The organism is Kitasatospora sp. MAA4 (assembly GCF_029893355.1).
In the GTDB taxonomy this organism is placed as follows: Bacteria; Actinomycetota; Actinomycetes; order Streptomycetales; family Streptomycetaceae; genus Kitasatospora.
Genome location: NZ_JARZAI010000011.1, coordinates 1 through 55,358 on the forward strand (window position 1 = coordinate 1; position 55,358 = coordinate 55,358).

Below are 55,358 nucleotides of genomic sequence, written 5' to 3' on the forward strand. Positions count from 1 at the left end.
AGTAATGGGTGGAGCTGACCGGTACTAATAGGCCGAGGGCTTGTCCTCAGTTGCTCGCGTCCACTGTGTTGTTCTGAAACAACGACCCCACGTTTTCCCCTTGGCCGGGATCGTGGTGCGGTTGACAGTTTCATAGTGTTTCGGTGGTCATAGCGTGAGGGAAACGCCCGGTTACGTTCCGAACCCGGAAGCTAAGCCTCACAGCGCCGATGGTACTGCAGGGGGGACCCTGTGGGAGAGTAGGACGCCGCCGAACAATCATTCCAAGTAAGCCCCATCCGAGAAATCGGATGGGGCTTACTTGCGTTTCCCCACGGGTTCGCTGACGTAAAGTCGGTTCATGGACGCGACGACGGGGGCGAGCCCCGACAAGCAGCAGAGTGCGGTCATCACAGACGCGGTGCTGCCGCCGGACCAGCGGGACAGCGCACTCCGGGTTCTGGCTGCCGCCTTCGGAGAGGACGGTCGCGAGGCCGTCTCCGAGCAGGGGCGGATCCGTCTGCGCTCCTCGGAGCAGGCGAGGCCGGGCGTCACCCACTTCCTGCGACCGGAGGTGAGCTACGCCCAGCTGGAGGTGCCGGCCGAGGGCAGCGGAGTTCCGACAGCCGAGCTGGTGGTCACACCGCAGCAGCGCGGTCGGGGGCACGGCCGGGAGCTGCTGGACACGGTCCTGGCCGTAGCCGGCGGCCCGGTCGACTTCTGGGCGCACGGCGGCCACCCGGCGGCCCGTCACCTGGCGGACCGTTACCGAGCCGAGCTGGTCCGCGAGTTGCGCCAGATGCGCCGCACCCAGCCGACCGTCGACGACGTGCCGCTGCCCGCCGGCATCACGCTGCGTACCTTCCGCCCCGGCACGGACGACGAGGCCTGGCTGCGACTCAACGCGCTCGCCTTCGCCCACCACCCCGAGCAGGGCTCCTGGACCCGTCAGGACCTGGCCGACCGGATCGCGGAGCCCTGGTTCGACCCGAACGGCTTCTTCCTCGCCACCCGCGGCGACCGCCTGGTCGGCTTCCACTGGACGAAGGTCCACCCGGCGGCCGCGCCCGAACCGGCGCTCGGCGAGGTCTACGTGGTCGGGGTGGACCCGTCGGAGCAGGGCAACGGCCTGGGCCGCGCGCTCACCGCGGCCGGCCTGCGCCATCTGGCCCGGGACCGCGGCCTGTCCACCGTGCTGCTTTACGTGGACGCGGACAACCCCGCCGCCGTCCGCGTCTACGAACGCCTCGGCTTCACCGTGCACGAGGCCGACCTGGTCTACCGGGTGCCCGTCCCAGCGGCCCCGACCACCCCGGCGGAGTAGCGTTCGGCGGTGGGGGAGAAGCGGGCTCCGGCCCCGGCCGCGGGGCCGACCGCCTCAGCTTTCCTCCTGGCCATGCGGTGTTTACCGTGGATTCAATTACCGCCGCGAAGATCACAGGATGACGTCCGTAGTGTCTCGCTCCCGCAGCTCTGGCCCCGCGGCCCGGGCCGGTCGGATATCGACCGCACCGGGCAGCCGGACCTACCCGCAGGCGGCGACGGTTTCGGAGCCCCCGGAGCACTCGGACCTCATCTCTCTGGAGGAGCTGGAACCCATGAGCATCCCCCGCCCCGTCACCGCCGGAGCACCATCGGGAGAGGAGTCCGGAACGCCTGACGCGACCGGCGGCACTTCCGCCGCCGCGCGGTCGGGCGGGGCCCCGGGCCTCCCGCTCGATCAGCTCGTCGTGCTCGCCGACCTGGACTCCGAGGAGCTCCCGCAGGGGCGCTTCCTCGACCGTGAGCGCAGCTGGCTCGCCTTCAACGAGCGCGTGCTCGAACTGGCCGAGGACCCGCAGATCCCGCTGCTGGAGCGCACCAAGTTCCTGGCGATCTTCGCCAGCAACCTGGACGAGTTCTTCATGGTCCGGGTGGCCGGCCTGAAGCGGCGGATCGCCACCGGGGTCGCCCAGCGCAGCGCCTCCGGCCTCCAGCCGCGCGAAGTCCTCGATCTCATCTGGACCAAGTCGCGCGAGCTCATGGCCCGGCACGCGGCCGCCTTCCAGCAGGAGGTGCTGCCGGACCTGGCCGCCGAGGGGATCGGGCTGGTCCGCTGGTCCGAGCTGTCCGACAAGGAGCAGGCCCGCCTGCACACCCTGTTCCGCCAGCACATCTTCCCGGTGCTGACCCCGCTCGCGGTCGACCCGGCGCACCCGTTCCCGTACATATCGGGCCTGAGCCTCAACCTGGCCGTGGTGGTCCGCAATCCGGTCTCCGGTCACAAGCACTTCGCCCGCGTGAAGGTTCCGCAGTCGCTCTCGCGCTTCCTGGAGGCCTCCGCCCAGCGCTACGTCCCGCTGGAGGACGTCATGGGCGCGCACCTGGAGGAGCTCTTCCCGGGGATGGAGGTGCTCGCCCACCACGCCTTCCGGGTGACCCGCAACGAGGATCTGGAGGTGGAGGAGGACGACACCGAGAACATCCTCAAGGCGCTGGAGAAGGAGCTGATGCGCCGGCGCTTCGGGCCGCCGGTCCGGCTGGAGGTCGAGGAGTCGATCGACCCGTACATCCTGGACCTGCTGATCCGCGAGCTGAACATCACCGAGGCCGAGGTCTTCCCGCTGGCGGGCCCGCTCGACCTGACCGGGCTGTTCGGCATCGCCGACCTGGACCGTCCGGAGCTCAAGTACGCCAAGTTCGTGGCCGGCACGGCCCGCGGGCTGACCGACGTCGAGTCGGCCTCGCAGCCGGACATCTTCGCCGCGATGCGCGAGCGCGAGGTCCTGCTGCACCACCCGTACGACAGCTTCTCCACCTCGGTGCTGGCCTTCCTGGAGCAGGCGGCCGCCGACCCCAACGTGCTGGCGATCAAGCAGACGCTCTACCGCACCTCGGGCGACTCGCCGATCGTCGACGCGCTGATCGACGCCGCCGAGTCCGGCAAGCAGGTGCTGGTCCTGGTGGAGATCAAGGCGCGCTTCGACGAGCAGGCCAACATCAAGTGGGCCCGCAAGCTGGAGGAGTCCGGCTGCCACGTGGTCTACGGCCTGGTCGGGCTCAAGACACACAGCAAGCTCTCCCTGGTGGTCCGCCAGGAGGGCGACATGCTGCGCCGCTACGCGCACGTCGGCACCGGCAACTACCACCCGAAGACCGCGCGGATGTACGAGGATCTCGGTCTGCTGACCGCCGACCCGCAGGTCGGTGCGGACCTCTCGGACCTCTTCAACCGGCTCTCCGGCTACTCACGCCGCGAGTCCTACCGCCGGCTGCTGACCGCCCCGCGCAGCCTGCGGGACGGACTGATCGCGAGGATCCACCAGGAGATCGAGCACCACCGCGCCGGGCGGCCGGCCTCGGTGAAGATCAAGGTCAACTCGATCGTCGACGAGGCCGTGATCGACGCGCTCTACCGGGCCTCCCGCGCCGGCGTGTCGGTGGACGTCTGGGTGCGCGGCATCTGCGCGATCCGGCCGGGCGTTGCCGGGCTGAGCGAGAACATCAGGGTGCGCAGCATCCTGGGCCGCTTCCTTGAGCACTCCCGGATCTTCATCTTCGGCAACGGCGGCGACCCGGAGGTCTGGTTCGGCAGCGCCGACATGATGCACCGCAACCTGGACCGGCGGATCGAGGCGCTGGTCCGGCTGGCCGACCCGGGGCACCGCGTCGACATGTCCAGGCTGATCGACATGGGGATGGCGGACGACACCTCCTCCTGGCACCTGGGGTCGGACGGGGCATGGACCAGGCACAGCCAGGACGCCGACGGGCATCGGCTCCGCGACATCCAGGAACTGCTCATCGACTCGCGCCAGCGCCGTCGGAGTTCCTCCACCGCGCTCTGACCCATCCGTCGCCTGCCCTGGGGGAACGGGGAGTACCCAAGACATGACTGACGCGCCCATGACGACTCCGGCGGGTTCCACCGCGACCGCCGGAGAGACGCTCTCCCGCTATCTGACCAACCAGGCGAGCGCCTTCCTGCGCGCCCTGCCGCAGGCGGTCGGCGAGGCGGGCGCCAGACCCGGCGCCCTGCCGTCCGTGAACGTGCCCGCCGGAACGGCGGGTACGGGGGAGCTGCTGCGTGCTGTGCGCCGGATCGGCGGGGCGCTGCACACCTTCGGCGCGCTCTTCGACGACGGCTGGGCGCAGGAGTCGCGCACCGAGCTGCGCTGGCTGCTCAACCTGCTCGCCCAGGAGCCCGCGTACGTCCGCCGCTCGGCCCGCCTGCTGGCCGCGCTCGACTCGCTCAGCTCGACCGCGCCGGCCGGCGACTGCGCCGGTCCGGGGATGCTGGCGGGCCACCAGGGCGCGCCCAAGGCCCGGGCGCTGCTCGACCGGCAGCTGACGCTGTCCCGGACCAGGGCGCACAGCACGCTGCTCCAGGAGCTGCGCTCCTCCCGGCTGCATGCACTGGCGGACCGGATGACCCTGCTGGTGGGGGAGGCGCCGCTGATCCAGCCGGCGGCCGGGCAGAGTGGGGCGGCGCTGCTGGTGCAGGCCTCGGGCGCCTTCGGCACGCTGGCTGCGGCTGTTCAGGGGCTGCCGCTGCAGCGGGTCGCCGGAGCTTACCACGGTGACGCGCTGCACCGGCTGGGCGCGACGGCGGCGCCGACCGGGGGCGTCCCGGTCCAGGCGCGCGGTGCGGGTGCGGCTGCGGTGACCGCGCCGGGCGATGCCGACGCGGCGCTGGCAGCGGACGACGCGCCGTGGCGCCGGGCCCGGATCCTGCTGAAACGGGCCCGCTACGCGCTGGAGGTGTGCGGCCGCTCGGCCCCCGAGCTGGACGCGCTGGACCAGGTGCTGGACCGTCACCAGGACGCCTCGGACGCGGCGATGACCGCCGCCACCGCGGCGCGCACCCCGAGGATCACCCCGGCGACCGCCTACGTCCTCGGGGTGGTGCATGCTGATCAGCGACTTGAGGTGGAGGCGGCCCGGCACGCCTTCGGCCGTCAGTGGCCTGACCTCCCGCACCACGGATGGCATGAATGGGCGAGCGCCTGACCGCAGAGCAGCAGCAGAAGCACTCCGGACCCCGGATGGCGGCGTCCCGGCGCGCGGAGGGCACCGAGCAGCTGGAACACCTGGAGCGCCGCAAGCTGCGCGAGGCCAAGAAGCCGAGCGGGTGGACCGGCCCCGGCCGGGGCGCGGCCAAGTCCGCCGCCCCCCACCAGGCCGGAGCGAAGAAGAGCGGCCGCGGCAGCACGATCCTGGCGGCCGGGGCGGTGCTCTGGGTCCCCGGCGGGACGCGGAAGGACGGCAGCCTCCGCAAGCCGCGGATCGCGCTGATCCACCGTCCGAAGTACGACGACTGGAGCCTGCCCAAGGGCAAGCTGCTGGCCGGCGAGACCCCCTGGCAGGGCGCGTTGCGGGAGGTGGAGGAGGAGACCGGCCTGGTCTGCCGACTGATCGCGCCGCTGCCGGCCCAGCACTACCTGGCGAACGGGCGGCCCAAGGAGGTCCGCTACTGGGCGGCGGTGCCGGTGAGCGGCGAGTTCCGGCCCAATCGGGAGGTGGACCGGATGAAGTGGCTCAAGCCCGGCAAGGCCCGGGAGAAGCTGACCCACGCCCGCGACCGCGAGCTGATCGACGCTCTGCTGGAGCAGCTGGCGCAGGCCGGCGGGTAGCCGGAGTTCGGCGTGTCTTGGCCGAACCCTTGCTGTGATGCAACCGTGACTACCGGCTGGTGTTTCCTGGCATCCTTTCGAGGTTCACTCTCCGTTCATTTATGACCGGCTGACGTGTCACTTGCCCGGCCTAACTTCGGTCCTACCGGAGGGCCGGAGAGGCCCCGGACCACAGCAAGGTCCGCCCCGTCCGACCGTTGGTCGGGCGTGCGCGGTGGACCGTGCCAAAGAAAGGGACACCCTGTGAAGCTCCAGCGGAACGGCCGCACCAAGGCCCTCGCGATCGGTGCCGTGGCGCTCGTCAGCTCGCTGTCGCTCGCTGCCTGCGGCTCGGACAACAACACGACCGCCACCGGCGGTTCCTCCAGTGGCGCTGCCGCCTCCCCGGCCGCGATCACCTGCGCCGCCAAGCAGGCGCCGCTGCTCGGTGCCGGCTCGACCGCCCAGGGCGACGCGATCGACGTCTGGAAGAACGTCTTCGGCGCGGCCTGCTCCGGCAGCACGCTGAGCTACAACCCGGTGGGCTCCGGCGCCGGTGTTCAGCAGTTCAACCAGGGCAAGGTCGCCTTCGCCGGCTCCGACTCGGCCCTGAAGCCCGCCGACGTCACCGCCTCCAAGGCGGTCTGCGCGGGTGGCGGCCAGGGTGTCGACATCCCCATGGTCGGCGGCCTCGTCTCGGTCATCTACAACGTGCAGGGTGTCAACAACCTGGTGCTCGACGGCCCGACGATCGCGAAGATCTTCGACTCGCAGATCACCAAGTGGAACGACCCGGCCATCGCCGCGCTGAACCCGGGCGTGACCCTGCCGGCCGACAACATCCAGGCGTTCCACCGCTCGGACGACTCGGGCACCACGCAGAACCTGACCGCCTACCTGGCGAAGACCTCCGGTGGTGCCTGGTCCTACCCGTCCAGCAAGACCTGGGCCGGCAAGGGCGGCCAGTCGGCCAACGGCAGCGCGGGCGTCGCCTCGCAGGTCAAGACCGTGCCGAACTCGATCGGCTACGCCGAGCTCGCCTACGCGCAGAGCAACAACCTGAAGAGCGCCTCGATCAACACGGGTGCCTCCAAGCCGGTCGAGGCGACCGCCGCGAACGCCGCCACCACGATCGGCACCGCGCAGTTCGTCGGCACCGGTAACGACCTGGCGCTGAGCCTCGACTACGCGACCAAGACCGAGGGTGCCTACCCGATCGTCCTGGTCACCTACGAGATCGCCTGCGACAAGGGCAACGCCCCCGCCACGCTGGACACCCTCAAGTCCTTCCTGACCTACACGATCAGCGACGCCGGCCAGAAGGCCATCGGCGACAAGGGCTACGTCCCGCTCCCGTCGTCGGTCACGGACAAGGTCAAGGCCCTGGTCCCGACCCTCGCCTGATCCACCAGTTTGTCCGGCCGGCGGTCCCGCTCAAGGGGGGACGGGACCGCCGACCGGGGTTCGACCCAGCACACCACTCGTCCGGGGCACCGCCGCCATGGTGCCGCCCTCGCGGGGCGGCGCCGCCAGACCGGAGTAGAACCTCATGACCTCATCCACCCCTGACTCCTCCGGGGGCAGGACCACCGCGTCCCGGACGGGCTCCCTGCAAGGGAACAGCCGCCGGGGCGACCGCCTGTTCTTCGCCGCCTCCGCCGGCTCCGGAATCCTGCTGCTGGTCATCATGGCCGCGATCGCCGGCTTCCTGCTGTACCGCAGCGGCATCGCGATCAGCCACGACAAGACGAACTTCTTCACCACCTTCGAGTGGGACCCCGACAACATCCTGAAGCCGAGCTTCGGCATCGCGGTGCTGGCCTTCGGCACCATCGTCAGCGGCTTCATCGCGATGGTCATCGCCGTGCCGCTCGCGATCGGGATCGCGCTCTTCATCTCCCACTACGCGCCGCGGAAGATCGCCCAGCCGTTCGCGTACCTGGTGGACCTGCTGGCGGCCGTCCCCAGCATCGTCTACGGCCTGTGGGGTGCACTCTTCCTGGTGCCGCACCTGGCCGGGCTGAACAGCTGGCTGAACACCTACCTGGGCTGGACGTACATCTTCCAGACGACCCACACGGGTGCCCCGGCACGCAACCTCTTCACCACCGGCATCCTGCTGGCGATCATGATCCTGCCGATCATCACCGCGGTCAGCCGCGAGGTCTTCCGGCAGGTTCCGCGCAGCCACGAGGAGGCGGCGCTCGCGCTCGGCGCGACGCGCTGGGAGATGATCCGCACCGCCGTCCTGCCGTTCGGACGCCCCGGCGTGATCTCGGCCTCGATGCTCGGCCTGGGCCGCGCGCTCGGCGAGACGATGGCGGTCGCCATCGTGCTCTCCTCGAGCAACGTCCTGTCGCTGCACATCCTGGACGCGGGCGGCGGAACCTTCGCGCAGAACATCGCGCTGAAGTACAACGAGGCCGGCCTGCCCGGCAAGGACGCACTGATGGCCTCCGGCCTGGTGCTGTTCGTGATCACTCTGCTGGTGAACGGCGGCGCCCGGTTGATCATCGCCCGCCGCAAGGAGTACTCGGGGGCCAACGCATGAGCACCGCAACTCCGGTCGCCGACCAGGCGCCGCTCCCGCAGCTGCACCGCCGGCTGACCACCGCCCGGCTGCCCCGCTGGGCACCGGCCGCCACCGCCGTCCTGGCGATCGCCCTCGGCTGCGCCATCGGCGCCGGAGCGGGCCTCCGGAGCCACCTGCAGTGGGGCCTGCTCTCCGCACTCCTCTTCGTGGCGATCAGCTACGGTGCCTCGGCCAAGGTCGAGGGCCGCCGGCAGGCCAGGGACCAGTTGGCCACCTCGCTGGTCTGGGTCGCCTTCATCCTGGCCGTCGTCCCGCTCGTCTCGCTGATCGTCTACACGATCCAGCAGGGCGCGAGCGTCGTGAACATCGACTTCCTGACGCACTCCATGAAGGGCGTCTACTCGTCCGGTCCGGGCGGTGGCCTCTACCACGCGCTGCTCGGCACCATCCAGCAGGTCGGCCTGGCCACCGCGATGGCCGCACCGGTCGGTCTGCTGACCGCGGTGTACCTGGTCGAGTACGGCCGCGGCCGGCTCGCCAAGGTGGTCACCTTCTTCGTCGACGTCATGACGGGCATCCCGTCCATCGTCGCCGGTCTGTTCATCCTCTCGCTGTGGATCCTGGCGCTGGGCTTCCAGTACTCCGGCTTCGCGGGGAGCCTCGCCCTGGCCATCCTGATGATGCCGGTGGTCGTGCGCTCCACCGAGGAGATGCTCAAGCTCGTCCCGAACGAGCTGCGCGAGGCCTCGTACGCGCTCGGTGTGCCCAAGTGGAAGACCATTCTGCGGATCGTCATCCCCACCGCGATCGGCGGTATCGCCACCGGTGTGATGCTGGCGGTCGCCCGCATCACGGGTGAGACGGCGCCGGTGCTGATGCTGGTGTTCGTGTCGGACTCCATCAACAGCAACCCGTTCGTGGGACCGCAGATGAACCTGCCGATCTACATCTGGCAGCAGTACGCGCAGGTCAACAACAGCTTCGGCTACGCGCGTGCCTGGGGGGCCGCCCTGGTGCTGATCGCCTTCGTGATGGGGCTCAACCTCATCGCGCGGGGCATCGCCCGCTGGCGCTCGCCCAAGTCCGGGCACTGACCGACCGACTGACGTACGTAAAGACGAGAGAGACGAAAGATCATGGCGAAGCGCATCGACGTCAGCGGACTGTCGGCCTACTACGGCGCCACCAAGGCCATCGAGGACATCTCGATGACCGTCGAGCCCCGCTCGGTGACGGCCTTCATCGGCCCCTCCGGCTGCGGTAAGTCCACCTTCCTGCGCACCCTCAACCGGATGCACGAGGTGATCCCCGGTGCCCGGGTCGAGGGCAAGGTCCTGCTGGACGACGAGAACCTGTACGGGTCGAACGTGGACCCGGTGGCGGTGCGCCGCACCGTCGGGATGGTCTTCCAGCGGCCCAACCCGTTCCCGACCATGTCGATCTACGACAACGTCGCGGCCGGACTGAAGCTCGCGGGCGTCCGCAAGAAGTCCGTGCTGGACGGTGTGGTGGAGAACTCGCTCAAGGGCGCGAACCTCTGGAAGGAGGTCAGCGGCCGACTGAACAAGCCCGGCGCCGGCCTCTCCGGCGGCCAGCAGCAGCGGCTCTGCATCGCCCGCGCGATCGCGGTCGAGCCCCAGGTGCTGCTGATGGACGAGCCCTGCTCGGCCCTCGACCCGATCTCCACGCTGGCCATCGAGGACCTGATCGGCGAGCTCAAGGAGCGGTTCACGATCGTGATCGTGACCCACAACATGCAGCAGGCGGCCCGCGTCAGCGACCGCACCGCCTTCTTCAACCTGGCCGGTGTCGGCCAGCCCGGCAAGCTGGTCGAGCTCGACGACACCCAGCGGATCTTCTCCAACCCCTCGGTCCAGGCGACCGAGGACTACATCTCCGGCCGCTTCGGCTAGGCCGACCGGCCCGACCGGCCGTCGCCCGGCCGGTCGGAGACTGTGTGGAGCACGAACTGCTCTGCGGCGCTGCATGGCGGTGCCGCCGCAGAGTATGAGGAAGGGCCCGCCCCCGGGATATGGGGGCGGGCCCTTTCGTTTCTCGCCGATGCGATGCGATGCGATCAGAGGAAGATCGCGTGCACGATCCAGTACGCCAGCGCGGCCACCAGGGCCGCGGCCGGCATGGTGATGAACCAGCCGAGCACGATGTTCTTGGCCACGCCCCAGCGGACCGCGCGGACCCGCTTGGTGGCCCCCACGCCCATGATCGCGGCGGTGATCACGTGGGTGGTGGAGATCGGCGCCTTGAAGACGTACGAGGTGACGTACATGATCGTCGCCGCGGTGCTCTCGGCGGCGAAGCCCTGCGGCGGGTCCAGCTCGATGATCTTGCGTCCCAGGGTCCGCATGATCCGCCAGCCGCCCGCGTAGGTGCCCAGCGACAGCATGGTGGCGCAGGAGACCTTGACCCAGATCGGGATCGCGTTGCCGGTCTGGTGGCCCGAGATGGTGAGCGCCAGGACCACGACGCCCATCGTCTTCTGGGCGTCCTGCAGGCCGTGGGCCAGTGCCATGGCGGCGGCCGAGGCGGTCTGCGCGACCCGGAAGTTGCGCTTGGCCCGGTGCGGGTTGGCCCGGCGGAAGATCCACAGGATCGCCAGCATCACCAGGTAGCCGGCCACCAGGCCGACGATCGGGGAGACGAACATCGGCACGATGATCTTGTCGATCACCCCGCTCCAGATCACCTTGGTACCGCCGGCCAGCGCCGCGCCCACCATGCCGCCGAAGAGCGCGTGCGAGGAGGAGGAGGGGAGGCCGAAGTACCAGGTCGTCAGGTTCCAGACGATCGCGCCGACCAGCGCGCCGAAGAGGATGGCCATCCCCTGGCTGCCGGTCGGGGTCTCGATGATCCCCTTGGAGACGGTGTTCGCCACTCCGCTGCCGAGGAAGGCACCCGCCAGGTTCATCACGGCGGCCATCGCGAGGGCGGCCTTCGGGGTCAGCGCCCGGGTGGAGACCGAGGTGGCGATGGCGTTCGCGGAGTCGTGGAACCCGTTGGTGTACGTGAAGAAGAAGGCCACGCCGAGGACGGCGATGAGTGCTGCCATGTCCACGCTGGTCAGGACTCCTTGACGGCGATGGTCTCCACCGTGTTGGCGACGTGCTCGAAGGCGTCGGCCGCCTCTTCGAGGATGTCCACCACCTGCTTCAGCTTGAGCACCTCGATCGCCTCGTACTGCCCGCTGAACAGGTGCGCGAGCAGCTTGCGGTGGATCTGGTCGGCCTGGTTCTCCAGCCGGTTGATCTCGATCCAGTACTCGCTCAGACCCGACATGCTCCGCAGGTTCGGCATCGCCTCGGCGGTCAGCTCGGCGGCCCGGGCCAGCACCTCGATCTGCTGCTCGACGCCCTTGGGGAGGGTCTGGATGTCGTAGAGGACGACCAGGTCGACGGCCTCCTCCATGAAGTCCATGATGTCGTCGAGCGAGGAGGCCAGGTTGTAGATGTCCTCGCGGTCGAACGGCGTGATGAAGGAGGAGTTGAGCTGGTGGAAGACCGCATGGGTGGTGTCGTCGCCCGCGTGTTCGGCGGCGCGCATGCGCTCGACGATCTCCGCTCGGGCTGACACGTCTGAGCCCAGCAGTTCCAGCAGGAGCTTCGATCCGACGACCAGGTTCTCCGCCGCGGCGGCGAACATGTCGTAGAAGCTCGTCTCCTTCGGGGTCAGGCTAAAACGCACGGATATCTCCGATGTGCGGGGTACGGACTGAACGATGCTAGGTGCTCCGCGTCAGGAGTACGCAAACGGGGTGCGCTACAGGGAACCGGATGCTCCTCTTCCGGACGGATGTCGTCCGAGGACCGATCGGCCCCGCACCTCGGCGTGCGGGGGGAAGTGAAGCCTCAGTCTGACGGAACCTCGGACGGAATGCCCCCGTTCTGCACACCGTCCTCCGTTCGCGCCGCCCGGACGGGGGAACACCGCGGCGGCGTCCGGTGCGGGACACTGGAACCGGGAGACCGGGGTGACCAGCGGCGATCGGCCGCACCAGGACGAGAACGGGGCAGGCCGATGACCACCGACACAGCACCGCAGCACGGGCCGCACGGCTACAGCTCGCACAAGGCCGACCACCTCAAGCGGCTGCGCCGGATCGAGGGTCAGGCCCGCGGCCTGCAGCGGATGGTCGAGGAGGACGTCTACTGCATCGACATCCTCACCCAGGTCTCGGCGAGCACCAAGGCGCTGCAGTCCTTCGCGCTGGCGCTGCTGGAGGAGCACATCAAGCACTGCGTCGCGGCCGCCGTCGAGGAGGGCGGGCCGACGATGGACGACAAGGTCGCGGAGGCGATGGCGGCGGTCAGCCGACTGCTGCGGACCTGACGCGCGGCGTCAGCCGACCGGGCCGGGGCCCGGTTGCGCGGGCCCGGGCCGGGTGGCGGCCTCGGAGGCGTCCGGCTCGGGGCCGCTGAGCAGCACCTCGTCGATCCGGGCGGTCGGCAGCCGCTCGTCGGCGCTGGCAGTGGCGGCGATCATCAGCTCGCCGGCCAGGTCGATCTCGTCGAGGGCCGTGCTGTCGTGGCCGACCGTTCGGTCCGTGGAGGACGACACCCTGCACCACCCCTTCAGCGCCTGCACACCGGGGCGGCAGTTACCCGTTTCCCAGCTTAGGGACTGCCGGGCCCGGCCACATGGCACGGACGGACCATCTCTGCCGCCGAAACGGGTGGCTGGACAGCGGCCGGCCACCGGTGCCGGCCGACCGCTGAACCTGTCACTTCTGCGGGCTCGGGCTGCCGGAGTCCTGCATCTGGAAGACGTCGGCGGCGGCCGGCTCGGCCACGTCCACCGGCTTGCCGAACGCGTTGAGGGTCAGCGTCGAGGTGACCTTCACCTGGTCCTTGGGGTCCTTCGAGCCGGCCACCCCGGCGAAGGTGAAGACCTCGGTCACCTTGTTCAGCCGGCCCTGGGCGTCCAGCCAGACGTCGAACGGGATCTCCTTGACGGTGAAGGTGCCGGCGGCCATCCGCAGTCCGTACGCGCCCTCGCCGCCGGTGGCGTCCGCCGCCTTGGCCAGGTCCAGGGTGCCCCGGTAGTGCTTCACGGCCACCCCGTCCAGCGTCTCGTCGCCGACCGCCTGGGCCTGCTGCGCGCCGCGCAGCGCACCCGCCGCGCTGGCCGGGTCGGTGGCGCCGTTGCTGATCAGGTTGCCGTCGGCGAGCTGGCGGACGTCCAGCCGTACCCACTTGCCCGCCGGGACCTTGGCGCCGCTGTTCTGCAGGTAGACGATGCCGGGCTCGACCACCTCGACCACCTTGCCGGTGGTCGAGGCGCCCGGAGGCACGGCGACCTCCAGCTTGCCGATCCGCTTCTCGTAGTCGTAGCCGCCGGAGCCGGTGAAGGAGGCCTTCTTGTCGCCGGACTCGGTGGTCAACTGGGTGGCGGCCGCGGCGGAACCGGTCCGCCCGGTGATGTCGGCGGCGTTGCGGACCGCGGTCAGCGGGTCGTCGGAGAGCTTGTCGGCGGCGGCGCTCTGCGCTCCCGAGGTGTCCGAGGAGCTGCCGGAGCCGCCTGAACAGGCGGCGAGCGAGGCGGCCAGCAGCGCGGAAGCAGCTGCCGAGCCGAGGAAACGCGCGCGTCGGCGCTGCGACTGAATCATGGTGATCTCAACCCCCATGGTGATCTCAACCCCCTCGGGCCGAGTGCCCGGCCAGCCGCCGCCCCTGCTGGGCGGAGCCGTCCATTCGAGAACGAGGGCACGGCCCGGGAGTTACGAGCTGACCGGCGCGCACCGGGCATCGCACGCCGGGGGCGGCGCGCGTTACGGTGAAGGACGTGTCTCCGGAGCTGTCGGCGCTGCCCGACCCCCCTGCCGCCCGTGACCGACCGTCAGACTCCCCGGCCGACGCCGTCGATCAGGAGTCCGAGCATCGAGTGAAGATCACCGAGCGCGGCTCCTTCGCCTTCGCCACCTGCGGGTGCGGCTGGTACGCCCCGGCGCGGCGCTCGCGCGACCTGGCCCGGCGGGACGCGGCCGGACACCTGGTGAGCCCTGACTGACCCGTCCAGGGAGGAGCGTCAGGCCGCGAGGTCGGAGTCCGGCGTTCGCTCCGCGGCCGGGGCCACCGACCCGCCCCGGCGCCGCCGCCCGCCGGTCCGGCCCTGCTCGACCCGGCCGCCCGCGACGATCAGCGGCGCCGCCGCCGTCCGGGAGACCGCGTGGCAGAGCGGGACCAGCACCGCCATCGCGATCGGCGCGAGCAGCAGCACCACCGCGGTGGCCAGCGCGTAGCCGCCGAGCACGTCGGTCGGGTAGTGCACACCCATGAACATCCGGCAGAAGCCCTGCAGCAGCGCCAGGCCGCCGGCGATCCAGCCGAGCTTGCGGTTGACCAGGAACAGCCCCACCGCGATGCCCATCGAGATGGTCGAGTGGTCGCTGACGAAGGAGTGCGTGCCGGCCTTGCCCGCCACCAGGACGTCGAGTCCGGGGTGGTCCACGAAGGGCCGCGGCCGGTCCACGATCGAGGCGATCGGGAGGTTGGCGAGCTCGGCGATCGCGACCCCGAGCGGCGCCCAGAGGACGCCGGCCACCGCGACAGGCGCGTTCGGCCGGCGGCGGGCCTGCAGCCAGCCGACCGTGCAGAGCGTCAGCAGGCCGATCAGGATGCCGTACTCGCCGATCCACGAGACCAGGCTGTCCAGCCAGGGCGGGGAGGCCTTGGCCCAGCCGTTGATGGCGTAGAGCAGCCCGAGGTCGGGGTTCGTGGTGTCGGCCAACAGCGTCGACACGCCGTACCTCCTGGGATCTGCCGTCTGATCAGCTCGTTCGCCTGGACAGAACGCCGCAGGTGAGGCATAGCGTTCCACGGAAACCGGGTGTTATGGAAACTTGACTCATTGTGCACATATCTGTCACGCCGTCAGGGTGCCGAATCGCCGTCAGCCCGTGGTCACCGGCGCCGAACCGGCGGTGATGGGTCCGTTGTTGGCGCCTCGGACGGGCAGCGCCGCAGCACCGTCCTGGGTGACCCGGGTGGCGCCGATGTAGTCCTTCTGGTCGATCTTGTCGTAGCGGATCACTGCGCCGGTGTGCGGTGCGTTGATCATGTAGCCGCCGCCGACGTAGATCCCCACGTGGTGGATGCTGCGCGGGTCGTTGAGGTCGGTGGCGAAGAACACCAGGTCCCCCGGGCGGAGCTGATCCCGCGACGGATGCTGCCCGGCGTACCACTGGTCGTTGGCGACCCGGGGGAGCGAGATGCCGACCGAGGCGTACGCGGCCTGGGTCAGGCCCGAGCAGTCGAACTGGCCGCCCTGCGAGGCCAGCCCCTCGCCGCCCCACAGGTACGGCGTGCCGAGCTTGGTCTGCGCGAAGTAGATGGCCGCGGAGGCCTGCGGCGAGACGGCGACCGTGGTGGTGGGCGCGCTGAAGCTCTGGGTCAGCGCGGTGATCGAGCGGACGTAGCCCTGGGTCTCGGCGTACGCGGGCACGCCCTGCGCGCTGATCACGGCGTACGGACCGGCGTTGTACGCGGCCAGCAGGTTGGCCTGGGCGTTGCCGGGGACGTTCGCGGTGTCCCGGGCGAGGGCGCAGTCGTAGGTCGCGGCGGTGGGGATGGCGTCGGCCGGGTCCCAGATGTCCTTCTTGCCGTCCCCGTTCCCGTCCACGGCGTACGTCGCCCAGGTGCTCGGCAGGAACTGGGCGATGCCTTCGGCGCCCGCGCTGCTGTGGGCTGACGGATCGAAACCGCTCTCCTGGTACAGCTGAGCGGCCAGCATCGGCGGCGAGATCTGCGGACAGAGGGCGCCCCACTGCTGGATCAGTCCCTGGTAGGCGGCGGGAACGGTGCCCGCGGCGATGCTGAGTCCCGAGCCGCCGGCCTGGGTGGCACCGCTCGCGGCGTACGTGCCCATGCCGACCAGACCGACGAAGCCGAATGCAACAGCACTCGCAGCGGCCGCCGCTGTCAAGCCTTTCCGGAGTACCATCAGCACCATCCCGATGCAGTGTCAGAGCGCGTGTGCCCCAAGGGCGCAGCCCCCGGCTCGGCACCGGTACGCATATGCCCCCCGCACGCGCCAAGTCGATCGGCCGACACCTCCAGCAGTCTGCTGGAAGGCGTTGCCCAGCGCAATCATCAGAGATACAAAGAGTGAGAGCTATCCTTCGTACGGTGGACATCCTGGCGTACGAGTCGGATGCCGCACGACCAATCCGCGAGAAGTAGCCAAGTCGACATCAGATCTGGCCAAGAATGGGTCCCAGCCCTTCGCTTGACCCTGGTGGGGGGCCTTGAATTTGCCTGATCGGGCGGTGAGACAGGAATGCACTTGAGCAACGTAGTGAGCAGTGTGAGCGCCACGGCGAGCGGCTATGCCAACGGCTACCTGGCCGACACCCCGCCGGCCAAGGGCAATATCAACACCATTATCGGTGGGATCGCCCCGGATTGGGGGCCTTTCTCCACGCTCGGGTCGGAGGCCAGGATCATGGTCGAGGTGATCATGGCGGTCGCCATCCTGGCCTGCCTGGCCATCGCGGTCTGGGGTGCCGCCAAGCAGCGGATCGGCGCCACTGCGATGCGGGACACCTTCAGCGCCGAACAGGGCAAGGGGCTGATCGTCGCCGGGCTGACCGGCGTGTTCATCATCGGATCACTCGGCACTCTGTTCACCATTGTGTACGGCATGGCCATCTGACGATCGGACAGTCAGCCCGGCAGCTGCCGAGCCAACCGAATCCGCATCCGACCCCGGAACGCAATCCCGGAGCCCCCCACCGGCTCCCTGTCCCAGGAGGGCCGCCGTGCCGTTGCCCGACGACCAGCCGCACACCCGTACGCGGCTGCCGGTCGGCGAGCAGTCCTCCCCTCATCCGTCCACCCGTCAGGCCAGGCCGCTGCGCACCCTGCTGGCGGTCCTGGTGGTGGTCACCCTGCTGGTGCTCGCCATCTCCGTCGCCAACCGGGGCAAGACCGTCCCGGCCGCCGGCGCGGGCGGCTCGGCGGGCACGTCCGGTCAGGACGGCTCCGGCGGCCGGCCCGGCGCTCCGCCGCCCACCGCGCCCAGCGGCGACCAGCCCGTCACCTCCACCAGCAACGGCATCGGTGTCGGCTACCCGCACACCGAGCAGGGCGCCCAGTCCGCCGCCGCCAACTACGCCGTCGCCCTGGGCAGCGCGGACATGTTCCGGGCCGACAGCCAGCGGACGATACTGACCGCCATCGCCGACCCGGCCGCCCTGGACGTCCTGCAGAGCCGGTTCAGCCCGAGCCTCGCCCCGGCCGCCCTGGCCGCCCTGGGGCTGGACGCCCAGGCCAAGCCCCCCGCCGGGCTCACCTTCGTCAGCCGCACCACGCCCGTCGGCACCAAGACGGACGGCTACACGGCCGACTCCACCCACGCGTCGGTCTGGTGCGTCGGGCTGAGCGGCCTGGCCGGAACCTCCTCCAGCATGCCGGTCAGCGACTACTGGTACACCGTCTCGCTCACCCTGCACTGGACCGGCAACGACTGGAAGCTCACCGACTTCAGTCGCCAAGCCGGCCCCGCCCCGGTCCCTGCCGACCAGCAGGCAGCCACCGCCGGGGAGATCACCGGCGCCGTCCAGCAATTCGGAGGCTTCCGCTATGCCCGCTGACGGCGCCGACCACTCCCCGCGCCCCTTCCTGCGCACCGCCGGCACCCTGGCGTGGGCGCTGTCGATGGTCCAGCTCGCGGCCCTGCTGGCCGCCCAGGGAGCCTTCGCAGCGGGGCCCAGCCCCAGCCCGAGCCCGAGTTCCAGTAGTTGTGCCGCTCTTCCACTACCGGGGAACGACGTCTACTGCGCCCAGGGCGGGGGCTCCGGGCTGCCCGGGTCCTCCACGGTTGGCTCCGTCACCGATCCGCTCGGTTCGCTTGCCAAGGGCTGTGCGCAGGCGGCCGCGTGGCTGGTGCGCAAGCTGTCCAGTGCCATCGACGGCACCACGCAGGTGGACTTCACCAACGCCGCCTTCCTCCAGCAGTACGCGGTGGTCTTCGCCGGTTCCACGGTGGTCACGTTGATCCTGTGGCTGCTCGCGGTCACCAAGCGCGCCGTGCGCGGGGCGCCGCTGGGGCAGGCGATCTCCGAGGCGATCGGCTTCCTCTGGCTGACCGTGGTGGCCTCGGCGTTCACCCCGCTGATCCTCTACACCGTGGTCAGCGCCACCGACGGGCTGACCACGGCGATCGCGGCCGGCACCAAGTCGGACACCGGCACGTATCTCGGCGGGTTCGCCGACACCCTGGAGAACGGCTCACTCGGCGGCGGTCCGCTGATCCTGATCATCGTCTCGCTGGTGGCCGTGCTGGCCGCCGCCGTGCTCTGGATCGAGCTGCTGATCCGCGCCGCGATGCTCTATGTGGGCGCGCTGCTGGGGACGGCGGTCTACGCCGGGCTGGTGGACAAGCAGCTGTGGAAGCACGTCCGCCGCTGGGCCGGTCTGATGGCCGCCGTGGACCTGGCGAAACCGGTGATCGTGATCATCCTGGGGCTGGCCAGTGCGGTGGCCTCCGGGGCCGGAGTGTCGGACGACTTCTCCAAGGTGCTCTCCGGCCTCGCCATCCTCTTCCTCTCCATCTTCGCCAGTGGCGCGATCTACCGTTTCGTCCCCGGCTTCGGCGACGAGATGCTGCACATGCGCCAGGCCCGAGCCAGCGCGGTGTCGGCAGGATCGGCGATGATCAACGGCCCGGCGAACCTGGTCAAGCAGGGCATCTCCGCGCACGGTTCGCGCGGCGGCCCGGAGGGCGCCACCGGCGGCGGTGGCGGTGCGGGGGGTGGCGGCTCGGCCGCCGCCGGCATCGCCGCGCACGCCTCCCGTACCCCGGCTCCGCCCGCGAGCCCGGCCGCGCCCGCGGCACAGAACCCAGCGAAGGGAGGGTGACGCACCATGAGCAGCGAACCGCTCGGACAGTACGGAGGCCAGTACGGCCAGGGCTACGTCCACCAGCGCCGCACCTATCTGATCGGCAAGGCCCGGCCCAACGCGCCGATCGGCCGCAACCGGGAGTCCGGCGAGATCGTGCTGATCATCTTCGGGGCCTTCCTGGGGATGCTCTGGGGCCTGCTGATGCCGATCCTGCCGCTGCGCATCGCCGGTCTGGTCGGTCTGCCGCTGCTGGCGATCGCCGCCGTCTACATCCCCTACCGGCGCCGGACGTTCTACAAGTGGGTGGAGATCAACCGCACCTACCGGCGGACGGTGCGCAGCGGCCGCGCGCTGTGGCAGTCCACCGCGATGGACTCCGGGACCCGTCTCGACGGCCAGGAGATCGAGGTCGGACCGCCCCCGGGGGTGGGCCGGCTGCGCTGGCTGAGTGCCCCGTTCGGCCCGGACGAGGTCGGCGTGCTGATGCACCTGGAGCGCCGCACCGTCACCGCGGCGATCGAGATCGAGGGCCCGGGCGTCGGTCTGCGCGACTCCGAGGACCAGGAGGCGCTGGTCGACCGGTTCGGCACGCTGCTGAAGCACGTCGCCAACGGCGACGGCTTCGTGACGCGGCTGCAGATCCTGGCCCGCACGCTGCCGGCCGACCCCGACGCGCACGCCAAGGACGTCGAGCGGCGCGGTGACCACGACGCCCCGCGCTGGCTGCAGGACTCCTACGACCAGTTGCAGTCGATGGTCTCCACCTCCTCCGAGCAGCACCGCGCGTACCTGGTCGCCTGCATGCACTACAACCGCGACCTGGCCGCCGAGGCGCACGCGATGGGCCGTACGGCCACCGGTGAGCGGGCCCGCGACGACGACGGCCTGGCGGCCGTGATGGCGCGCGAACTGACCGACATCTGCGCCCGGTTGGCGGAGGCCGACATCCGGGTCCGGCAGCCGCTGGGCCAGGCCCGGCTCTCCTCGCTGCTGCACTCGATGTACGACCCGGACCACCCGATCGACCACATCCAGGCGATGTCCCGGCGCAACGCCTGGCCGGCCGAGCTGGACGCCACCCATCCGCAGTACCTGCAGGCCAAGACCCGCGAGTCGCAGACCCGCGAGCCCTGGTGCCACGCCACCGCCTGGGTCAAGGAGTGGCCGCTCACCCCGGTGGGCGTCAACTTCCTGGCCCCGCTGCTGGTGCACACCCCGGACGTGATCCGCACGGTGGCCGTCACGATGGACCTGGAGCCCACCGACGTGGCCATCGAGCGGATGCTCACCGAGAAGACCAACGACGAGGCCGAGGCCAGCCGCGCCGCCAAGATGAACCGGACGGTGGACCCGCGCGACCTGGCGCACACCGGCCGGGTCGACCAGCGCGGTGACGACCTCGCCTCCGGCGCGGCCGGGGTGAACCTGGTCGGCTACATCACGGTCTCCTCCCGCAACCCCGAGGCGCTGGCCCGCGACAAGCGGACCATCCGGGCCTCGGCCGGCAAGAGCTACCTCAAGCTGGAGTGGTGCGACCGCGAGCACCACCGCGCCTTCGTCAACACGCTTCCGTTCGCCACCGGCATCCGCCGCTGACCTCAGGGGTCCCGATGGCATCTCCGCTCAGTTCCCTCACCGACTCCTTCACCAGCCTGATGTTCGGCAAGGTGGAGACCTCCAGGCTGCCGGTCCGTACCTCGACCGGTCAGGCCCAGGCGGTCTACCTGCCCACCGCCGCACCGGGGTTGGGTGACTCCGGGGTGATCATCGGCCGCGAGGTCTACAGCGGCAAGGGGTACGTCTACGACCCCTTCCAGCTGTACGGGCAGCAACTGCCGGCCCCGCACTGGCTGGTGCTCGGCGAGTCCGGCAACGGCAAGTCCGCGCTGGAGAAGACCTATGTGCTGCGGCAGTTGAGGTTCCGCGACCGCCAGGTGGTGGTGCTGGACGCGCAGGGCGAGGACGGCGTCGGCGAGTGGAACCTGATCGCCAACGCGCTGGGCATAAGGTCCATCCGACTGGACCCGATGGCAGCCCGGGACGGCGGGGTCAAGCTCAACCCGCTCGACCCGGCGATCACCACCACCGGCCAGCTCTCGCTGCTGCGCACCATCATCGAGGTCGCCATGGGACGCGGCCTGGAGGAGCGCGCCGGCTTTGCCCTGAAGGCCGCGCACGCGCACGTCCGGGCCACCGTGACGGATCGTCAGCCGATCCTCGGCGACATCATCGACACGCTGCGCAAGCCCGACATGTCCTCGGTGGAGTCGCTCGGCGTGGCCACCGAGGACGTCCAGTCCTGGGGCCTGGATGTGGCGTTGGTGCTGGACCGGCTGGTCGACGGCGACCTGCGCGGCATGTTCGACGGTCCGACCAGCATCGGGATCGACCTGGACGCGCCGCTGATCGTCTTCGACCTCTCGCACATCGACCGCAACTCGATCGCGATGCCGATCCTGATGGCGATCGTCGGCGTCTGGCTGGAGCACACCTGGATCCGCCCCGACCGGAAGAAGCGCATCTTCCTGGTCGAGGAGGCCTGGCACATCATCAACAGCCCGTTCGTCGCCCAACTCTTCCAGCGGCTGCTGAAGTTCGGCCGACGGCTGGGCCTGTCCTTCGTCGCCGTGGTGCACCACCTCTCGGACGTGGTGGACGGCGCGGCGGCCAGGGAGGCCTCGGCGATCCTCAAGATGGCCTCCACCCGTACCATCTACATGCAGAAGGCCGACGAGGCCAGAGCCACCGGCCGGGTGCTGGGCCTGCCCCGCTGGGCGGTGGAGATCATCCCCACCCTCTCGCCCGGCATCGCGGTCTGGGACGTCAACGGCAACGTCCAGGTGGTCAAGCACATCATCACCGAGGCCGAGCGCCCGCTGGTCTACACCGACCGCGCGATGACCGAGGACGCGGTGGCCGAACGCATCCGCGCCGAACGCCAGTTGGAGGCCGAGCCGGGGGTCTGAGCCTGGCTCAGACCCCCGGCTCGGGCGGGGTCGGCCCGCCCGGGAGGTGGACGGTGGCCAGCGTGCCGGGGCCGCCGTCCGTGGCCGGTCCGAGCGAGACCTCGCCCTCCGACTCCTGGACGGTCTGCGCGACGATCGACAACCCCAGTCCGGAGCCCGGCAGTTGGCGGGAGGACGGCGAGCGCCAGAAGCGGTCGAAGACGAACTGCAGCTCGTCCGTCGGGATGCCGGGACCGTGGTCGCGGACGGTGAGCGTGCCCTCCCGCAGCAGCACCTCGACGGGGGCGGCCGGCGGGCTGTACTTCACGGCGTTGTCGAGCAGGTTCATCACGGCCCGCTCCAGCGCGGCCGCGTCGGCGCGCACGTACCAGGGGGCGAGCTCCACCCGGTACTCCAGTCCGGGGCCGCGCAGTTTGGCGCGCTCGACGGCCCGCGCGGCGATCTCGTGGAACGCCACGGTGGCAACGTTCTGCCCGGGCCTGGGGGAGTCGGGCCGGGAGAGCTGCAGCAGATCGCCGATCAGCAGGGTGAGTTCCTGCATCTGGGCCTTCATGCTGCCGAGCAGCTTGGTCTTGGTGGCCGACGGCAGCGGCCGTCCGGTGTCGTCGCTGCGGATCATCAGGTCGACGTTGGTGCGAAGCGAGGTGAGCGGTGTGCGCAGCTCGTGGCCGGCGTCGGCGATCAGACGGGTCTGCCGGTCCCGGGAGTTGGCCAGCGCGGTGCTCATCGAGTTGAACGAGCTGGAGAGCCGGGCGATCTCGTCGTTCCCGTGCACCGGGATGGTGGTGCCGACCTCCTCGGTGCGGGCGATGTGCTCGACCACCTCGGTGAGTTCGTGCACCGGCTTCAGTGCGGTGCGGGCCACGATCCGACCGGTGATGCCGGCGCCGAGCGCGCCGATCGCGACCACGCCGAGCAGCAGCAGGCCGAGTTGCTGGAGGGAGTCGTCGACACCGGAGAGCGGGGAGGCGGTGATCAGGACGTAGTCCTGGACCGGCTCGCCGCCCGACTGGAAGTGCGTCAGGCGCAGCATCGCGGGTTCGCCGTTGAGGTAGCTGCCGACCCGGAAGATCGCCTGGTCCTTCTCGAGGCTGAGCGCGTCGAGGTAGGAGGGCGACTCCTTGATGCCCAGCGAGGTCGCGCCGATCGGCAGGCAGACCTTGCTGCCGTCACTGCTGATCAGCTCGGTCTCCCAGCGGTTGGTCCGCTCGGCGGGGTTGGGCAGCGCGGGGTACTTGGCGGGGATCTCCGCGTTCGCGGCCTTGAGCTCCGCCAGGGCCGCCTGCGGGGTGGCTCCGCAGGCGATGTTCGGGGTGATCCGCAGCAGCGGTGGGTTCGGCGGAGCGCTGGAGAGCTGCGCCTTCTGCAGGTTGTAGAGGTTGGTCCGGACGATGAACCAGGAGGCCAGCGAGCACAGCAGGATCGCGACCGCGACCGCGAGCGAGGACAGGATCGCCAACCGGCTGCGCAGCGAGCGGCCGTGGTACCAGCGGGACAGGCGGCCCCGGTGGTGTGGAGCGGAGCTGCTCATCTCCTCAGGCCGCCGCGCCCGACGGTGCGCGCAGGGCGTAGCCGACACCGCGGACCGTCTGGATCAGCCGGGGCATGCCGCCCTGCTCGGTCTTGCGGCGCAGGTACATCACGTAGACGTCCAGCGAGTTGGAGGAGGGCTCGAAGTCGAAGCCCCAGACGGCCTTGAGGATCTGCTCCCGGGTCAGCACCTGGCGCGGGTGCGCCAGGAACATCTCCAGCAGCATGAACTCGGTGCGGGTGAGCTCCACCGGCTTGCCGTCGCGGGTGACCTCGCGGGTGGCGGTGTTCATCCGCAGGTCGGCGAAGGCCAGCACCTCGGAGTCGTCCTCGGTGACGGTGGCCCGGGCGGCGGCCTCGGTGGCGAGGGCGTTGCGCCGCAGCAGGGCGCGCACCCGGGCGAGCAGCTCGTCGAGCTCGAAGGGCTTGGCGAGGTAGTCGTCGGCGCCGACGTCCAGGCCGGTGACCCGGTCCCCGACGGCGTCGCGGGCGGTGAGCATCAGCACCGGCGCGGTGTCGCCGCGCGAGCGCATCCGGCGGACGGCGGTGAGGCCGTCCATCCTCGGCATCATGATGTCGAGCAGCACCAGGTCGGGCCGGTCGCGCTCGACGGCGTCGAGCGCCTCGTAGCCGTCGGTGGCCGTGGTGACCTCGTAGCCCTCGAAGGCGAGGCTGCTCTCCAGGGCGTCCCGCAGCGCGGGCTCGTCGTCGACCACGAGCAGTCGGGCCGGGGAGCCCGGCTGCTCGGCAGGGGTGCGGTCGTCGGCGCGGGGAGTCATCTGCGGTGTGGCCCTCTCTGGGTCCGGAAGGGGTCTTGCCATTGTGCGGGGTGGACGGGCTTTGCGGGCGTACTCAGAGGGTCTCGAACTCAGAGGGTCTGGCCGGCCTGCATCTTCGGCAGCACCTGCTTGATGCTGTTGATCGGGATGGAGAATCCCAGGCCCACACTGCCGGCCTGGCTGCCGGTGGAGCTGGAGCTGGAACCGCTGCCGGAGTACATCGCGGAGTTGACGCCGATCACCTGGCCGCTGGCGTTGATCAGCGGGCCGCCGGAGTTGCCGGGGTTGAGCGCGGCATCGGTCTGGAAGGCCGAGTAGGTCGCGGTGGCGCCGGAGGAGCCGGTCGAGCCGCCGGAGCCGCGCCCGCCGTACCCGGGGAAGCTCGGGAAGCCGAAGCCGCCGTTGCTCTGCGTGCTGCCCTCGTCCACCTGCACCGTGACCTGGCGGTTCTTGGCGCTGATGATGCCCGAGGTGACGGTGCCGGTGAGGCCGTCCGGGTTGCCGATGGCGACCACCGAGTCGCCGACCGCCATCGCGTCGGAGTCGCCGAGGACGGCCGGGGCCAGGCCGCTGACCCCGCTCGCGGTGATCACTGCGACGTCCAGCGACTTGTCGGTGCCGGTGACGGTGGCGCTGGTCTTGTTGCCGTTCTGGAAGGTGACGGTGACCGTGCCGCCGTCGCTGACCGCGCCGGAGATGACGTGGTAGTTGGTGAGGATCTGGCCGCCCGGGGTGAGGATCACGCCGGTGCCGGTCGCGGTGCCGGTGGTGGTCTGCACGGTGATCTGGACGACGCTGGGGGAGACCGCGGCGGCGATCGCCGCGGCGTTGGCGGTGCCGTCGGTCTTGGCGGACACCGGGCTCACGATGGTGCTGGAGCTCGCGGTGGTGGTGCTGTGCTGCGAACCGGCCACCGCGCCGCCGGCCAGGCCGCCGAGGACGGCGGCGATCGCCGCCACGGCGGTGACCAGGACGAGCCGGCCGCGCAGGTACCCGTTGCGGGTCCGCTTGGCGTGGCCTGCGACCGGCTGCTCGACGGGTTCGCCGACCGGGACGCCGCCCCACGCCGGTGCGGCGTGTGCGGTGGTCTCGGAGTGTTCGGCGTACCCGGAGGCGTACCCGGAGTACGGCTCGTAGGGACCGGCCGCCGCGTAGGACGCGTTCGGCGCGGAGAAGTCTTCGTGGACGTGAGCGGGCGGTACCTCGGCCGGCTTCGGCGGGAGGGGCTGCCCCGACTCATCTGCGGAACTGCGGTGCTGGTCGCTCATGGATCCAACGTCCGCCCGCTGGGTGAAAGTCTCATGAGAGCCGGGTCAGAACGGACAGAGAAGCCCGTTGAGTTCTCATAAAGACCGGTTACCCTCCGGCGCTACCCGAGGGCCATGACCCGAGGCACTACCCGCGGGTGTCCTCGCCGCAGCCGCAGGAGCGCCGCACCACCAGGCGGGACGGGAACCGCCGGACCCGCTCGGTGTCCGAGCCCGGCACCATCAGCGAGTCGTCCAGCACCAGGTCCACCGCGGCCCGGGCCATCGCCTCGCGCTCGCTGGCGACCGTGGTCAGCGGCGGGTCGGCCAGCGCGGCCTCCGGCACGTCGTCGAAACCCGCCACCGCGAGGTCCTCGGGGACACGGATGCCGACCTCGCGGGCGGCGCGCAGCAGGCCGATCGCCTGGTCGTCGGTGGAGCAGAAGATGGCCGGCGGCCGGTTCGGCGAGCGCAGCAGCTTGACCGCGACCTCGTAGGCGCCGTAGCGGTGGAACGGGGCGTCGATCAGGTGCTGCTCGGTGGGCAGCCCGTGGGCGTCCATCGCGCGCTGCCAGCCCTCGACGTGGTCGATCACCGGGTCGCCCGGCGCGGGGGAGTCCACCGGACCGCCGAAGCAGACCACGTACGGGTGGCCGTGCACCTCCAGCAGGTGGCGGACGGCCAGCTCGGCGCCGCCGACGTCGTCGGTCACCACCGAGACGTCGTCGATGGCCTCGGGGCGGCGGTGCAGCAGCACCACCTTCGCGCCCTCCATCGCGGCGAACTCCTTGGCCGCGCGCTGCGGTGCGCCCTGGCTGACCAGGATCAGGCCGGAGACCCGCATGCCGAGGAAGGCCCGGATGTAGTGCAGCTCGCGGTCGTCGACGTAGTCCGAGTTGCCGATCAGGACCAGCTTGCCGCGGTCCGAGGCGGCCCGTTCGACCGCGTGCGCCATCTCGGCGAAGAACGGCTGCCGGGCGTCCGGCACGATCATGCCGATCAGGTTGGTCCGGCGGGAGGCCATCGCCTGCGCGACGCTGTTCGGCCGATAGCCGAGCTGCTCGATCGCGGCGAGCACCTTCTCCTTGGTCGCAGGCGCCACCGGGCGCGGACCGTCGTTGATGACGTAGCTGACGACCGCGGTCGAGGTCCCAGCCAGTCGGGCTACATCGTCGCGCGTCACCTTGGCCACGCAGGGAGTCTACGCGTGTTTGTCCAGTCCCAGGTGGGCCGGTCCCGTCTGTCGTCCCCGGCGGGGGACGGGACCGGCCGTGGGGTCAGGCCTCGTGCAGGCCGGCGACCGGTTGGTCGATGGCTCCGCGCTCGCCCTTTTCGCCCTGCGAGGGCACGACGAAGCGGTAGCCGACGTTCCGTACCGTCCCGATCAGCTGCTCGTGCTCGACGCCGAGTTTGGCCCGCAGCCGCCGCACGTGCACGTCGACCGTCCGGGTGCCGCCGAAGTAGTCGTAGCCCCAGACCTCCTGGAGCAGCTGGGCGCGGGTGAAGACCCGGCCCGGGTGCTGGGCGAGGTACTTGATCAGCTCGAACTCCTTGAAGGTGAGGTCGAGCACCCGCCCCTTGATCTTGGCGGAGTACGTCGCCTCGTCCACCGAGAGGTCGCCGTTGCGGATCTCCATCGGGCTGTCGTCGTTGGCCACCTGTTGCTGGCGGCCCATCGCCAGCCGCAGCCGGGCCTCGACCTCGGCCGGGCCCGCGGTGTCCAGCAGGACGTCGTCCACGCCCCACTCGGCGGTGACGGCGGCCAGGCCGCCCTCGGTGACCACCAGGATCATGGGTGAGCTGATCCCGGTGGAGCGCAGCAGCTGGCAGAGGCTGCGGATCTGCGGCAGGTCGCGCCGGCCGTCGACGAGTATCACGTCGGCGCTGGGGGTGTCGACGAGGGCCGAGCCCTCGGCCGGGGCCACCCGCACCTGGTGCAGCAGCAGTCCCAGGGCCGGCAGCACCTCCGCTGACGGTTGCAGTGCATTGGTGAGCAGGAGGAGAGAACTCATACCCGGGTCGTCCCCTTTCCGGGTCGTCGCGGTCGCATGACAGCGGAGCTTGGCTACCACTCGCTAGGACGTCAGGTTCGGCGTCCTGAAAGCACAAAAGGACCCGGGGGCGACTCTGCCCGGATCCCTTACGCCATGAGAATAGCCCAACACTCCTGGTCGGCGAAGGGGACGAGGGACGTGATCCCGGTCGCGTTCGGCCCCGTGCGCCCCGGCGCCGACCCCGCTGGCCTGCGAAGTTCCCGCCTCGCGGGGCGTGCGGGCCATCATGGGTCACGGCACCGACCGGCACAGTCCGGGTACACCTTTCGAGAAGGGGCCGCCATGACCGCGACCACCGAACCCTCCCCCAGCCTCCGGCCGGGAGGTACCCCCTCCCTGGTGACCGGCACGATCCGTTACTGGGCCGCTGCCAAGTCCGAGGCCGGCATCGCCGAGGAGCCCTACCGGGCGGCCACCCTCGCAGAGGCCCTGCAGCACGCCCGCGAGCTGCACGCGGACCGGCCGCGCTTCGTCCAGGTGCTGGGCATCTGTTCTTTCCTGGTGGACAGCGAGCCCGTGGGCGGGCGCGACCGCGCCGCGGTGCGGCTCACCGAAGGCGGCACCATCGAGGTGCTGCCCCCGTTCGCAGGCGGCTGACCCGTACGGAACCATGACCCCGGACAGATCGTCGTACCGACTGGTACGAGAACCACGGACGGGGAGAGTTTTCGATGCGGACCTTGATCAAGGTGCTGATCGGTGTCGTGGTCCTGGTCGGCCTGCTGGTCGGGGCCGACCGGATCGCCCTTTCGACGGCGGAGAGCAAGGCCGCGGACCAACTGGCCAACCGGCAGGGCATCAGCGGCCGTCCCTCGGTGACGATCGACGGGTTCCCGTTCCTCACCCAGGCGGTGGACAAGAAGTTCGACAGCGTGCGGCTGTCGGCGAGCAGCGTGCAGCTCTCGGGCGGCGGCCAGACGGTCCAACTGGACTCCTTCGCCGCCCACCTGAAGGGTGTTCGGGTGAGCGGCGACTACAAGTCGGCCACCGTGGACACGGGCACCGGCTCCGGTCGGCTGCCGTACGCCAACGTCGAGAGCCTGCTCGGCCTGGACTCCCGCACCACCCTCGGCTATGGCGGTCCCGGCCTGCTCAGGGTCACCGCCCAGGTGCTGGGCCAGAAGATCAGCACGACGGTCAAGCTGCGTACCGACGGCAACCGGGTGCTGGTGGACAGCGTGGGCGACATCCCGGGGGTGGGGCAGATGCCGGGCGTCAGCTCGATGGTCTCCGCGGCGATCGGGTCCAAGAGCTTCACCCTGCAGAACATGCCGGTCGGACTCACCCTGAGCCAGGTCACCCCGCAGCCGGACGGCCTCGCGCTGGCCTTCCAGGGCACCTCCCTGCAGCTGGTCGGCTGACCTCCGGAGCACCCCGGCACCTCGTACCCCGTCCCGCCCCGTGAGACCCGCCGTCCGGCAGGTCCGCGGGGCGGGGCTGTTTCCGGCCGCCCGCCAGGACGCCGAGGGGTGAAATCCCACTCCTCGAACATATTCGTCTCAGCATTCGACACCCTGATGACAGGGAGGCTCTCCGGTCCCTAGCATCATCGGCATGAAGCGACAGGCGGACCTCACAAAGCGGCGGGCGGTAGACCTCTGCCGCGTGGCTGCCTGCCTGTGTCGAAAGCGCTGATCGGCGGCCCGGTCCGGCAGTATTTGATCCGCCGCCACGCCCTTTCTCAGGCCTGATCAGGCGATTTCCCGCCCTCGGCCACCCCTGGGACTCCCGCTCGACGGCACCCGTTCCCGCCCCGTCCCAGTATCCGGACAGTTATTCGGACAACCTGGACGGATGATCGGATCGGGCCGCGCCGGGCACCCACCTTCCGCACACCGCCCCCGGATGGAGACACATCTCATGAGCCGCAGTGACGTCCTGGTCGACGCCGACTGGGTCCAGGCGCACCTGGACGACCCGAAGGTCGTCGTCGTCGAGGTCGACGAGGACACCGCCGCCTACGACAAGAACCACATCCGCAACGCCGTCCGGATCGACTGGAAGAAGGACCTCCAGGACCCGGTGCGCCGCGACTTCGTCGACCAGGCCGGCTTCGAGGCGCTGCTGAGCGCCAAGGGCATCGCCAACGACGACACCGTGGTGCTCTACGGCGGCAACAACAACTGGTTCGCCTCGTACGCCTTCTGGTACTTCAAGCTGTACGGCCACGGTGACGTGCGCCTGCTCGACGGCGGCCGCAAGAAGTGGGAGCTGGACTCCCGCGACCTGGTCGACGGCGCCGAGGTCCCGGCCCGCGCCGCCACCACGTACAAGGCGCAGGCCCAGAACACCTCGCTGCGCGCCTTCCGCGACGACGTGCTCGCCGCGATCGGCAGCAAGAACCTGGTCGACGTCCGCTCGCCCGACGAGTTCTCCGGCCGCCTGCTCGCCCCGGCCCACCTTCCGCAGGAGCAGTCGCAGCGTCCGGGCCACGTCCCGAGCGCCCGCAACATCCCGTGGTCGAAGAACGCCAACGACGACGGCACCTTCAAGTCGAACGAGGAGCTCACCGCCCTCTACCAGGCCGAGGGCGTGGACCTGGCGAAGGACACCATCGCCTACTGCCGCATCGGCGAGCGCTCCGCGCTCACCTGGTTCGTGCTGCACCAGCTGCTCGGCCAGGAGAACGTCAAGAACTACGACGGTTCGTGGACCGAGTACGGCAGCCTGGTGGGCGTGCCGATCGAGCTCGGCAGCAACTGAGCACCGCGCAGTACCCGTAAGAAGGAGACCGACATGTGTGGTGCGAAGGCCGGCGGCCCGGACCTGGCAGGAGTAGACGTGGCGAACGAGACGATCATTCAGGGCTCGGTCACCCGAGACGGTGAGCCGGTCAACGGCTACGTCCGGTTGCTCGACGCGGGCGGCGAGTTCACCGCGGAGGTGCCCACCTCGTCCACCGGGCAGTTCCGCTTCTTCGCGGCCCCGGGCAAGTGGACCGTGCGTGCGCTGGTTCCCGGCGCGACCGTGGACCGCGTGGTGGTCGCCTCCCAGGGCGCCCAGACCGAGGTCCCGATCGCGGTCTGAGTTGAACTGAACACTGACTGAGAGCCCCTGCCACGGCGGGGGCTCTCAGCCGTACCGTGGTGGTGTGCAGCACAACCGCAGGCAGCGCTACTACTTCGTGATGATGGCCGGATGCATCGGGCTCTTCGTCCTGGCCTGGGGCGTGGTGCGCTTCTTCTCGGTCCCGGCGGCGATCGGCATGTGCCTGGTCGCGATGGTCATCCCGCCACTGGCGGCGATCTTCGCCAACAAGCGCGACCCGGAGGACGACTGGTGGAACGACCCGCGCTGGGACGATCCGCGCTGGGACGAGCCGGGCCACGACCGCGACAAGCCGGATCGGTAGCGGGAGTCAGTAGACGAGCGCCTGGACGCCGTCGGCCATGATCTCACTCAGGAAGACCTGGGCGCCCGCGATGCGGACACCGTCCAGGGTGTCCGCCTGCTCGATCCCGCGCCGCACTGCGCACTGGGTGCAGAGCGTGACCGTGCCGGCCGCCAGCACCGAGTCCAGCAGGTCGGGCAGCGGCGCGGCGTGCGGCAGCTCGAACTCGGCCGCCCGGCCCGGCAGCGCGAACCAGGACGACTCCCCGGTCAGCCAGAGCGAGACCTCGACCCCGCTGGCGACCGCGACGGCCGCCACCGTGAACGCCTGCGAGCACCGCTCGGGCGCGTCGGCTCCTGCGGTGACCTTGATGACCAGCTTCTTCGACACGCTGCCGAGCATAGAGGGTGGGCCTCACCGCGAGTCGCCGACCGCCGCCGGATAGACTCGCGCCGTCGTATCCGTCCGCTATCGCCATACCGGGAGCGCACCGTGAGTGGTCTCGAACTCTTCTACGACGGCCTGCTGGCCCTGATGGCCGTCCTGATCACCTGGTTCGCCATCTTCTCCGTGATGAAGCTCTACCAGGGCCAGCGCTGACCTCTCCCGTACGGTTGATCCCGTACGGCTGAGCTCCGGCACGCCACCCCCGCCCCCGACTGCGACCAGGATCATGATCGAGATTCCTTCTGACCTCCACCCGGACGTCGTTTCGCTTGCCTTCCTTCTCGGCACCTGGGAGGGCGCGGGGGTCTACGCCCCACTGCCGGTCGAAGGGGGCCCTGGCACCGAGAAGTGCAACTTCGGCCAGGAGGTCGTGTTCCGGCACGACGGCCGCCCGTTCCTGGAGTTCCGCTCGCGGACCTGGGTGCTGGACGACGAGGGCGAGAAGATCCGCCCGCTGGAGAACGAGCACGCCTTCTGGCGGATCACCAGCAACCACCGGGGCACCAGCGGCGAGCGCGGCGTGGAGATCTCCTCGGTGCGCGACGACGGCACCGTGGAGATCTGGTACGGCGAACTCGCCGACGGCAAGCCGCAGATCAACGTGGCCACCGACGCGGTCGCCCGGATCGAGGGCTCGGCCCCGTACAGCGGCGGCAAGCGGCTCTTCGGCTTCGTCAACGAGGAGCTGCTCTGGGTCGGCGAGAAGGCCGCCCCCGAGGTCCCGCTGCGGCCGTACATGTCCGCGCAGCTCAAGAAGGTGCTCAGCCCGGCCCAGCTGATCAAGGACATCAACGACCTGCCGGACGACGGCATCGCCTTCTTCCGCTGACGTCCTTCCACTGAGGCCGGTCGCCCGCCGCTGATCCCTACACTGGACCCCCGGGACCTCAATCCGAGCAGGGGCAGCATCGTGGCGAACAACTGGACGAGCGCGTCGACCGACTGGAAGACCGACCTGCGCCAGCGCGGCTACCGGCTCACCCCGCAGCGCCAGCTGGTGCTGGAGGCGGTCGACGTGCTCGACCACGCCACCCCGGACGAGATCCTCGGGCAGGTCCGGCTGACCGCCAGCGGGGTCAACATCTCCACGGTCTACCGGACCCTGGAGCTGCTGGAGGAGCTGGGGCTGGTCTCGCACGCCCACCTCGGCCACGGTGCCCCGACCTACCACCTGGCGGGTCGGCACACCCACCTGCACCTGGTCTGCCGGGACTGCGACCGGGTCACCGAGACCGACACCGCGATCGCCGCCCCGCTGATCGACAGCCTGCGCTCCCAGCACGGCTTCGACACCGACCTCAAGCACTTCGCGATCTTCGGCCGCTGCGCCGACTGCACCGCCAAGCTCCCGCCGGAGTAGGCCCAAGGCGTGGAGTCGTAAGCTGACTGCCATGAAGAGCCCGCTGCTGAACCTGCCCGGTGCCGTCCCCGCCGAGGGGGCCGACGAGGGCGTCGCGGCCCACTACGGCGACCTCTTCCGCGAGCAGCGGGAGCTGGCGGCGGGCCGGGCGTTCGTCGACCTGTCGCACCGCGCGGTGGTCACCGTCACCGGCCCCGACCGCCTCAGCTGGCTGCACCTGCTGCTGACCCAGCACGTCAGCGAGCTGCCGCCGCAGCAGGCCACCGAGGCGCTGATCCTCTCGCCGAACGGGCACGTCGAGCACGCCCTCTACCTGGTCGACGACGGCACCACCACCTGGGCGCACGTCGAGCCGGGGACGCAGCAGGCGCTGATCGAGTACCTGGAGCGGATGAAGTTCATGTACCGGGTGGAGATCGCCGACGCCACCGCGGAGTTCGCGGTGGTGCACATGGCGGCCGGCTCCACGGCGTCCGCCGAGGGCGCCGCCGCCGTGCGCGAACTCACCTACGGGCGCGACCTGTTCCTGCCCCGTGCCGAACTCGCCTCCGCCACCCGCGGGTTCGGCTCGCCGGCCGGGATCTGGGCGTACGAGGCGCTGCGGATCGAGGGCCACCGCCCGCGGCTCGGCTTCGAGACCGACCACCGCACCATCCCGCACGAGGTGGACTGGCTGGCCTCCGCCGTCCACCTGCAGAAGGGCTGCTACCGCGGCCAGGAGACGGTGGCCCGGGTGCACAACCTGGGCAAGCCGCCGCGCCGGCTGGTCTTCCTGCACCTGGACGGCACCGAGGAGGTGCTGCCCCCGCACGGCACCGAGGTGCGGCTCGCCACGGACGGGCAGGAGGCCCGTGCGCTGGGCTTCGTGACCTCCTCGGCCCGGCACTTCGAGCTCGGCCCGATCGCGCTGGCCCTGGTCAAGCGCAACGTCCCGGTGGACGCGGTGCTGCGCGCCGGCAGCGTCCCGGCCAGCCAGGACGTCGTCGTCCCCCAGTAGCGGGCCCGCAGTAGCTCAGACCTCGACCAGCACGGTGAACGGCCCGTCGTTCACCAGCGACACCTTCATGTCCGCCCCGAACCGGCCGGTCTCCACCGTGGCACCGAGCGCGCGCAGCTGCGCCACCACCTCGTCGACCAGCGGTTCCGCGACCGGTCCCGGGGCAGCGGCGTTCCAGGTGGGGCGGCGCCCCTTGCGGGCGTCGCCGTAGAGCGTGAACTGACTGATCACCAGCAGCGGCGCGCCCAGGTCGGAACAGGACTGCTCGACGTCGGCGCCGTCGAAGATCCGCAGCGTCCAGAGTTTGCGGGCCAGTTGGGCCGCCTGCTGGGGCGTGTCCTGATGGGTGACCCCGACCAGGACGCAGAGCCCCGGCCCGTCGATCGCGCCGACCTGCTCGCCGGCCACCGTCACGGCGGCCTCACTCACCCGCTGCACCACTGCTCGCATGCGGGCCATTCTCCCCGGGGCGCGCGCGTGCTCGGTACGCGCCGGTGGTGCGCGACGTACGCCCCGGGGCGGACGGGGTGGTGGCGGCGACTGCCTGGTCATATCAGCCATACCCGTTCGCCACGGGGCCGTTCGGGTGCATCGATGCCCCGTCGCAGCCCATGGGGTGGCACGATTCGGGACGGCAGCGGGCTCCGAGGCGGGTGAGAGTGCGGCCAGGTGTTCGGGCGCTCGTACGTCCGTACCGGGTGCGCTCGCTCATGTGGGTGGCGCCGGGTCGACCGGGGAACCCCGCAGGGGCCGCCGGGCGTGCCTCAGGGGAGTGCGGCCGTAAGGGCGGGACCAGGACAACGGCAGGTGGTTGGTCGATGGACACGAACAGAGTGCCGAGCGAGCCCGCGGTGGCCCGGACGGAGCTGGAGACGCTGGGCCTCGACGCGCTGCGCACCCTGCGCCGGGACGCCCGGGAGCAGGAGGCCGATCTCTCCTACCTGCGCCGCCTGCTCCAGGGGCGGGTGGACATCCTGCGGGCCGAGCTCGACCGCCGCACCCTGGACCGCAGGCAGCGCCCGATCCACCCGGACACCCTGCTGCACCGGTTGCCGCAGATCCTGGCCGACGCACCGTCGCCGGTCCGCAGCTCGGCCCGGCACGTCACGCTGGGCCCGCCGCGCGGCGAGCAGTACCGCGAGGAGGCGGACGCCCTGATGGGGGACGTCCAGCTGGCTGACCTGGCCGCGCACGCCTCGGCGGAGCTGCTGGCGGCGCTGGATCGGCTCACCGCGCACGAGCGCGAGGTCTCCGGGCGCCGCCAGCTGCTGCAGCGGACGGCGGACGGCTGCAGCGCCGAGATCACCCGGCGGTACCGTGAGGGTGAAGCGCGGGTCGACGACCTGCTCGCCGGGGGCTCGCCGGCCGACTGAGACCCGGTCGCCAGGGATGCCTCCGGACAACCCTCGTCCGCTCCGGAAGGCTCCCACCCCATGCCCGACTCTGCCGATGTCCTGCCCGTCCTCGCCGAGGTGGTGCGTTCCGGCTTCACCGAGGGTCACCACCGCGGTTCCCTGGTGGTGCTCGCCGCCGACGGCTCGGTGGACCTCACCCTCGGCGCGCCCGCGCGCCCGATCTTCCCCCGGTCCTGCAACAAGCCCTTCCAGGCGGTGGCCACGCTGAAGGCCGGCCTGCCGATCGAGGGCGAGCTGCTGGCACTGGCGGCCGCCAGCCACTCCGGAGAATCGTTTCACCTGGACGGCGTGCGGACCATCCTGGCGGGCGCCGGCTTGACTCCCGAGGACCTCCAGACCCCGCCCGACCTTCCGCTCGACCCGACCGAGGCAGAGCACCTCCTCGCGGCCGGCGGGACCAGGGCGCCGCTGCTGATGAACTGCTCGGGCAAGCACGCCGCCTGGCTGGCCGCCAGCAAGGCCAACGGCTGGGAGACCGCGAGCTACCTGGACCCCGGGCACCCGATCCAGCAGCTGGCGAAGGAGGCGCTGGAGGAGGCCTCGGGCGAGTCGATAGCCGCCCTGGGTACGGACGGCTGCGGCGCGCCGCTGCACGCCGTCTCCCTGGTCGGCCTGGCCCGCGCCTACCGCTCGCTGCTGCTCGCCGAGCCCGGCACCCCGCAGCGCCGGGTGGCCGACGCGATGCGCGCGCACCCGCAGTACGTGGCCGGCACCCGCCGCCCCGACACCTGGCTGATGCAGGCGGTCCCCGGAGCGCTCTCCAAGATGGGCGCGGAGGGCGTCCAGGCGGTGGCCCTGCCGGACGGGCGGGCGCTCGCCTTCAAGATCGACGACGGCGCCGGCCGGGTGCTCGGCCCGGTGCTGGCCGCGGTGCTGCGCCGACTCGGGCTGGACGACGCGGTGCTGGAGCGGATCGGTGCGGCCCCGCTGCACGGCGGCGCCGCCGTGGTCGGCGAGATCCGCGCCGTGCTCTGACCCCTGCGGACGCACCGGAGGCCGGGGTCGGTGGAGACACTCCACCGACCCCGGCCTCCGGGAGGAGCAGCCGTCAGGGAACCCTGAAAGATCCGCCGTACAGGCCCTAACGCCCTCAGTGGGCGTCGCCGGACTCCTGCAGACGCTTGATCGAGGCGACGATCTCGGCCTCGGCCTCGATGCGGCCGACCCACTCCGCGCCCTCGACCGACTTGCCGGGCTCCAGGTCCTTGTAGACCTCGAAGAAGTGCTGGATCTCCAGGCGGTCGAACTCCGACACGTGGTGGATGTCCCGCAGGTGCTCCCAGCGCGGGTCGGTGGCCGGGACGCAGAGCAGCTTGTCGTCGCCGCCGGCCTCGTCCGTCATCTTGAACATGCCGATGGCACGGCACTTGATCAGGCAGCCGGGGAAGGTCGGCTCGTCCAGGATGACCAGGGCGTCCAGCGGGTCGCCGTCCTCGCCGAGCGTGCCCTCGACGAAGCCGTAGTCGGCCGGGTAGCGGGTCGAGGTGAAGAGCATCCGGTCCAGACGAAGGCGGCCGGACTCATGGTCCACCTCGTACTTGTTGCGGGAGCCCTTCGGGATCTCGATGGTGACGTCGAACTCCAACGGTTCCTCCAAGGTAGGGACTGACAGAATCCAAGTGTCTCCTACGGGAGGGAGTGCTGTGGAAAGGGGCTGGGCAGTGGCAGGGGCAGGGACACGTAGAGGTGCGCGGGCGGCGGTGTCGACCGCCGTGATCGCGACCGCGCTGGTCGTGGGCGGTACGGGGGCGTCGGCGAGCGGACTTACGGCGCAGACGACGGTGCAGACGACGGCGGCGCCGGCGCTCGCGCCGCCGGTCCTGGTGCCGGCGGTGACCGCGGCCGGCAGCGACCTGCCGACCACCGCGGGCCTCCAGCGCGCGCTGGCCCAGCTGACGCAGGACAAGGCGCTCGGCACGCTGAACTTCGCGGTGACCGACGGCGGCACGGGCAAGCTGCTGCTCGGCTCGGGCGAGGGCACCCCCGCCACCCCGGCCTCCACCACCAAGCTGGCCACCTCGGTCGCGGCGCTCAGCCTGCTGCCGGGCGACACCCGGATAGCCACCCGGGTGGTGGCCGGCGCCACGCCCGCTGACATCACCCTGGTGGGCGGCGGCGACCCCACGCTCAGCGGGCTGCCGCTCGCTCAGATCCGGATCGCCGGTGCCCCGGTGGACGCCGAGTCCGCCCCGGCCTCGCTGACCGAGCTGGCCCAGCAGACCGCCGCCGCCCTCAAGGCGTCCGGTGTCACCGCCGTGAACCTCGGCTACGACGGCTCGCTCTTCACCGGCCCCGCCGCGCACAAGTACAACGACGGTACGAACATCGGTCCGATGTCGGCGCTGATGGTGGACGAGGGGCGCAACGACCCCACCCAGGACATCGAGGCCCCGGTCCGGGTCGCCGACCCGGCGGCCCAGGCGGCCGGGCGGTTCGCCGACCTGCTCGGCGCTCAGGGCGTCAAGGTGAACGGCAAGCCGGCCGAGGCGACGGCGGCGCCGGGCGCGGCGCAGCTGGCCCAGGTGCAGTCGCCCACCCTCTCCCGGCTGGTCGAGCGGCTGCTCACCAACTCGGACAACACGCTGGCCGAGGCGGTGGCCCGGCAGGTGGCGATCGCCGCGCACCAGCCGGTCAGCTACGACGGCGCGGCCGCGGCCGTCACCCAGCAGCTCACCAAGCTCGGCATCCCGATGGCCGGCGTGCAGCTGAACGACGGCAGCGGCCTGAACGTGAAGAACGTCATCCCGCCGCTGGTGCTCTCCGACCTGCTCGCCCTGGCCGCCTCCCCCGAGCATCCGCAACTGCGACCGGTCCTGACGGGCCTTCCGATCGGCTCCTTCAGCGGGACGCTGCTCAGCCGCTTCACCGCCGCCCAGGGGTCGGCCGGCGGGGCCGGCATCGTGCGGGCCAAGACCGGCAGCCTGAGCGGTGTCAACACGCTGGCGGGCACCGTGGTGGACGCCGACGGCCGCCTGCTGGTGTTCGCCCTGATGACCAAGACCCCGGCCAACGCCGACACCGCCCGCGCGGCGATGGACCGGATCGTCACCGCCCTGGCGGCGTGCGGCTGCAAGTAGTCGCCAAGGGGTGGGGGCGGCGGCGCGGAGCACGTACGGTGATGGCATGACGAGCGCGAGTGGCGGTGCCGACATGGTCGACTGGAATCTCGCGGTCGCGACGGCGACCCGGTTGGTCCGACCGGGTCCGCAGGTGTCCCGCGACGAGGCCCGCAAGGTGGTGGCGGAGCTGCGCGAGCACGCCCGCACCGCCGAGGGCGCGGTGCGCGAGTTCACCCGGATGCGCTCGACCAGCCTGGGCGCCGACGGCGCCGCGCCGGTCCTGGTGGTGGACCGGCCGGGCTGGGTGCGCGCCAACGTCGCCGGCTTCCGGACGGTGATCAGGCCGCTGGAGCAGAAGCTCTCGGCCCGCCGCGCTGCGACCCCCGGCGGCGCGGTGCTCAGCGCGGTGGGCGAGAAGATCACCGGGGTCGAGGTCGGCGCGGTGCTGGCGCTGCTCTCCGGCAAGGTGCTGGGCCAGTACGAGACCTTCGCCGCCGCCGAGCCCGCCGAACGGGCCGTCCCGCACACCCCCGACAGCCCGGCCGGGCTGTTCGACCAGCCCAGGCTCGGCCCGGACCAGCCGGGTCCGGGCCGGCTGCTCCTGGTGGCGCCGAACATCGTCCAGGTCGAGCGGGAGCTGGCCGTCGATCCGCACGACTTCCGGCTCTGGGTCTGCCTGCACGAGGAGACCCACCGCACCCAGTTCACCGCCGTCCCCTGGCTGCGCGACCACGTCCAGGCCGAGGTGCAGTCCTTCCTCGCCGAGACCGACGTGGAGCCGACCGCCCTGCTGGAGCGGCTGCGCGAGGTGCTGTCCCCCGCCGGGGACCGGCCGCAGCGCGACACCCTGCTGGAGGTGGTCCAGACGCCCGCGCAGCGCGAGATCCTCAACCGGCTGACCGCCGTCATGTCGCTGCTGGAGGGCCACGCGGACGTGGTGATGGACGGGGTCGGGCCGAGCGTGGTGCCGAGCGTCGGCGAGATCCGCGAGAAGTTCCAGCGCCGCCGGGACAAGGGCGCCGGGCGCCTCGACCTGCTGCTGCGCCGGCTGCTGGGGATGGACGCCAAGCTGCGCCAGTACCAGGACGGCGCGGTCTTCGTGCGGGGCGTGGTGGACCGGATCGGGATGGACGGCTTCAACCGGGTCTGGACGTCCCCGAACACCCTCCCGACCAAGGACGAGATCCACAACCCGGCCGCCTGGGTGGCGCGGGTCGGACGCCAGTCCTAGCCGTCACCCTCGGACGGGTGAGCGGGTGAGGTGAAGATACGTTTCTTCATTCACCCGTCCGTGGGACGGTGGTCGTACCGGTGGCGCGGGTGGCCCGACCGCACCCCCACTTCTGCGACGATCTGTGAGCACTCGGTAACGGGCTGCTATCAGTGCCTCTGGTCGCGTGCCCGCCCCCAGCAGAGGAGTTGCTCACCGTGGGTCCACATCCCGCCGTCGCGGCGATACGCCTGGCCGTCCGCCGCGCCCTCGCCGACCTCGTGGCCGAGGCCGGCACCGCTCTCACCACCCCGGCCTCCCCCATCCGGGCCATCGCCGCCGCCACTGCGACGGCCACCGCGGCCTCGCCCGCCACCGTCCTGATCGGCAACGCCCGGCGCCACCCGTCCGGCCTGCCGCGCACCCCCGCCGCCCCCGGCTCCCCGCTCGTCCTGGTCGCCGTCAGCGGCGGCGCCGACTCCATGGCGCTCGCCACCGCCACCGCCTTCGAGGCGCCCAAGCTCGGCCTGCGGGTCGGCGCCGTCACCGTCGACCACGGCCTGCAGGACGGCTCGGCCGCCCGCGCCCTCCAGGTCGTCGAGCGCCTGCGCGCGCTCGGCCTGGACCCGGTGGAGGCCGTCCCGGTCCGGGTCGGCCGCCAGGGCGGGCCCGAGAACGCCGCTCGCGACGCCCGCTACGCCGCACTGGACGAGGCCGCCGAGCGCCACCAGGCGCTGGCCGTCTTCCTCGGCCACACCCGCGACGACCAGGCGGAGACCGTGCTGCTGGGCCTGGCCCGCGGCTCCGGCGCCCGCTCGCTGGCCGGGATGCCCGCGCAGAAGGGCCGCTACCGCCGCCCGCTGCTGGACCTCGACCGCTCCGCCACCCGGCAGGCCTGCACCGCGCAGTCCATCCCGGTCTGGGACGACCCGCACAACATGGACCCCGCCTACACCCGCGCCCGGGTGCGCCACGAGGTGCTGCCGGTACTGGAGAAGCACCTGGGCAACGGCGTGGTCCAGGCGCTGGCCCGCACCGCCCGGCTGTTCCGCGACGACGCCGACGCCCTGGACCAGTGGGCCGATCTGGTGGAGAAGGACCTGTCCCGGCGTGATCTGCACGACGGTACGGGCACCGTGGACGCGGTCAGGCTCGCCGAGCTGCCCTCCGCCGTCCGGCGCCGGGTGCTGCGCCGAACGGCGCTGCAGGCGGGCTGCCCGGCCGGTGATCTCTTCTCCCGGCACCTGGAAACGGTGGATCTGCTGGTCACCGCCTGGCGCGGCCAGGGGCCGTTGCACCTACCCGGGGGCGTCGAGGTCACCCGAAGGTGTGGCAACCTGGTGTTTCGGCGGCAGGGCGACTGACGCCGAAACAACAGGACCACGAACACTTGAGGACGTACTCCCGGTGGACGACAAGGACATGGGCGCCGACCTGGCGAAGGTGCTCATCAGCAAGGACGAGATCGACGCCAAGCTCCTGGAGCTGGCCGAGCGCATCGACCGGGACTACGCCGGGAAGGACCTGCTGATCGTCGGCGTCCTCAAGGGCGCCGTGATGGTCATGGCGGACCTCGCCCGGGCCCTGCACTCGCGGGTGACGATGGACTGGATGGCCGTCTCCTCGTACGGCATGGGCACCAAGTCCTCCGGCGTGGTGCGGATCATGAAGGACCTGGACACCGACATCGCGGGCCGCGACGTGCTGATCGTCGAGGACATCATCGACTCCGGCCTGACGCTCTCCTGGCTGCTCGGCAACCTGGGTTCGCGCGGTCCGGCCTCGCTGGAGGTGTGCACCCTGCTGCGCAAGCCGGACGCGGCGAAGGTCGAGATCGACGTCAAGTACGTCGGCTTCGACATCCCCAACGAATTCGTCGTCGGGTACGGCCTGGACTACGCGGAGAAGCTCCGCAACCTGCCGTTCATCGGTACGCTCGCCCCACACGTCTACGGCGGCTGACCGCAGAAGCCGTAGAACGGGGAACAGTCCGCCGGCCCCACCCGTTGGAGTCGGCGGATGACAACTCCACAGACAACAGCACGTCACGCTTCCACAGAGCGGGGCACCACTGCTGTACGGTCAAATTACCCGCTCTTCGTACGACTCCCAGCCGGATGGGAGCGGGGTGCACATGCACATACCGGATGCGCCGACGGCCGAGAGCCGTGCAGCGCCGTTGAGTGGCAGGAGGGACGGGGCGGCAACGCCCCGCATGGATGGACGTCAAGCGATACTTCCGCGCGCCGATCGCATGGATCCTCCTGGCCGTCGTCGCCGTCATTGTGCTGATGCAGGTCGTTTCTGACTCGAACGGCTACAAGACGGTGGACACCGGCCAGGTCGTTGCAGCAATCGACGCGGGCCAGGTCAAGCAAGCCCAGATCACCACCGGTGATTCCAACACCGTCAAGATCGAACTGCTCCCGGGGGCCAGCCTCACCAACGCCGGCTCGGGTGGCAAGAGCCCGTCCGGCAGCAAGTTCCAGGCCTCCTACATCGGGGACCAGGGCAAGGACATCGCAGCCACGCTGCAGGCCCAGGTCAACAAGGGGTCCCTGCCGCAGGGCTACACGATCAGCCCGGAGAAGCAGTCGACCTTCGTCAGCCTGCTCCTCTCGATGCTGCCCATCGTGATCATCGTGCTGGTCTTCCTCTTCCTGATGAACCAGATGCAGGGTGGCGGCTCGCGGGTCATGCAGTTCGGCAAGTCCAAGGCCAAGCTGCTCACCAAGGACACCCCCAAGACCACCTTCGCGGACGTCGCGGGTGCGGACGAGGCGGTGGAGGAGCTCCACGAGATCAAGGAGTTCCTGCAGGAGCCGGCCAAGTTCCAGGCCGTCGGTGCCAAGATCCCCAAGGGTGTGCTGCTCTACGGCCCGCCCGGTACCGGTAAGACGCTGCTGGCCCGCGCCGTCGCCGGCGAGGCCGGCGTGCCGTTCTACTCGATCTCCGGCTCCGACTTCGTGGAGATGTTCGTCGGTGTCGGCGCCAGCCGGGTCCGCGACCTCTTCGAGCAGGCCAAGGCGAACGCCCCGGCGATCGTCTTCGTCGACGAGATCGACGCCGTCGGCCGGCACCGCGGTGCGGGTCTGGGCGGCGGCCACGACGAGCGCGAGCAGACCCTCAACCAGCTGCTGGTCGAGATGGACGGCTTCGACGTCAAGGGCGGCGTGATCCTGATCGCCGCCACCAACCGTCCGGACATCCTGGACCCGGCGCTGCTGCGCCCGGGCCGCTTCGACCGTCAGATCGCGGTCGAGCGCCCCGACCTGCAGGGCCGCCTGGACATCCTGAAGGTGCACCAGAAGGGCAAGCCCGTCGCGCCGGACGTCGACCTCAAGGCCGTCGCCAAGCGCACCCCGGGCTTCACCGGTGCGGACCTGGCCAACGTCCTCAACGAGGCCGCGCTGCTGACCGCCCGCTCGGACAAGAAGCTGGTCGACAACTTCACCCTCGACGAGGCGATCGACCGCGTGGTGGCGGGCCCGCAGAAGCGGACCCGGATCATGTCCGAGAAGGAGAAGAAGATCACCGCGTACCACGAGGGCGGACACGCCCTGGTCGCGGCGGCTTCTCCGAACAGCGACCCGGTCCACAAGATCACCATCCTGTCCCGCGGTCGTGCGCTCGGCTACACCATGGTGCTGCCGGAAGAGGACAAGTACTCGACCACCCGTAACGAGATGCTCGACCAGCTGGCGTACATGCTGGGCGGGCGTGCGGCGGAGGAGCTGGTCTTCCACGACCCGACCACCGGCGCCTCGAACGACATCGAGAAGGCCACCGCCACGGCCCGGGCCATGGTCACCCAGTACGGGATGACCGAGCGTCTCGGCGCGATCAAGTTCGGCACGGACAGTTCCGAGCCGTTCCTGGGCCGCGACATGGGCCACCAGCGCGACTACTCGGAAGAGGTCGCCGGGCTGGTCGACGAAGAGGTCAAGAAGCTCATCGAGAACGCCCACAACGAGGCCTGGGAGATCCTGGTCGAGAACCGGGACGTGCTCGACAACCTGGTTCTGGAGCTCCTCGAGAAGGAGACCCTGAACAAGGAGCAGATCGCCGAGATCTTCAAGTCGATCGTCAAGCGTCCGGCCCGGCCGGCCTGGACGGGGTCCTCCCGTCGCACGCCGTCCACCCGGCCGCCGGTGCAGTCCCCCAAGGAGCTGGCGCTCACCAACGGTGCCGCCGCCTCCCTGGACGTCACCGCGGTGGACATCGTGAAGCTCCCGCCGGTCATCGGTGACAGCAGCTCGGAGAGCTGATCCAGCCGTCCGGAATGGATGCCGCGCCCCCGGGGTTTGTACCCTGGAGGCGCGGCATCTCTGCTGCTCAGCCACATCTCCCAGCACTAGCGAGGCTCGAATGATCGACCCGGTGACGCTCGACGGTCAGTCCGCCATCGGAACCTTCGACCAGAAGCGGGCCGAGAACGCGATCCGCGAGCTGCTGCTCGCGGTCGGCGAGGACCCGGATCGCGAAGGGCTGCTGGAGACCCCGGCCCGGGTGGCCCGGGCCTACAAGGAGATATTCTCCGGGCTCTGGCAGGAGCCCGAGGACGTGCTGACCACCACCTTCGACCTCGGCCACGACGAGATGGTGCTGGTCAAGGACATCGAGCTCACCTCGGTCTGCGAGCACCACCTCGTCCCGTTCCGCGGGGTCGCCCACGTCGGCTACATCCCCTCGGTCAGCGGCAAGATCACCGGCCTGTCCAAGCTGGCCCGGCTGGTCGACGTCTACGCCCGCCGCCCGCAGGTGCAGGAGCGGCTGACCAGCCAGGTGGCCGACGCGCTGATGCGGATCCTGGAGCCGCGCGGTGCGATCGTCGTGGTCGAGTGCGAGCACATGTGCATGTCGATGCGCGGAATCCGCAAGCCCGGGGCCAAGACCATCACCTCGTGCGTGCGCGGCCAGCTGCGCGACCCGGCGACCCGGGCCGAGGCGATGAGCCTCATCATCGGGCGCTGAATCGGGCGCTGAGCCTGCCCGTTCCTCAGCCGCGCGGCTCGCGGTCGGGGACCGGGGCCAGCTTGTCGCTGATCCACTCCAGGGCGGCCGGCAGCTCGCGCTTCCAGGTGTCGAAGCTGTGACCGCCGTCGGCCAGGAAGAGCGACTCGACGCTGAACTCCGGGTGCGCGGTGGCGACCGGCTGGGCGACGGCCAGGAACTGCTGGGTCGCCGCGTAGTTGTCCTCGGTGCGGGTGGAGACGACCAGCAGCGATGCCTTGGGGGCGGGCAGGTTCTCCAGCCGCCAGGTCAGGTCGTACTGCTGGGCCAGCCCCGGGTTGCCGGAGTACAGGTCGCCGCTGCTGCCGAACGGGTCGGGCACCACCTTGTAGTCCGCGTGGAGCCCGGCCGCCGCGCTGTACGTGTCGGGGAAGCGGTCGGCCAGCCGCAGCGCGCAGCCGCCGCCGGTCGAGTAGCCGAGGACGCCCCAGGAGCCGGCCGAGCGGCTGACCCGGTAGGCCGAGCGCAGCGCGGCCGGGACGTCCTTGGCGAACCAGGTCTCGGTCTGCGGCCCGCCGGGGACGTCCACGCACTCGGTGTCGCGCGGCGCGGCCACGCTGGGACGGGCCATCACGACGATGGTCGGCGCCATCTTCCCGGTGCGCTGGAGGTCCCAGATCGTCTTCGGCTCGTCCATCTCCTGCATCAGGTGCAGCGGGGTGCCGGGAAAGCCGGCCAGGCTGAGCAGGACGGGAAAGCGCTCCCGGGAGTACTTCGGATTGAAGTACTCAGGCGGCAGGTAGATGAACATCTGGTCGGAGAGACCGGACTCCTTGCCGTGCACCAAGATCGACTCCCACTTGCCCACCTGTTCGGGAGTGCCCTGCGGGAGGTCGTCGACCGTGTCCAGACCGCCCTCGGTGGTCGGCTGGACCAGCGCATCGGTCTTCGGAGGACTGCTCTTGCCCGTTCCGCCGACCGGGGGAGCCAGCGCCAGCGGGGCGTCGCCCGGATGGAGCAGGTCGGTCCAGGACGAGTAGAAGCCGAAGGTGTTGTTGACGGCCAGCGCACAGACCGCCAGGACGGTCAGCTGAGTGGCCGTCAGCAGGCCGATCCGGCCGAGCATCGGCAGCAGCCGCTGCGGGGCCAGCCTGGGCCACAGCCAGAGTGTCGCCAGCACGGTCAGGACGGCGAGTGCGACCAGGGCATACACCAGACCGCTGCTGGTCAAATTCATGCGACGGGCTCCCCGGGCGGTGGTGGCTGTGCTGTCGGTTCATCATCGGAGTGCGGTCGGGGCACGGCCACCGGAGTTCGTCCCCTACACCGGGGGAACGCGACGCGAACGGCGTACGGCACGGGCACGGGGGGAGCCGGTCGGGCGGCTTCACCCACACGAACCAAGGGCCTAGACTTCGGCGTTGCGGTCTGCGCGGGGCGCGGCCGAGCCGCCTGCCGGGCGCTGCGGCTACCACAAGGCCAAGGGATTACCCCCTCTTGACGGTCATTTTGTCAAGGTAAGGAATAAGCATGAAGGTCCACCACGGCTCATCCCTCAGGGTGACCGGACGCCCCTCCGCAGCCTCTACGCTGAGTTTTCATGAGCGTTCCCGTGTCCGCTGAGTCGTCTCCCGAGCAGCCCCGTCGCCGAGGTCTGCAGACGCTGCGAACCCAAGCCTCCACCGTCCCGCGCGCCTGGCTGCCGGGGGCGGTCGGCTATGCCTGTCTGCTGATCGGCCTGGTGGACATCGCCAGTGCGATCTTCCCCAAGCTGAAGCACTCCAGGATGCACACCTGGACCGGCCAGCTCCCGGGCGGCACCACCACCCTCGCCGCGGCCGGCACGCTGATCGTCGGCATCCTGCTGGTGCTGCTGGCGCACGCCCTGCGCCGCCGCAAGCGCCGCGCCTGGCGGATGGTCTGCGTGCTGCTGCCGATCAACACCGCGCTGCACGTCCTGCGCTGGCACCAGATCGGCCCGGCCGTGGTCTCGCTGACGCTGTTCGCGGTGATCCTGCTGCACCGGCGCGAGTTCTACGCCAAGGCCGACCCGCGCACCCGCTGGCGCGCGCTGCTCAACCTGATCGTGATGGGCGCCGTGAGCCTGGGCCTGGGCCTGCTGATCGTCAGCGCCCACCCGAACTCCGAGATGGGCAACCCGGACCTGCTGGCCCGGCTGAAGGAGACCGTCTGGGGACTCTTCGGCCTGGACGGCCCGGTCGACTACCGGACCGACCGGACCCGCGACCTGGTCGGCTACTCGCTGGCCGCGCTCGGCCTGGTGACCGCCTTCACCAGCGGCTACCTCGCGCTGCGCCCGGAGAAGCCCGAGCCGGAGCTGACCCCCGAGGAGGAGGTCAAGGTCCGCGCGCTGCTGGAGCGGCACGGCGAGCGCGACTCGCTGGGCTACTTCGCGCTGCGCCGCGACAAGAGCGTGCTCTTCTCGCCGACCGGCAAGGCCGCGATCTCCTACCGGGTGATCTCCGGCGTGATGCTGGCCTCCGGCGACCCGGTGGGCGACGTCGAGGCCTGGCCCGGTGCGATCAAGGTCTTCATGGCGGCGGCTCGCGAGCACGCCTGGGTGCCGGCCGTGATGGGCTGCAGCGAGGTGGGCGGCGAGGTCTGGACCCGCGAGGCGGGCCTGGACGCGCTGGAACTCGGCGACGAGGCGATCGTGGACGCGAGCACCTTCTCGCTGTCCGGTCGCGCGATGCGCAACGTCCGCCAGATGGTGAAGCGGATCGAGCGCAACGGCTACTCCTGCAAGGTCCGCCGGGTCGGTGAGCTGGACCGCGCGGAGAAGCTGAGGATCGCCGACGCCGCGGCCCGCTGGCGCGGTACCGACACCGAGCGCGGCTTCTCGATGGCGCTGGGCCGCTTCGGCGACCTCGGCGACGACGAGTGCGTGGTGGTCACCGCTCACAAGGCCCCGGAGGAGGGGGAGCCGGCCGGCGACGACCTCAAGGCGGTGCTGCACTTCGTGCCGTGGGGCCCGGACGGCATCTCGCTGGAGCTGATGCGCCGCGACCGCGCGGCCGACCCCGGCCTGAACGAACTGCTGATCGTGGCGGCCCTGCAGGCCGTCCCGGCGCTGGGCGTGCGCCGGGTGTCGCTCAACTTCGCGATGTTCCGCTCGGCCCTGGCCCGCGGTGAGCGGATCGGCGCGGGACCGGTGCTGCGGGCCTGGCGCGGACTGCTGGTCTTCCTCTCGCGCTGGTTCCAGATCGAGTCGCTGTACAAGTTCAACGCCAAGTTCCAGCCGGAGTGGGAGCCGCGGTTCCTGATCTACCCGAGCACCCGGGACCTGCCGCGGATCGGCTTCGCGGCGATGCAGGCCGAGGCGTTCATCACGCTGGGGATGCCGAAGTTCGGGCGCAAGCGCCAGCGGCAGGGCCTGATGCCGACCCCGGCCGGTGCGGAATCGGTGGCTCCGGCCGCCTGACCGGGCGGCGGGCCGTGGCCGGATAATAGGGCCATGAACACCCCGCTGCCCGGCCTTGCGAACCTCGACCGCTGCGCCGTGATGGGCGTCGTCAACGTCACACCCGACTCGTTCTCGGACGGCGGCCTCTGGCTCGATCCGGAGGCCGCCGTCGCGCACGGTCTGGGCCTGGTGGCCCGCGGTGCGGACCTGGTGGACGTCGGCGGTGAGTCGACCCGGCCGGGGGCCCACCGGGTCACCGAGCAGGAGGAGCTGCGCCGGGTCGTCCCGGTGGTCCGCGAACTGGCCGCGGCCGGGGTGGTGGTCTCGGTGGACACCATGCGGGCCGCCGTCGCCGAGCAGGCGGTGGCGGCCGGCGCCCGGCTGGTCAACGACGTCTCCGGCGGCCTGGCCGACCCGGCGATGGCCTCGGTGGTGGCCGACCTCGGGGTGCCGTTCGTGGTGATGCACTGGCGCGGACAGTCGGTGGACATGGACCGCCTGGCGGTCTACCGGGACGTGCTGGCCGAGGTGGTCGCCGAGCTGCGCGAGCGCGCCGACGCGCTGCTGGCCGCCGGGGTCAAGGAGGAGCAGCTGATCCTCGACCCGGGCCTCGGCTTCGCCAAGACCACCGAGCACAACTGGGCCCTGCTGGCCGGGCTCGGCACCCTCACCGCGATGGGTCGGCCGGTCCTGGTGGCGGCTTCGCGCAAGCGCTTCCTGGGTACGCTGCTGGCCGACCCGGAAACCGGGGAGCTGCGGCCGGCCCGGCAGCGCGACGACGCCACCGCGGCGGTGTCGGTGCTCTCCGCACGGGCGGGAGCCTGGGCGGTGCGGGTGCACGATGTCGCGGGGACGGCCGATGCCGTACGGGTCGTGGCGGCCTGGCAGGCTGCCGGGGAGAGCTGACCGAGGGAGTGGGTGGTGGCGTGACTGGTGACGGCGCGTTGAGCAACGGGGCGGCAGCAGGGTCGCTGGAGGCGGACCGGGAGGCCGTGCTGGCAGCAAATCAGCGCCTCTACGACGCGTTGGAAATCGGCGATCTGGAGGCGATAGAGGATGTCTGGCTCTCCGCCGCCGATGCCGACGACAAGCACGGTGTGATCTGTGTGCACCCGGGGTGGCCGGTGCTGCGCGGCCGGGCCCAGGTGACCCGGTCGTACATGCTGATCATGATGAACACGGAGTACATCCAGTTCTTCCTGACCGACGTCGAGGTCGAGGTCCAGGGCGATGTGGCCCTCGTCACCTGTACCGAGAACATCCTCTCCGGCGGCGAGGCCGAGGAGGAGGGCGAGCTGGGTCCGCTGGTCGGCGGCAAGGTCGTGTCGACCAATCTGTTCCGTCGTACCGAGGCGGGCTGGCGGCTCTGGTCGCACCACGGTTCACCGGTGCTGACCAGCGGCGATGACGAGGACGAGGACTGACCCGGGACCGGGCTCGCGGGGCCGGCGGGAATGGGCCGGCGGTCATCTGATGTTCACCGTGCTCGACGGCCCGACGTGCGTGGCCGAGGCCCGGTCCGGGTAGGAGCGCTCCGTCCGTGGCGCCGAGTTGTCATGTGCCACGGGTAGATTCGATGGACGCCGGGCGACGAGGCCTGGCGTTCCAAGATCAGGAGCAGTGATTCAGTTGCTGGACCGCGTCACCCTGCGGGGCCTGCGTGCCCGCGGCCACCACGGCGTCTTCGAGCGGGAGCGGATCGAGGGGCAGACCTTCGTGGTCGACCTCGTGCTCCACCTGGACACCCGCCCGGCCGCGTCCGGCGACGACCTCACCCGTACGGCGCACTACGGCGTCGTCGCGGAGGAGGTCACCGCGATCATCGCGGGGGAGCCGGTCGACCTGATCGAGACCCTGGCCCAGCGGATCGCCGACCAGTGCCTCAAGCACGCGGCGGTCGAGGAGGTCGAGGTCACCGTGCACAAGCCGGACGCGCCGATCACCGTGCCGTTCGACGATGTGACCATCACCATTCACCGGGGCCGCGCATGACGTCCCCGGTGGTTCCGTGTCCGCTCGCTTCAGCCGCAGAGGGAATCCGATGAGCACCAGCGACCCGACCGCCTCGCCGACCACGTTCGACCTGGAGCGCCGGGTGGACTCGGCCGACACCACCCTGCACAACCCGCGCTACGCCGTGGTGGCCCTGGGCAGCAACCTGGGCAACCGGCTGGAGACCCTGCAGGGCGCGGTCGACACCCTGGCCGACACCCCCGGTCTGAAGATCAAGGCGGTCTCGGCGGTCTACGAGACGCCCGCCCTGGGTGGACCGGGCGAGCAGCCCAACTTCTACAACGCCGTGGTGGTGCTGCGCACCACGCTGCCGCCGCGCTCCCTGCTGGAGCGGGCCAACGCGATCGAGGACGCCTTCGGGCGGGTCCGCACGGTCCGCTGGGGCGCCCGCACGCTGGACGTCGACATCCTCAGCTACGAGGGCGTCACCAGCGACGACCCGGTGCTTCAGCTGCCGCACCCGCGGGCGCACGAGCGGGCCTTCGTGCTCGCGCCGTGGGCCGACGCGGACCCGGTCGGCGAGCTGCCGGGCCTCGGCCTGGTGTCCGACCTGCTCAAGGAGCTGGGCGGTGAGGGCGCGCAGGGCGTGGTCCGCCGCGAGGACATCCAGCTGCGCCTGCCGGAGTAGCGCGCCCGCAGGGCCGGTCCGCCCGGTCCGGGGAACTTCGCGAGGGTCCCCGGCCGTACCAAGGAGGGGCGTTCCTCCCGGTACGGTGGCCGGGCGCCGCCAACGCGCGACCGTTCGTGGGGAAGGACCCTGTCCGAGTGAAGCTGCTCCGCCTCCGTCTGCTGGTGGCCATCGTCGTGGTTTCGACGGCGCTGGCCTGGGCCGGTGCCAAGCTCTGGAACTCGCTGGACTCGCTGCCCGGCGTGCCGACCGCGGCGCCGGTGGTGCTGGCGGCCGTCGCGGTGGTGCTGCTGGCGACCGCGATCTCGCTGCGGTCCAGACTGAAGGCGGTCCGCGACCGGGTGCCCGGGGCCAAGGGCGTCGACCCGCTGGGCGCCGCCCGCGCGGTGGTGCTCGCCCAGGCCAGCGCGCTGGTCTCGGCGGTGGCGACGGGCGTCTACGCGGGCCTGGGGATCTTCCTGGCCACGCTGTCGGACTTCAGCGCGCACCAGGGCCCGGCGATCACCGCCGGGCTCGCGGTGGTGGCGGGCGCCGGGGTGATCGCCGCGGCGCTGTGGCTGCAGCACGTCTGCAAGTTGCCCGAGGACGACGGCAGTGGCGGCAAGGGCGCGGCTCACAGCCCCCGGTGACACTCGTTGCGCCTGGTGAGTGATCGACTCCGCTCGGTGGCGCAAGCCGCCTGTCAAGGCCCGGATTGCCCCCGAGGCTGACAGAGGCCTTATTCGCACGCTAGTTTCTTGTTCATGCCACGCGGACGCCACCGTCATTCCTCCGTTCTGAGCCGGGCCCTGCCGCCGGCCGCCGCCGTCGTCCTCACAGTGGCCGCCCTGGCCGCGCTGGTCGCCAGCGGGGACACCGAGGTGGTCCGCTCGGTGGGCTTCGCCGCGGTTCTCGCCGTGCTGGGGCTCGCCCTGGTGCTCCGTCAGCGCGACCGGGCCGCCCAGGCCGCCGCCGAGGTCGCGGCGATCCGGCGGGTCCGGGACGAGGAGCGCTTCGAGGAGCAGCTGGCCGAGGCCGAGTACGCGGCCGAGGTCGCCGAGGAGCGGGCGACCCGGCTCGGCCGGCGGCTGACGGCGGAGAAGTCCCGGCTGGCGAAGGTCGAGACCGAGATGGCCCGGCTGCTGCGCGAGCGCGCGGTCATGGCGGCCGAGCAGGCGCTCAAGGAGGCCGAGGCGACCCAGCGGGCCATCGAGGCGGCCCGGCCCAAGCACCCCGTCACGGCGGTCGCGTACCTGCGGGCGGGCTCCGCGCTGCGGCACCTGGAGCGGCGTGCGCAGGCGGCCCGGACGCAGTGGGAGGCCGAGCAGCGGGCCGAGCGCCGCCGGGCCCTGATGGAGCGTGAGCAGGCCCCGGCTCTCGGCACGGTGGACGACCAGGGCGGCGCGACCCACGAGCAGGCCTCGGCGGCGCCGCGGATCGGCCGGCTGGAGCCGGCCCACCAGACGGCCCGCCAGGTGGCCCAGCAGCCGGTGCGGCAGGCGGTGGCGGCCTCCCCGGTGCGTCCGGTGCTGACGGCTCCGGGGGAGCGGCAGGCCGGTGCGCCGGCCACCGCGATCGTCCCGGTGGAGCGGCAGCGTCCGCGTCCGCAGCCGGCCGGCCAGGGGCGTCCGGCGAACTTCAGCTTCTTCGGCCGTAGCTCGGCCGCGGGTGCGGCGGCCCTGCGCGCGGCCGCACCGGCGCCGTCGGTCGGCAGCGTCAACGAGCTGGCGGACCAGCAGCCGGCCGAGCAGCAGCAGTCGGCCGAGCGGGTGGTGCCGGTGACGGCGGCTCAGGATCTCGCCGACGTCCTCGGTGACGAGGTGGCCGGTGCCGCCGCGGGCGGCGTCCCGCGTCCGGCCGTGGTCGACCTGACGCCCGAGGACGAGACCGAGCTGCTCGACCTGCCGGAGCTGCGCGCCGCGCACTGAGCCGGAACGCAGAGGTCCCCCCGGCGCGGGCGCGCCGGGGGGACCTCTGCGTTCGTCAGAACGCCACGCCGAAGTCCTGGGCGATCCCGGCCAGGCCGGAGGCGTAGCCCTGGCCGATGGCGCGGAACTTCCACTCGGCGCCGTTGCGGTAGAGCTCGCCGAAGACCATGGCGGTCTCGCCCGCAGCGTCCTCGGAGAGGTCGTAGCGGGCGAGCTCCGAGCCGCCGGACTGGTTGAGCACCCGGATGTAGGCGTTGCGGACCTGGCCGAAGCTCTGCGAGCGGGCCGTCGCGTCGTAGATCGACACGGGGAAGGTGATCCGGTCGGCCTCGGCGGGCAGGCCGGCCAGGTCGACCTTGATCGCCTCGTCGTCGCCCGCGCCGTCACCGGAGCGGTTGTCGCCGGTGTGCACGACGGTGCCGTCCGGGGTGCGGAGGTTGTTGAAGAAGACGAAGTGCCCGGCGGACAGCACCTTGCCGGAGGCGTCCAGCACGATCGCGCTGGCGTCGAGGTCGAACTCCGTCCCGGTGGTGGTCCTGGCGTCCCAGCCGAGGCCGACGGTGACCGCGGTCAGCCCCGGGGCCTCCTTGGTCAGCGAGACGTTGCCACCCTTGGAGAGGCTCACTGGCATGGTGTGTGGTGTCCCTTCGTCGCGTGCTCGTGCCCGGAAGAACGAGAGCGCGGGACCCGGCGGTTCCGGATCCGGTCAACCAATTGCCAAGAGATTCCCAAGGAACGGTACAAATGCCAGGTCAGACCCGGGGGAAGCGGCCCTGGACGGTCCAGATGCTGGGGTTGTCGGCGAGCTCCGGGTGCAGGTCGGCCAGGTCCGCCAGGACGTCCTGCAGGAAGTCCCGGGCCTCGCGGCGCAGATCCTCGTGGCGGACCACGGCCGGCGGCTGGTCCAGCCAGGTCGCCGAGATCTCCACCAGGCCGAACCGGCGGGCGAACCGCAGCAGCTCGGTGGACTGGGTGAAGTCGAGGTCCGCGGTCTGCACGGCGGCGGACCGGCTGCCGCGCGGGTCCTGGTCGAGCTGCTCGACGATGTCGCAGAGCGCCCAGGCGAAGTCCAGTACCGGCACCCATCCCCAGGCTGTGGAAAAGTCCAGGCCGTCGGCGTCGAGGAAGACGTCGCCGCAGAACAGGTCGTACCGCAGCGAGCGGACGGCCGCCGAGCGGTAGTCGGTCTGCGGGGGGTCCGGGAAGCGGGGGGAGAGGGAGTAGCCGAGCTCGATCACGGGGCCATTCTCCGGCACGGCGCGGGCGGTGATAACCGGGTGACGGCGCGGTTGCCCGGCAGGGATGATGGACCCATGCCTGAGCCCATCCGCGTCCGGGGATCGGTGGTCGTCCCCGACGCCGAGCTCGTCTGGCGCTTCTCGCGTTCTTCCGGCCCCGGTGGCCAGCACGTCAACACCTCCGACACCCAGGTCGAGCTGCGCTACGACCTGGCCGCCTCGGACGCACTCCCCGAGGTGTGGAAGCTGCGCGCCCTGGAGCGGCTGGCCGGCCGGCTGGTGGACGGCCGGGTCCTGGTCGTCCGGGCGTCCGAGCACCGCTCGCAGTGGCGCAACCGCGAGGTGGCCGCCGCCCGGCTGGCCGCGCTGCTCGGCGAGGCGACGGCGCCGCCGCCCAAGGCCCGCCGGGCGACCAAGCCCAGCCGCGGGATGGTCGAGCGGCGGCTCACCAACAAGAAGCGCCGCTCCGAGGTGAAGCGCGGCCGGGGCCGACCGGGCGCGGAGTAGCCGGCGTACGGGCCCGGACCGGTCAGGCAAGGTCAGGCGAGGTGCCGGTAGCCGCCGCGGAAGTAGAGCAGCGGCGGCCCGTCCGGTGACGGCACCCGGGCCTCCAGCACCCGCCCGATCAGCAGCGTGTGGTCCCCGGCGGCTATCCGCTGCTCGGTGCGGCACTCGACGGTGGCCAGCGCGCCCTCCACCAGCGGTGCGCCGGTGGCCGGGCCGCGGTGGTGCGGGGTGTCGGCGAAGAGCAGCCGGTCGCTGAGCCGCCCCTTCATGGCGAACCGCGAGGCCACCGTGCGGTGCCGCTCGCCGAGCAGCGAGACCGCCCACAGGTCGACCCGCGAGAGCAGCTCGTCCATTCGGGAGTCCTCGCGCACCGAGACCAGCACCAGCGGCGGCTCCAGCGAGACGGACAGGAACGACGTCGCGGTCATTCCGGCGTCCTCGGCCGGCCCGGCCTCGCCCTGGTCGTGCACGGTCAGCAGCGCCACCCCGGCGGCCAGCTGGGAGAGGGCGGCCCGGAACTCGTCCGGCGTGGCGAGGGAGGCAGCTGCGGGCTGCGGCGACATGGACACGTACTGCACGGTAGTCGGCGCGCGGGGGCCGCGGCATCGGGCGGTGGACCTAGTCGGTCCTAGGACCATTTCCGGAGAGTGGGCCGATCGGCGGTCGCCGGATTCACCCTGGGCGGGGCCGACCTCACCCGCAGGGGTGACGTGGCAGGGCCCGGCGGCGGGCAGGCGGCTTCAGTTCCGGCCGTCCACGACCGACGTCGAAGGTGGCCATCGCGGAATCGTGTCCGGGCATGACCGAGATGAACCGGGTTTGCCTGTCTATGGGTTGTGTGATTTGAGTCACAAGTGACGACCTATTGCTGACCGAGCGTGCCGAATGCTGTGCTCGCTGTGATTCAGTTCTTCTGGCAATCGGACGATAACCATCAAGACCTATCCGAAGAAGCCGGGGAGCCCCCGCATGGAAGCCGAGTCGGAGCCGTACGTCCGTCTCGCGACCCTCCGCACCTTGCACCGGGTCGTGGCGGACCTCAACGCTGCCCGCAGCCTGGCGGGCACCCTCCAGGCGGTGGTCGAGGGCTCGGTGCACGGGCTCGGCTTCGGCGCGGCCGCGGTGAGCCTGGTGCGGCCGGACGGCGACCTGATGGTGGCCGCCGTCTGGGAGTACGAGGAGCGCGAGTTCGGCGGACCCTCGGTGCTGCTGGGCCAGGTGGGCTCGCGCGAGTCCTGGGACCGGCTGCTGGCGGTCAGCGACCACTGGGGGACCCTGCGGTTCCTGCCGCACGACCGCGGCTGGGCGGTCGGCGCCGACATCCCGCGCTGGAC

General features: G+C 71.1%; 58 protein-coding genes and 1 rRNA gene (1 of these 59 running past the window's edge). 41 read left to right on the plus strand and 18 right to left on the minus strand.

The window, feature by feature from the left end; translation table 11 throughout:
* The first annotated feature begins 139 nt into the window (after window positions 1–139).
* From rrf to pstB, 9 genes are all read left to right on the plus strand, one after another.
* A 5S ribosomal RNA gene (gene rrf / locus P3T37_RS16040) occupies window positions 140–256 on the plus strand.
* Window positions 257–340: 84 nt separating this feature from the next.
* Complete coding sequence (gene mshD, locus P3T37_RS16045; protein WP_280724329.1) at window positions 341–1,303, plus strand: mycothiol synthase; 963 nt, start codon at window positions 341–343, stop codon at window positions 1,301–1,303.
* Window positions 1,304–1,577: 274 nt separating this feature from the next.
* On the plus strand, window positions 1,578–3,806 hold the full coding sequence (locus tag P3T37_RS16050; protein ID WP_280724330.1) for an RNA degradosome polyphosphate kinase: 2,229 nt from the start codon (window positions 1,578–1,580) through the stop codon (window positions 3,804–3,806).
* 43 nt (window positions 3,807–3,849) lie between these two features.
* Entirely contained in the window at window positions 3,850–4,968 is a 1,119-nt protein-coding gene (locus tag P3T37_RS16055; RefSeq protein WP_280724331.1) for a CHAD domain-containing protein, read from the plus strand.
* 221 nt (window positions 4,969–5,189) lie between these two features.
* Complete coding sequence (locus tag P3T37_RS16060) at window positions 5,190–5,591, plus strand: NUDIX hydrolase (protein WP_280724547.1); 402 nt, start codon at window positions 5,190–5,192, stop codon at window positions 5,589–5,591.
* Window positions 5,592–5,834: 243 nt separating this feature from the next.
* Entirely contained in the window at window positions 5,835–6,974 is a 1,140-nt protein-coding gene (pstS, locus tag P3T37_RS16065; RefSeq protein ID WP_280724332.1) for a phosphate ABC transporter substrate-binding protein PstS, read from the plus strand.
* A 145-nt stretch (window positions 6,975–7,119) separates the two neighbouring features.
* The gene (gene pstC, locus P3T37_RS16070; RefSeq protein WP_280724333.1) at window positions 7,120–8,121 is read left to right on the plus strand and encodes a phosphate ABC transporter permease subunit PstC; all 1,002 of its coding nucleotides are present in this window, start codon (window positions 7,120–7,122) and stop codon (window positions 8,119–8,121) included.
* The gene (gene pstA, locus P3T37_RS16075) at window positions 8,118–9,197 is read left to right on the plus strand and encodes a phosphate ABC transporter permease PstA (RefSeq protein WP_280724334.1); all 1,080 of its coding nucleotides are present in this window, start codon (window positions 8,118–8,120) and stop codon (window positions 9,195–9,197) included. Before pstC ends, pstA begins: the two co-directional genes overlap by 4 nt.
* 42 nt (window positions 9,198–9,239) lie before the next feature.
* Window positions 9,240–10,016, plus strand: a complete 777-nt coding sequence (pstB, locus tag P3T37_RS16080; protein WP_280724335.1) for a phosphate ABC transporter ATP-binding protein PstB — start codon at window positions 9,240–9,242, stop codon at window positions 10,014–10,016.
* A 164-nt stretch (window positions 10,017–10,180) separates the two neighbouring features.
* Here pstB and P3T37_RS16085 read toward each other — a convergent pair whose 3' ends face one another.
* Together P3T37_RS16085 and P3T37_RS16090 are read right to left on the minus strand one after the other, a co-directional pair.
* A complete protein-coding gene (locus P3T37_RS16085; protein ID WP_280724336.1) occupies window positions 10,181–11,176 on the minus strand; it encodes an inorganic phosphate transporter in 996 nt (331 codons plus the stop codon).
* A gap of 5 nt (window positions 11,177–11,181) precedes the next feature.
* Window positions 11,182–11,802 carry a DUF47 family protein gene (locus P3T37_RS16090; RefSeq protein WP_280724337.1) on the minus strand — a complete coding sequence of 207 codons (621 nt, stop codon included), beginning with the start codon at window positions 11,800–11,802 and terminating at the stop codon, window positions 11,182–11,184.
* 333 nt (window positions 11,803–12,135) lie between these two features.
* On the opposite strand from P3T37_RS16090, the gene P3T37_RS16095 reads away from it, so the two are divergent.
* Window positions 12,136–12,447: a metal-sensitive transcriptional regulator gene (locus P3T37_RS16095; RefSeq protein ID WP_280724338.1), complete on the plus strand. Its 312-nt coding sequence runs from the start codon at window positions 12,136–12,138 to the stop codon at window positions 12,445–12,447.
* Window positions 12,448–12,456: 9 nt separating this feature from the next.
* On the opposite strand, the gene P3T37_RS16100 is transcribed toward P3T37_RS16095, so the two are convergent.
* Together P3T37_RS16100 and P3T37_RS16105 are read right to left on the minus strand one after the other, a co-directional pair.
* Entirely contained in the window at window positions 12,457–12,675 is a 219-nt protein-coding gene (locus P3T37_RS16100; protein WP_280724339.1) for a hypothetical protein, read from the minus strand.
* 163 nt (window positions 12,676–12,838) lie between these two features.
* On the minus strand, window positions 12,839–13,723 hold the full coding sequence (locus P3T37_RS16105; RefSeq protein ID WP_280724340.1) for a hypothetical protein: 885 nt from the start codon (window positions 13,721–13,723) through the stop codon (window positions 12,839–12,841).
* Between the two features lie 176 nt (window positions 13,724–13,899).
* Here P3T37_RS16105 and P3T37_RS16110 point away from each other — a divergent pair, with 176 nt between their 5' ends.
* Complete coding sequence (locus P3T37_RS16110; RefSeq protein WP_280724342.1) at window positions 13,900–14,124, plus strand: hypothetical protein; 225 nt, start codon at window positions 13,900–13,902, stop codon at window positions 14,122–14,124.
* Between the two features lie 18 nt (window positions 14,125–14,142).
* On the opposite strand, the gene P3T37_RS16115 is transcribed toward P3T37_RS16110, so the two are convergent.
* Together P3T37_RS16115 and P3T37_RS16120 are read right to left on the minus strand one after the other, a co-directional pair.
* Window positions 14,143–14,856: a phosphatase PAP2 family protein gene (locus tag P3T37_RS16115; RefSeq protein WP_280724343.1), complete on the minus strand. Its 714-nt coding sequence runs from the start codon at window positions 14,854–14,856 to the stop codon at window positions 14,143–14,145.
* Between the two features lie 150 nt (window positions 14,857–15,006).
* A complete protein-coding gene (locus P3T37_RS16120) occupies window positions 15,007–16,056 on the minus strand; it encodes a bifunctional lytic transglycosylase/C40 family peptidase (RefSeq protein ID WP_280724344.1) in 1,050 nt (349 codons plus the stop codon).
* A 399-nt stretch (window positions 16,057–16,455) separates the two neighbouring features.
* Here P3T37_RS16120 and P3T37_RS16125 point away from each other — a divergent pair, with 399 nt between their 5' ends.
* The 5 genes from P3T37_RS16125 (at window position 16,456) to P3T37_RS16145 (ending at window position 21,925) form a co-directional block, all read left to right on the plus strand.
* Window positions 16,456–16,767, plus strand: coding sequence for a hypothetical protein (locus tag P3T37_RS16125; RefSeq protein WP_035801837.1), 312 nt, complete (start codon window positions 16,456–16,458; stop codon window positions 16,765–16,767).
* 106 nt (window positions 16,768–16,873) lie between these two features.
* On the plus strand, window positions 16,874–17,707 hold the full coding sequence (locus tag P3T37_RS16130) for a hypothetical protein (RefSeq protein WP_280724345.1): 834 nt from the start codon (window positions 16,874–16,876) through the stop codon (window positions 17,705–17,707).
* A complete protein-coding gene (locus P3T37_RS16135) occupies window positions 17,697–18,974 on the plus strand; it encodes a hypothetical protein (RefSeq protein WP_280724346.1) in 1,278 nt (425 codons plus the stop codon). The genes P3T37_RS16130 and P3T37_RS16135 overlap by 11 nt, the downstream gene beginning before the upstream one ends.
* Window positions 18,975–18,980: 6 nt before the next feature.
* On the plus strand, window positions 18,981–20,555 hold the full coding sequence (locus P3T37_RS16140; RefSeq protein ID WP_280724347.1) for an SCO6880 family protein: 1,575 nt from the start codon (window positions 18,981–18,983) through the stop codon (window positions 20,553–20,555).
* Between the two features lie 14 nt (window positions 20,556–20,569).
* Window positions 20,570–21,925: an ATP-binding protein gene (locus P3T37_RS16145; RefSeq protein WP_280724348.1), complete on the plus strand. Its 1,356-nt coding sequence runs from the start codon at window positions 20,570–20,572 to the stop codon at window positions 21,923–21,925.
* 7 nt (window positions 21,926–21,932) lie between these two features.
* On the opposite strand, the gene P3T37_RS16150 is transcribed toward P3T37_RS16145, so the two are convergent.
* The 5 genes from P3T37_RS16150 to P3T37_RS16170 all read right to left on the minus strand — a co-directional run bounded on the left by P3T37_RS16150 (window position 21,933) and on the right by P3T37_RS16170 (window position 27,493).
* Window positions 21,933–23,456 (minus strand): HAMP domain-containing sensor histidine kinase, encoded by a 1,524-nt coding sequence (locus P3T37_RS16150; protein WP_280724349.1) that lies wholly within the window; start codon window positions 23,454–23,456, stop codon window positions 21,933–21,935.
* Between the two features lie 4 nt (window positions 23,457–23,460).
* Window positions 23,461–24,234 (minus strand): response regulator transcription factor, encoded by a 774-nt coding sequence (locus tag P3T37_RS16155; protein ID WP_280724350.1) that lies wholly within the window; start codon window positions 24,232–24,234, stop codon window positions 23,461–23,463.
* An 89-nt stretch (window positions 24,235–24,323) separates the two neighbouring features.
* Window positions 24,324–25,502: a trypsin-like peptidase domain-containing protein gene (locus P3T37_RS16160; RefSeq protein WP_280724351.1), complete on the minus strand. Its 1,179-nt coding sequence runs from the start codon at window positions 25,500–25,502 to the stop codon at window positions 24,324–24,326.
* 127 nt (window positions 25,503–25,629) lie between these two features.
* Window positions 25,630–26,673, minus strand: a complete 1,044-nt coding sequence (locus P3T37_RS16165; protein ID WP_280724352.1) for a LacI family DNA-binding transcriptional regulator — start codon at window positions 26,671–26,673, stop codon at window positions 25,630–25,632.
* Window positions 26,674–26,758: 85 nt separating this feature from the next.
* Window positions 26,759–27,493: a response regulator transcription factor gene (locus P3T37_RS16170; RefSeq protein ID WP_280724353.1), complete on the minus strand. Its 735-nt coding sequence runs from the start codon at window positions 27,491–27,493 to the stop codon at window positions 26,759–26,761.
* 324 nt (window positions 27,494–27,817) lie between these two features.
* Between P3T37_RS16170 and P3T37_RS16175 the strand changes: the two genes are divergently transcribed.
* The 5 genes from P3T37_RS16175 to P3T37_RS16195 all read left to right on the plus strand — a co-directional run bounded on the left by P3T37_RS16175 (window position 27,818) and on the right by P3T37_RS16195 (window position 30,887).
* Window positions 27,818–28,132, plus strand: coding sequence for a MoaD/ThiS family protein (locus P3T37_RS16175; RefSeq protein WP_280724354.1), 315 nt, complete (start codon window positions 27,818–27,820; stop codon window positions 28,130–28,132).
* 74 nt (window positions 28,133–28,206) lie between these two features.
* Window positions 28,207–28,896, plus strand: a complete 690-nt coding sequence (locus P3T37_RS16180; RefSeq protein WP_280724355.1) for a DUF2993 domain-containing protein — start codon at window positions 28,207–28,209, stop codon at window positions 28,894–28,896.
* 499 nt (window positions 28,897–29,395) lie between these two features.
* Window positions 29,396–30,238, plus strand: coding sequence for a sulfurtransferase (locus P3T37_RS16185; RefSeq protein WP_280724356.1), 843 nt, complete (start codon window positions 29,396–29,398; stop codon window positions 30,236–30,238).
* Between the two features lie 33 nt (window positions 30,239–30,271).
* Entirely contained in the window at window positions 30,272–30,562 is a 291-nt protein-coding gene (locus tag P3T37_RS16190) for a DUF1416 domain-containing protein (RefSeq protein WP_035798846.1), read from the plus strand.
* A gap of 64 nt (window positions 30,563–30,626) precedes the next feature.
* Window positions 30,627–30,887, plus strand: coding sequence for a DUF3099 domain-containing protein (locus P3T37_RS16195; RefSeq protein ID WP_280724357.1), 261 nt, complete (start codon window positions 30,627–30,629; stop codon window positions 30,885–30,887).
* Between the two features lie 6 nt (window positions 30,888–30,893).
* Here P3T37_RS16195 and P3T37_RS16200 read toward each other — a convergent pair whose 3' ends face one another.
* Window positions 30,894–31,256, minus strand: a complete 363-nt coding sequence (locus P3T37_RS16200; RefSeq protein WP_280724358.1) for a DsrE family protein — start codon at window positions 31,254–31,256, stop codon at window positions 30,894–30,896.
* Window positions 31,257–31,539: 283 nt separating this feature from the next.
* Here P3T37_RS16200 and P3T37_RS16205 point away from each other — a divergent pair, with 283 nt between their 5' ends.
* From P3T37_RS16205 to P3T37_RS16215, 3 genes are all read left to right on the plus strand, one after another.
* Window positions 31,540–32,142, plus strand: coding sequence for an FABP family protein (locus tag P3T37_RS16205; RefSeq protein ID WP_280724359.1), 603 nt, complete (start codon window positions 31,540–31,542; stop codon window positions 32,140–32,142).
* 81 nt (window positions 32,143–32,223) lie between these two features.
* Complete coding sequence (locus tag P3T37_RS16210; protein ID WP_280724360.1) at window positions 32,224–32,673, plus strand: transcriptional repressor; 450 nt, start codon at window positions 32,224–32,226, stop codon at window positions 32,671–32,673.
* Between the two features lie 31 nt (window positions 32,674–32,704).
* Window positions 32,705–33,670 (plus strand): glycine cleavage T C-terminal barrel domain-containing protein, encoded by a 966-nt coding sequence (locus tag P3T37_RS16215; protein ID WP_280724361.1) that lies wholly within the window; start codon window positions 32,705–32,707, stop codon window positions 33,668–33,670.
* Window positions 33,671–33,685: 15 nt separating this feature from the next.
* Here the strand turns inward: P3T37_RS16215 and dtd are convergent, their stop codons facing one another.
* Entirely contained in the window at window positions 33,686–34,120 is a 435-nt protein-coding gene (dtd, locus tag P3T37_RS16220) for a D-aminoacyl-tRNA deacylase (RefSeq protein WP_280724362.1), read from the minus strand.
* Window positions 34,121–34,488: 368 nt separating this feature from the next.
* On the opposite strand from dtd, the gene P3T37_RS16225 reads away from it, so the two are divergent.
* Entirely contained in the window at window positions 34,489–35,043 is a 555-nt protein-coding gene (locus tag P3T37_RS16225; RefSeq protein WP_280724363.1) for an ABC transporter substrate-binding protein, read from the plus strand.
* 60 nt (window positions 35,044–35,103) lie between these two features.
* Window positions 35,104–36,060, plus strand: coding sequence for an asparaginase (locus P3T37_RS16230; RefSeq protein ID WP_280724364.1), 957 nt, complete (start codon window positions 35,104–35,106; stop codon window positions 36,058–36,060).
* 115 nt (window positions 36,061–36,175) lie between these two features.
* Here the strand turns inward: P3T37_RS16230 and P3T37_RS16235 are convergent, their stop codons facing one another.
* Window positions 36,176–36,670 (minus strand): inorganic diphosphatase, encoded by a 495-nt coding sequence (locus tag P3T37_RS16235; protein ID WP_280724365.1) that lies wholly within the window; start codon window positions 36,668–36,670, stop codon window positions 36,176–36,178.
* A gap of 115 nt (window positions 36,671–36,785) precedes the next feature.
* On the opposite strand from P3T37_RS16235, the gene dacB reads away from it, so the two are divergent.
* The 6 genes from dacB (at window position 36,786) to folE (ending at window position 44,328) form a co-directional block, all read left to right on the plus strand.
* Window positions 36,786–38,162, plus strand: coding sequence for a D-alanyl-D-alanine carboxypeptidase/D-alanyl-D-alanine-endopeptidase (gene dacB, locus P3T37_RS16240; RefSeq protein ID WP_280724366.1), 1,377 nt, complete (start codon window positions 36,786–36,788; stop codon window positions 38,160–38,162).
* A gap of 46 nt (window positions 38,163–38,208) precedes the next feature.
* A complete protein-coding gene (locus P3T37_RS16245; RefSeq protein ID WP_280724367.1) occupies window positions 38,209–39,375 on the plus strand; it encodes a zinc-dependent metalloprotease in 1,167 nt (388 codons plus the stop codon).
* A 197-nt stretch (window positions 39,376–39,572) separates the two neighbouring features.
* A complete protein-coding gene (gene tilS / locus P3T37_RS16250; protein WP_280724368.1) occupies window positions 39,573–40,718 on the plus strand; it encodes a tRNA lysidine(34) synthetase TilS in 1,146 nt (381 codons plus the stop codon).
* A 43-nt stretch (window positions 40,719–40,761) separates the two neighbouring features.
* The gene (hpt, locus tag P3T37_RS16255) at window positions 40,762–41,316 is read left to right on the plus strand and encodes a hypoxanthine phosphoribosyltransferase (RefSeq protein ID WP_280724369.1); all 555 of its coding nucleotides are present in this window, start codon (window positions 40,762–40,764) and stop codon (window positions 41,314–41,316) included.
* Window positions 41,317–41,573: 257 nt separating this feature from the next.
* Window positions 41,574–43,622 carry an ATP-dependent zinc metalloprotease FtsH gene (gene ftsH, locus P3T37_RS16260; RefSeq protein ID WP_280724370.1) on the plus strand — a complete coding sequence of 683 codons (2,049 nt, stop codon included), beginning with the start codon at window positions 41,574–41,576 and terminating at the stop codon, window positions 43,620–43,622.
* Between the two features lie 100 nt (window positions 43,623–43,722).
* Window positions 43,723–44,328 (plus strand): GTP cyclohydrolase I FolE, encoded by a 606-nt coding sequence (folE, locus tag P3T37_RS16265; RefSeq protein ID WP_035798818.1) that lies wholly within the window; start codon window positions 43,723–43,725, stop codon window positions 44,326–44,328.
* Between the two features lie 25 nt (window positions 44,329–44,353).
* Here folE and P3T37_RS16270 read toward each other — a convergent pair whose 3' ends face one another.
* Window positions 44,354–45,544 carry an alpha/beta hydrolase-fold protein gene (locus P3T37_RS16270; protein WP_280724371.1) on the minus strand — a complete coding sequence of 397 codons (1,191 nt, stop codon included), beginning with the start codon at window positions 45,542–45,544 and terminating at the stop codon, window positions 44,354–44,356.
* A gap of 363 nt (window positions 45,545–45,907) precedes the next feature.
* Here P3T37_RS16270 and P3T37_RS16275 point away from each other — a divergent pair, with 363 nt between their 5' ends.
* The 7 genes from P3T37_RS16275 (at window position 45,908) to P3T37_RS16305 (ending at window position 52,279) form a co-directional block, all read left to right on the plus strand.
* On the plus strand, window positions 45,908–47,749 hold the full coding sequence (locus P3T37_RS16275) for a phosphatidylglycerol lysyltransferase domain-containing protein (RefSeq protein ID WP_280724372.1): 1,842 nt from the start codon (window positions 45,908–45,910) through the stop codon (window positions 47,747–47,749).
* Window positions 47,750–47,782: 33 nt separating this feature from the next.
* The gene (folP, locus tag P3T37_RS16280; protein ID WP_280724374.1) at window positions 47,783–48,637 is read left to right on the plus strand and encodes a dihydropteroate synthase; all 855 of its coding nucleotides are present in this window, start codon (window positions 47,783–47,785) and stop codon (window positions 48,635–48,637) included.
* Between the two features lie 20 nt (window positions 48,638–48,657).
* Window positions 48,658–49,155 carry a nuclear transport factor 2 family protein gene (locus P3T37_RS16285; RefSeq protein WP_280724375.1) on the plus strand — a complete coding sequence of 166 codons (498 nt, stop codon included), beginning with the start codon at window positions 48,658–48,660 and terminating at the stop codon, window positions 49,153–49,155.
* Window positions 49,156–49,363: 208 nt separating this feature from the next.
* Complete coding sequence (folB, locus tag P3T37_RS16290; protein ID WP_035801807.1) at window positions 49,364–49,723, plus strand: dihydroneopterin aldolase; 360 nt, start codon at window positions 49,364–49,366, stop codon at window positions 49,721–49,723.
* 49 nt (window positions 49,724–49,772) lie between these two features.
* On the plus strand, window positions 49,773–50,372 hold the full coding sequence (gene folK / locus P3T37_RS16295) for a 2-amino-4-hydroxy-6-hydroxymethyldihydropteridine diphosphokinase (RefSeq protein WP_280724376.1): 600 nt from the start codon (window positions 49,773–49,775) through the stop codon (window positions 50,370–50,372).
* Window positions 50,373–50,509: 137 nt separating this feature from the next.
* Entirely contained in the window at window positions 50,510–51,001 is a 492-nt protein-coding gene (locus tag P3T37_RS16300) for a DUF3180 domain-containing protein (protein ID WP_280724377.1), read from the plus strand.
* Between the two features lie 114 nt (window positions 51,002–51,115).
* Complete coding sequence (locus tag P3T37_RS16305) at window positions 51,116–52,279, plus strand: hypothetical protein (RefSeq protein WP_280724378.1); 1,164 nt, start codon at window positions 51,116–51,118, stop codon at window positions 52,277–52,279.
* 55 nt (window positions 52,280–52,334) lie between these two features.
* Here the strand turns inward: P3T37_RS16305 and P3T37_RS16310 are convergent, their stop codons facing one another.
* Window positions 52,335–52,910: a TerD family protein gene (locus P3T37_RS16310; protein WP_280724379.1), complete on the minus strand. Its 576-nt coding sequence runs from the start codon at window positions 52,908–52,910 to the stop codon at window positions 52,335–52,337.
* A 121-nt stretch (window positions 52,911–53,031) separates the two neighbouring features.
* Window positions 53,032–53,517, minus strand: coding sequence for a hypothetical protein (locus P3T37_RS16315; RefSeq protein ID WP_280724380.1), 486 nt, complete (start codon window positions 53,515–53,517; stop codon window positions 53,032–53,034).
* A gap of 75 nt (window positions 53,518–53,592) precedes the next feature.
* On the opposite strand from P3T37_RS16315, the gene arfB reads away from it, so the two are divergent.
* Window positions 53,593–54,024 (plus strand): alternative ribosome rescue aminoacyl-tRNA hydrolase ArfB, encoded by a 432-nt coding sequence (arfB, locus tag P3T37_RS16320; RefSeq protein WP_280724381.1) that lies wholly within the window; start codon window positions 53,593–53,595, stop codon window positions 54,022–54,024.
* A gap of 32 nt (window positions 54,025–54,056) precedes the next feature.
* On the opposite strand, the gene P3T37_RS16325 is transcribed toward arfB, so the two are convergent.
* A complete protein-coding gene (locus tag P3T37_RS16325; RefSeq protein ID WP_280724548.1) occupies window positions 54,057–54,587 on the minus strand; it encodes a flavin reductase family protein in 531 nt (176 codons plus the stop codon).
* 406 nt (window positions 54,588–54,993) lie between these two features.
* On the opposite strand from P3T37_RS16325, the gene P3T37_RS16330 reads away from it, so the two are divergent.
* Window positions 54,994–55,358, plus strand: the 5' end (the start) of a protein-coding gene (locus tag P3T37_RS16330) for a diguanylate cyclase (RefSeq protein ID WP_280724382.1). It continues 1,561 nt past the right edge of the window; 365 of the gene's 1,926 nt are visible here — the first part of the coding sequence; it begins with the start codon at window positions 54,994–54,996; its stop codon lies beyond the right edge, outside the window.

Bases quoted from the DNA above. Each gene is read 5' to 3' on its own strand.
- mshD (WP_280724329.1), top strand. From the start codon at position 341: ATGGACGCGACGACGGGGGCGAGCCCCGACAAGCAGCAGAGTGCGGTC.
- P3T37_RS16050 (WP_280724330.1), top strand. From the start codon at position 1,578: ATGAGCATCCCCCGCCCCGTCACCGCCGGAGCACCATCGGGAGAGGAG.
- P3T37_RS16055 (WP_280724331.1), top strand. From the start codon at position 3,850: ATGACTGACGCGCCCATGACGACTCCGGCGGGTTCCACCGCGACCGCC.
- pstC (WP_280724333.1), top strand. From the start codon at position 7,120: ATGACCTCATCCACCCCTGACTCCTCCGGGGGCAGGACCACCGCGTCC.
- pstA (WP_280724334.1), top strand. From the start codon at position 8,118: ATGAGCACCGCAACTCCGGTCGCCGACCAGGCGCCGCTCCCGCAGCTG.
- pstB (WP_280724335.1), top strand. From the start codon at position 9,240: ATGGCGAAGCGCATCGACGTCAGCGGACTGTCGGCCTACTACGGCGCC.
- P3T37_RS16095 (WP_280724338.1), top strand. From the start codon at position 12,136: ATGACCACCGACACAGCACCGCAGCACGGGCCGCACGGCTACAGCTCG.
- P3T37_RS16105 (WP_280724340.1), bottom strand. From the start codon at position 13,723: ATGATTCAGTCGCAGCGCCGACGCGCGCGTTTCCTCGGCTCGGCAGCT.
- P3T37_RS16120 (WP_280724344.1), bottom strand. From the start codon at position 16,056: ATGGTACTCCGGAAAGGCTTGACAGCGGCGGCCGCTGCGAGTGCTGTT.
- P3T37_RS16135 (WP_280724346.1), top strand. From the start codon at position 17,697: ATGCCCGCTGACGGCGCCGACCACTCCCCGCGCCCCTTCCTGCGCACC.
- P3T37_RS16140 (WP_280724347.1), top strand. From the start codon at position 18,981: ATGAGCAGCGAACCGCTCGGACAGTACGGAGGCCAGTACGGCCAGGGC.
- P3T37_RS16145 (WP_280724348.1), top strand. From the start codon at position 20,570: ATGGCATCTCCGCTCAGTTCCCTCACCGACTCCTTCACCAGCCTGATG.
- P3T37_RS16150 (WP_280724349.1), bottom strand. From the start codon at position 23,456: ATGAGCAGCTCCGCTCCACACCACCGGGGCCGCCTGTCCCGCTGGTAC.
- P3T37_RS16155 (WP_280724350.1), bottom strand. From the start codon at position 24,234: ATGACTCCCCGCGCCGACGACCGCACCCCTGCCGAGCAGCCGGGCTCC.
- P3T37_RS16160 (WP_280724351.1), bottom strand. From the start codon at position 25,502: ATGAGCGACCAGCACCGCAGTTCCGCAGATGAGTCGGGGCAGCCCCTC.
- P3T37_RS16170 (WP_280724353.1), bottom strand. From the start codon at position 27,493: ATGAGTTCTCTCCTCCTGCTCACCAATGCACTGCAACCGTCAGCGGAG.
- P3T37_RS16175 (WP_280724354.1), top strand. From the start codon at position 27,818: ATGACCGCGACCACCGAACCCTCCCCCAGCCTCCGGCCGGGAGGTACC.
- P3T37_RS16180 (WP_280724355.1), top strand. From the start codon at position 28,207: ATGCGGACCTTGATCAAGGTGCTGATCGGTGTCGTGGTCCTGGTCGGC.
- P3T37_RS16185 (WP_280724356.1), top strand. From the start codon at position 29,396: ATGAGCCGCAGTGACGTCCTGGTCGACGCCGACTGGGTCCAGGCGCAC.
- P3T37_RS16190 (WP_035798846.1), top strand. From the start codon at position 30,272: ATGTGTGGTGCGAAGGCCGGCGGCCCGGACCTGGCAGGAGTAGACGTG.
- P3T37_RS16205 (WP_280724359.1), top strand. From the start codon at position 31,540: ATGATCGAGATTCCTTCTGACCTCCACCCGGACGTCGTTTCGCTTGCC.
- P3T37_RS16215 (WP_280724361.1), top strand. From the start codon at position 32,705: ATGAAGAGCCCGCTGCTGAACCTGCCCGGTGCCGTCCCCGCCGAGGGG.
- dtd (WP_280724362.1), bottom strand. From the start codon at position 34,120: ATGCGAGCAGTGGTGCAGCGGGTGAGTGAGGCCGCCGTGACGGTGGCC.
- P3T37_RS16225 (WP_280724363.1), top strand. From the start codon at position 34,489: ATGGACACGAACAGAGTGCCGAGCGAGCCCGCGGTGGCCCGGACGGAG.
- P3T37_RS16230 (WP_280724364.1), top strand. From the start codon at position 35,104: ATGCCCGACTCTGCCGATGTCCTGCCCGTCCTCGCCGAGGTGGTGCGT.
- P3T37_RS16245 (WP_280724367.1), top strand. From the start codon at position 38,209: ATGACGAGCGCGAGTGGCGGTGCCGACATGGTCGACTGGAATCTCGCG.
- ftsH (WP_280724370.1), top strand. From the start codon at position 41,574: ATGGACGTCAAGCGATACTTCCGCGCGCCGATCGCATGGATCCTCCTG.
- folE (WP_035798818.1), top strand. From the start codon at position 43,723: ATGATCGACCCGGTGACGCTCGACGGTCAGTCCGCCATCGGAACCTTC.
- P3T37_RS16270 (WP_280724371.1), bottom strand. From the start codon at position 45,544: ATGAATTTGACCAGCAGCGGTCTGGTGTATGCCCTGGTCGCACTCGCC.
- P3T37_RS16275 (WP_280724372.1), top strand. From the start codon at position 45,908: ATGAGCGTTCCCGTGTCCGCTGAGTCGTCTCCCGAGCAGCCCCGTCGC.
- folP (WP_280724374.1), top strand. From the start codon at position 47,783: ATGAACACCCCGCTGCCCGGCCTTGCGAACCTCGACCGCTGCGCCGTG.
- folK (WP_280724376.1), top strand. From the start codon at position 49,773: ATGAGCACCAGCGACCCGACCGCCTCGCCGACCACGTTCGACCTGGAG.
- P3T37_RS16305 (WP_280724378.1), top strand. From the start codon at position 51,116: ATGCCACGCGGACGCCACCGTCATTCCTCCGTTCTGAGCCGGGCCCTG.
- P3T37_RS16310 (WP_280724379.1), bottom strand. From the start codon at position 52,910: ATGCCAGTGAGCCTCTCCAAGGGTGGCAACGTCTCGCTGACCAAGGAG.
- arfB (WP_280724381.1), top strand. From the start codon at position 53,593: ATGCCTGAGCCCATCCGCGTCCGGGGATCGGTGGTCGTCCCCGACGCC.
- P3T37_RS16325 (WP_280724548.1), bottom strand. From the start codon at position 54,587: ATGTCGCCGCAGCCCGCAGCTGCCTCCCTCGCCACGCCGGACGAGTTC.